The sequence below is a fragment of the Myxococcus sp. SDU36 genome, assembly GCF_030168875.1.
Lineage (GTDB): Bacteria > Myxococcota > Myxococcia > Myxococcales > Myxococcaceae > Myxococcus > Myxococcus vastator.
The window spans coordinates 6,657,316-6,714,521 of the sequence record NZ_CP077414.1 but is presented as its reverse complement, the minus strand read 5'-3'; the positions used below and the strand labels follow the sequence as shown (position 1 = coordinate 6,714,521).

At 69.9% G+C, this 57,206-nt stretch carries 49 protein-coding genes (2 of these 49 only partly in view); 21 read left to right on the top strand and 28 right to left on the bottom strand.

Annotation, left to right across the window (positions count from 1 at the left end; all coding sequences use genetic code 11):
- Both KGD87_RS27305 and KGD87_RS27300 read left to right on the top strand, forming a co-directional pair.
- Positions 1 to 628, top strand: partial view of an NAD(P)-binding protein gene (locus tag KGD87_RS27305; protein WP_284663765.1) — the 3' portion only. The gene continues 194 nt to the left of window position 1, outside the view; the window shows 628 of its 822 coding nt (coding positions 195–822); the start codon falls outside the window, past its left edge; the stop codon is at positions 626 to 628.
- Positions 629 to 713: 85 nt separating this feature from the next.
- Positions 714 to 1,325 (top strand): GMC family oxidoreductase, encoded by a 612-nt coding sequence (locus KGD87_RS27300; protein ID WP_284663763.1) that lies wholly within the window; start codon positions 714 to 716, stop codon positions 1,323 to 1,325.
- A gap of 12 nt (positions 1,326 to 1,337) precedes the next feature.
- Here KGD87_RS27300 and KGD87_RS27295 read toward each other — a convergent pair whose 3' ends face one another.
- The 3 genes from KGD87_RS27295 to KGD87_RS27285 all read right to left on the bottom strand — a co-directional run bounded on the left by KGD87_RS27295 (position 1,338) and on the right by KGD87_RS27285 (position 4,604).
- Positions 1,338 to 2,204 carry a DUF2785 domain-containing protein gene (locus KGD87_RS27295; protein ID WP_284663762.1) on the bottom strand — a complete coding sequence of 289 codons (867 nt, stop codon included), beginning with the start codon at positions 2,202 to 2,204 and terminating at the stop codon, positions 1,338 to 1,340.
- A 118-nt stretch (positions 2,205 to 2,322) separates the two neighbouring features.
- Positions 2,323 to 3,954, bottom strand: a complete 1,632-nt coding sequence (lnt, locus tag KGD87_RS27290; protein WP_284663760.1) for an apolipoprotein N-acyltransferase — start codon at positions 3,952 to 3,954, stop codon at positions 2,323 to 2,325.
- Entirely contained in the window at positions 3,951 to 4,604 is a 654-nt protein-coding gene (locus KGD87_RS27285) for a hypothetical protein (RefSeq protein WP_284663758.1), read from the bottom strand. Before KGD87_RS27285 ends, lnt begins: the two co-directional genes overlap by 4 nt.
- Positions 4,605 to 4,685: 81 nt before the next feature.
- Between KGD87_RS27285 and KGD87_RS27280 the strand changes: the two genes are divergently transcribed.
- Positions 4,686 to 5,603, top strand: coding sequence for a hypothetical protein (locus KGD87_RS27280; RefSeq protein ID WP_284663756.1), 918 nt, complete (start codon positions 4,686 to 4,688; stop codon positions 5,601 to 5,603).
- A gap of 97 nt (positions 5,604 to 5,700) precedes the next feature.
- Here the strand turns inward: KGD87_RS27280 and KGD87_RS27275 are convergent, their stop codons facing one another.
- Entirely contained in the window at positions 5,701 to 6,753 is a 1,053-nt protein-coding gene (locus KGD87_RS27275) for an SGNH/GDSL hydrolase family protein (protein WP_284663754.1), read from the bottom strand.
- A 220-nt stretch (positions 6,754 to 6,973) separates the two neighbouring features.
- Between KGD87_RS27275 and KGD87_RS27270 the strand changes: the two genes are divergently transcribed.
- Positions 6,974 to 8,275: a chloride channel protein gene (locus KGD87_RS27270; protein WP_284663752.1), complete on the top strand. Its 1,302-nt coding sequence runs from the start codon at positions 6,974 to 6,976 to the stop codon at positions 8,273 to 8,275.
- A 3-nt stretch (positions 8,276 to 8,278) separates the two neighbouring features.
- Here KGD87_RS27270 and KGD87_RS27265 read toward each other — a convergent pair whose 3' ends face one another.
- The 3 genes from KGD87_RS27265 to KGD87_RS27255 form a co-directional block, all read right to left on the bottom strand.
- Positions 8,279 to 10,297 carry a putative metal-binding motif-containing protein gene (locus KGD87_RS27265; protein ID WP_284663751.1) on the bottom strand — a complete coding sequence of 673 codons (2,019 nt, stop codon included), beginning with the start codon at positions 10,295 to 10,297 and terminating at the stop codon, positions 8,279 to 8,281.
- Positions 10,298 to 10,430: 133 nt separating this feature from the next.
- Positions 10,431 to 11,753 (bottom strand): CapA family protein, encoded by a 1,323-nt coding sequence (locus KGD87_RS27260; RefSeq protein WP_284663750.1) that lies wholly within the window; start codon positions 11,751 to 11,753, stop codon positions 10,431 to 10,433.
- Between the two features lie 64 nt (positions 11,754 to 11,817).
- Positions 11,818 to 12,039, bottom strand: coding sequence for a hypothetical protein (locus KGD87_RS27255; RefSeq protein ID WP_163782913.1), 222 nt, complete (start codon positions 12,037 to 12,039; stop codon positions 11,818 to 11,820).
- A 201-nt stretch (positions 12,040 to 12,240) separates the two neighbouring features.
- Here KGD87_RS27255 and KGD87_RS27250 point away from each other — a divergent pair, with 201 nt between their 5' ends.
- On the top strand, positions 12,241 to 13,557 hold the full coding sequence (locus tag KGD87_RS27250) for a ferredoxin reductase family protein (RefSeq protein WP_284663749.1): 1,317 nt from the start codon (positions 12,241 to 12,243) through the stop codon (positions 13,555 to 13,557).
- A gap of 18 nt (positions 13,558 to 13,575) precedes the next feature.
- Entirely contained in the window at positions 13,576 to 14,130 is a 555-nt protein-coding gene (locus KGD87_RS27245) for a c-type cytochrome (RefSeq protein WP_284663748.1), read from the top strand.
- On the opposite strand, the gene KGD87_RS27240 is transcribed toward KGD87_RS27245, so the two are convergent.
- From KGD87_RS27240 to KGD87_RS27205, 8 genes are all read right to left on the bottom strand, one after another.
- Positions 14,127 to 14,684, bottom strand: a complete 558-nt coding sequence (locus KGD87_RS27240; RefSeq protein WP_284663747.1) for an MXAN_0125 family MYXO-CTERM protein — start codon at positions 14,682 to 14,684, stop codon at positions 14,127 to 14,129. The genes KGD87_RS27245 and KGD87_RS27240 overlap by 4 nt on opposite strands.
- 114 nt (positions 14,685 to 14,798) lie before the next feature.
- Positions 14,799 to 15,434, bottom strand: coding sequence for a uracil phosphoribosyltransferase (gene upp, locus KGD87_RS27235; protein WP_163782910.1), 636 nt, complete (start codon positions 15,432 to 15,434; stop codon positions 14,799 to 14,801).
- A gap of 12 nt (positions 15,435 to 15,446) precedes the next feature.
- Positions 15,447 to 16,658, bottom strand: coding sequence for a DUF1688 family protein (locus KGD87_RS27230; protein ID WP_284663745.1), 1,212 nt, complete (start codon positions 16,656 to 16,658; stop codon positions 15,447 to 15,449).
- Positions 16,651 to 17,904, bottom strand: coding sequence for a GTP cyclohydrolase II (locus KGD87_RS27225; RefSeq protein ID WP_284663743.1), 1,254 nt, complete (start codon positions 17,902 to 17,904; stop codon positions 16,651 to 16,653). Before KGD87_RS27225 ends, KGD87_RS27230 begins: the two co-directional genes overlap by 8 nt.
- Before the next feature lie 73 nt (positions 17,905 to 17,977).
- On the bottom strand, positions 17,978 to 19,504 hold the full coding sequence (locus KGD87_RS27220; protein ID WP_284663741.1) for a CoA-acylating methylmalonate-semialdehyde dehydrogenase: 1,527 nt from the start codon (positions 19,502 to 19,504) through the stop codon (positions 17,978 to 17,980).
- A 136-nt stretch (positions 19,505 to 19,640) separates the two neighbouring features.
- Positions 19,641 to 20,051: a hypothetical protein gene (locus KGD87_RS27215; RefSeq protein ID WP_284663740.1), complete on the bottom strand. Its 411-nt coding sequence runs from the start codon at positions 20,049 to 20,051 to the stop codon at positions 19,641 to 19,643.
- 135 nt (positions 20,052 to 20,186) lie between these two features.
- Positions 20,187 to 20,684 carry a hypothetical protein gene (locus tag KGD87_RS27210; RefSeq protein WP_284663739.1) on the bottom strand — a complete coding sequence of 166 codons (498 nt, stop codon included), beginning with the start codon at positions 20,682 to 20,684 and terminating at the stop codon, positions 20,187 to 20,189.
- The gene (locus KGD87_RS27205; RefSeq protein ID WP_284663737.1) at positions 20,684 to 21,766 is read right to left on the bottom strand and encodes a helix-turn-helix domain-containing protein; all 1,083 of its coding nucleotides are present in this window, start codon (positions 21,764 to 21,766) and stop codon (positions 20,684 to 20,686) included. Before KGD87_RS27205 ends, KGD87_RS27210 begins: the two co-directional genes overlap by 1 nt.
- 420 nt (positions 21,767 to 22,186) lie before the next feature.
- Here KGD87_RS27205 and KGD87_RS27200 point away from each other — a divergent pair, with 420 nt between their 5' ends.
- The 3 genes from KGD87_RS27200 (at position 22,187) to KGD87_RS27190 (ending at position 27,210) form a co-directional block, all read left to right on the top strand.
- Positions 22,187 to 24,949 carry a serine/threonine-protein kinase gene (locus tag KGD87_RS27200; RefSeq protein ID WP_284663735.1) on the top strand — a complete coding sequence of 921 codons (2,763 nt, stop codon included), beginning with the start codon at positions 22,187 to 22,189 and terminating at the stop codon, positions 24,947 to 24,949.
- Positions 24,950 to 25,007: 58 nt separating this feature from the next.
- Complete coding sequence (locus KGD87_RS27195) at positions 25,008 to 26,348, top strand: sigma 54-interacting transcriptional regulator (protein WP_284663734.1); 1,341 nt, start codon at positions 25,008 to 25,010, stop codon at positions 26,346 to 26,348.
- An 88-nt stretch (positions 26,349 to 26,436) separates the two neighbouring features.
- On the top strand, positions 26,437 to 27,210 hold the full coding sequence (locus KGD87_RS27190; RefSeq protein ID WP_284663732.1) for a cysteine peptidase family C39 domain-containing protein: 774 nt from the start codon (positions 26,437 to 26,439) through the stop codon (positions 27,208 to 27,210).
- A 34-nt stretch (positions 27,211 to 27,244) separates the two neighbouring features.
- On the opposite strand, the gene KGD87_RS27185 is transcribed toward KGD87_RS27190, so the two are convergent.
- Entirely contained in the window at positions 27,245 to 28,363 is a 1,119-nt protein-coding gene (locus tag KGD87_RS27185) for a lytic transglycosylase domain-containing protein (protein ID WP_284663731.1), read from the bottom strand.
- Positions 28,364 to 28,621: 258 nt separating this feature from the next.
- Here KGD87_RS27185 and KGD87_RS27180 point away from each other — a divergent pair, with 258 nt between their 5' ends.
- Entirely contained in the window at positions 28,622 to 30,289 is a 1,668-nt protein-coding gene (locus tag KGD87_RS27180; protein WP_284663730.1) for a type VI secretion system contractile sheath small subunit, read from the top strand.
- A 2-nt stretch (positions 30,290 to 30,291) separates the two neighbouring features.
- Here the strand turns inward: KGD87_RS27180 and KGD87_RS27175 are convergent, their stop codons facing one another.
- Complete coding sequence (locus tag KGD87_RS27175; protein WP_284663729.1) at positions 30,292 to 30,822, bottom strand: GNAT family N-acetyltransferase; 531 nt, start codon at positions 30,820 to 30,822, stop codon at positions 30,292 to 30,294.
- Between the two features lie 104 nt (positions 30,823 to 30,926).
- Entirely contained in the window at positions 30,927 to 32,174 is a 1,248-nt protein-coding gene (locus KGD87_RS27170) for a phospholipase D-like domain-containing protein (protein WP_284663727.1), read from the bottom strand.
- Positions 32,175 to 32,360: 186 nt separating this feature from the next.
- On the opposite strand from KGD87_RS27170, the gene KGD87_RS27165 reads away from it, so the two are divergent.
- Both KGD87_RS27165 and KGD87_RS27160 read left to right on the top strand, forming a co-directional pair.
- Positions 32,361 to 33,053: a hypothetical protein gene (locus tag KGD87_RS27165; RefSeq protein WP_284663725.1), complete on the top strand. Its 693-nt coding sequence runs from the start codon at positions 32,361 to 32,363 to the stop codon at positions 33,051 to 33,053.
- 154 nt (positions 33,054 to 33,207) lie between these two features.
- A complete protein-coding gene (locus tag KGD87_RS27160; RefSeq protein WP_284663723.1) occupies positions 33,208 to 33,378 on the top strand; it encodes a hypothetical protein in 171 nt (56 codons plus the stop codon).
- Positions 33,379 to 33,476: 98 nt separating this feature from the next.
- On the opposite strand, the gene KGD87_RS27155 is transcribed toward KGD87_RS27160, so the two are convergent.
- Both KGD87_RS27155 and KGD87_RS27150 read right to left on the bottom strand, forming a co-directional pair.
- On the bottom strand, positions 33,477 to 34,697 hold the full coding sequence (locus KGD87_RS27155) for an ABC transporter permease (protein ID WP_284663721.1): 1,221 nt from the start codon (positions 34,695 to 34,697) through the stop codon (positions 33,477 to 33,479).
- Positions 34,698 to 34,716: 19 nt separating this feature from the next.
- A complete protein-coding gene (locus KGD87_RS27150) occupies positions 34,717 to 35,943 on the bottom strand; it encodes an ABC transporter permease (protein WP_284663720.1) in 1,227 nt (408 codons plus the stop codon).
- A 256-nt stretch (positions 35,944 to 36,199) separates the two neighbouring features.
- On the opposite strand from KGD87_RS27150, the gene KGD87_RS27145 reads away from it, so the two are divergent.
- The 4 genes from KGD87_RS27145 to KGD87_RS27130 all read left to right on the top strand — a co-directional run bounded on the left by KGD87_RS27145 (position 36,200) and on the right by KGD87_RS27130 (position 40,750).
- Entirely contained in the window at positions 36,200 to 37,486 is a 1,287-nt protein-coding gene (locus tag KGD87_RS27145; RefSeq protein WP_284663719.1) for a type II toxin-antitoxin system HipA family toxin, read from the top strand.
- Positions 37,483 to 37,875 (top strand): hypothetical protein, encoded by a 393-nt coding sequence (locus KGD87_RS27140; protein ID WP_284663718.1) that lies wholly within the window; start codon positions 37,483 to 37,485, stop codon positions 37,873 to 37,875. Before KGD87_RS27145 ends, KGD87_RS27140 begins: the two co-directional genes overlap by 4 nt.
- Positions 37,876 to 38,083: 208 nt before the next feature.
- Positions 38,084 to 39,826, top strand: a complete 1,743-nt coding sequence (locus tag KGD87_RS27135) for an MDR family MFS transporter (RefSeq protein ID WP_284663717.1) — start codon at positions 38,084 to 38,086, stop codon at positions 39,824 to 39,826.
- 9 nt (positions 39,827 to 39,835) lie between these two features.
- Complete coding sequence (locus tag KGD87_RS27130) at positions 39,836 to 40,750, top strand: phosphotransferase family protein (protein ID WP_284663716.1); 915 nt, start codon at positions 39,836 to 39,838, stop codon at positions 40,748 to 40,750.
- A gap of 1 nt (position 40,751) precedes the next feature.
- Here KGD87_RS27130 and KGD87_RS27125 read toward each other — a convergent pair whose 3' ends face one another.
- From KGD87_RS27125 to KGD87_RS27095, 7 genes are all read right to left on the bottom strand, one after another.
- Complete coding sequence (locus KGD87_RS27125; protein ID WP_284663714.1) at positions 40,752 to 41,078, bottom strand: hypothetical protein; 327 nt, start codon at positions 41,076 to 41,078, stop codon at positions 40,752 to 40,754.
- A 160-nt stretch (positions 41,079 to 41,238) separates the two neighbouring features.
- Complete coding sequence (locus KGD87_RS27120; protein WP_284663713.1) at positions 41,239 to 42,738, bottom strand: M20/M25/M40 family metallo-hydrolase; 1,500 nt, start codon at positions 42,736 to 42,738, stop codon at positions 41,239 to 41,241.
- A gap of 254 nt (positions 42,739 to 42,992) precedes the next feature.
- Positions 42,993 to 43,460: an NUDIX hydrolase gene (locus KGD87_RS27115; RefSeq protein ID WP_284663712.1), complete on the bottom strand. Its 468-nt coding sequence runs from the start codon at positions 43,458 to 43,460 to the stop codon at positions 42,993 to 42,995.
- Positions 43,457 to 44,647, bottom strand: a complete 1,191-nt coding sequence (locus tag KGD87_RS27110; RefSeq protein ID WP_350099967.1) for a DUF2380 domain-containing protein — start codon at positions 44,645 to 44,647, stop codon at positions 43,457 to 43,459. The genes KGD87_RS27115 and KGD87_RS27110 overlap by 4 nt, the downstream gene beginning before the upstream one ends.
- Before the next feature lie 567 nt (positions 44,648 to 45,214).
- On the bottom strand, positions 45,215 to 46,510 hold the full coding sequence (locus tag KGD87_RS27105; protein WP_284663709.1) for a serine/threonine protein kinase: 1,296 nt from the start codon (positions 46,508 to 46,510) through the stop codon (positions 45,215 to 45,217).
- A gap of 178 nt (positions 46,511 to 46,688) precedes the next feature.
- Entirely contained in the window at positions 46,689 to 48,530 is a 1,842-nt protein-coding gene (locus KGD87_RS27100; protein WP_284663708.1) for a serine/threonine protein kinase, read from the bottom strand.
- A gap of 11 nt (positions 48,531 to 48,541) precedes the next feature.
- A complete protein-coding gene (locus KGD87_RS27095; protein WP_284663706.1) occupies positions 48,542 to 49,456 on the bottom strand; it encodes a DUF2381 family protein in 915 nt (304 codons plus the stop codon).
- Positions 49,457 to 49,918: 462 nt separating this feature from the next.
- Between KGD87_RS27095 and KGD87_RS27090 the strand changes: the two genes are divergently transcribed.
- From KGD87_RS27090 to KGD87_RS27070, 5 genes are all read left to right on the top strand, one after another.
- Positions 49,919 to 51,592, top strand: coding sequence for a DUF262 domain-containing protein (locus KGD87_RS27090; RefSeq protein ID WP_284663705.1), 1,674 nt, complete (start codon positions 49,919 to 49,921; stop codon positions 51,590 to 51,592).
- Position 51,593: 1 nt separating this feature from the next.
- Positions 51,594 to 52,823, top strand: a complete 1,230-nt coding sequence (locus KGD87_RS27085) for a type II toxin-antitoxin system HipA family toxin (RefSeq protein WP_284663704.1) — start codon at positions 51,594 to 51,596, stop codon at positions 52,821 to 52,823.
- Positions 52,824 to 53,076: 253 nt separating this feature from the next.
- A complete protein-coding gene (locus tag KGD87_RS27080) occupies positions 53,077 to 55,353 on the top strand; it encodes a hybrid sensor histidine kinase/response regulator (RefSeq protein ID WP_350102605.1) in 2,277 nt (758 codons plus the stop codon).
- A 42-nt stretch (positions 55,354 to 55,395) separates the two neighbouring features.
- Positions 55,396 to 56,475, top strand: a complete 1,080-nt coding sequence (locus tag KGD87_RS27075; protein WP_284663701.1) for an amidohydrolase family protein — start codon at positions 55,396 to 55,398, stop codon at positions 56,473 to 56,475.
- Positions 56,468 to 56,836, top strand: coding sequence for a metal-sulfur cluster assembly factor (locus tag KGD87_RS27070; protein WP_284663700.1), 369 nt, complete (start codon positions 56,468 to 56,470; stop codon positions 56,834 to 56,836). The genes KGD87_RS27075 and KGD87_RS27070 overlap by 8 nt, the downstream gene beginning before the upstream one ends.
- Before the next feature lie 48 nt (positions 56,837 to 56,884).
- Here the strand turns inward: KGD87_RS27070 and KGD87_RS27065 are convergent, their stop codons facing one another.
- Positions 56,885 to 57,206 carry the end of a glutathione S-transferase family protein gene (locus KGD87_RS27065; RefSeq protein WP_284663699.1) on the bottom strand. Its footprint extends 323 nt past the window's final position, so only the last 322 of its 645 coding nucleotides appear in the window; its start codon lies off the right edge, out of view — the gene reads right to left on this strand; its stop codon occupies positions 56,885 to 56,887.

Sequence of the window (57,206 nt, the reverse complement as noted above, 5' to 3'; positions counted from 1 at the left end):
CTCGCGCAAGGTGCGCCAGTCGGTGCAGAGCACCACCTTCGCGTGGCCCTTCCACCCGCACGCCTTCGTCGACGACGTGGACAATCCCTACACCACACCGGAGGACCAGCCCTTCACGTGGATTCGCGCGCGGCAGGTGGGCGGGCGCACGTCGGTGAAGGCGCACGGGCGCCAGTTCTACCGGCTGTCTGACTTCAACTTCAAAGCAGGCACGCAGGATGGGCAGGGCCCGGACTGGCCGCTGACGCTGGCGGAGCTGGCGCCGCACTACGAGACGGTGGAGCGGTGGATGGGCCTCCACAACAACGCGGATGGCCTGGACATGCTGCCGGACTCCGTCTTCGCGGGGGGCCTCACCATGACGCCCGCGGAGCAGCGCCTGAAGGAACAGGTGGAGCGCCGCTGGCCCGAACGCCGCGTCATCGTCCGCCGCACGGGGGGAGCGCCCGTGACGATGCCCGCCGCGCTGAAGACGGGCCGGCTCGCGCTGCGCACGAACGCCGTGGTGGACCAGGTGCTTTATGACGCGGCGACGGGGCGCGCTTCGGGCGTGCACTATTTCGACGCGAAGTCGGGCAAGTCCCACGAGGCCCACGCGCGGGTGGTGGCTGGCGGCGGGGGCGATTGAGTCCACGCGCCTGCTGCTCAACTCGCGCGGCAGCGCGTTCCCGGACGGCCTGGCGAACACGTCGGGACAGCTGGGCCGCAACCTGATGGACCACACGTACCTGCTGGGCATCGAGGCGAAGATGAACCTGCCTCCCGAGGCCCAGCGGCAGGAGCAGAGCTGGGCGTACATCCCCCAGTTCCGCAACGTCGCCACGAAGGAGCAGGACTTCGCGCGCGGCTACGGCGTGCAGGTCTTCACCTTCGGAGACAACTGCCACTTCGTGCCCTTCGGGGAGATGGTCCCGCGCGCGGAGAACCGCGTGACGCTCAGCCCGACGGTGAAGGACCGCTGGGGAATCCCCGCCGCGCACATCGAATGCCGGCACTCCGCCAACGAGCTGAAGATGGCCGAGGACGCGGTGGCGGCCTGCAAGGAGATGATGGAGGCGGCCGGCTTCACCGTGGAGAAGACCAACGCCACGTTGTCCACGCCGGGCATGGCCATCCACGAAGTGGGCACGGCGCGCATGGGCACGGACCCGAGGACGTCGGTGCTCAACCCCCACAACCAGAGCTGGGACGTGCCCAACCTCTTCATCAACGACGGCGCCTGCTTCCCGTCCCAGGGCCCGCAGAACCCCACGCTGACGATGATGGCCCTCGCGGTGCGCGCCAGCGCTCACCTCGTGGAGGAGCTCAAGGCCGGGCGGCTGTAGGGCCGCGCCGGCTCACGGCACCTGCTTCAACGCCGCGCGGATGGCGGGCGCGAGCTGCTCGTCCGCCTCCACGAACAGGCTCAGCAGGAAGGCGCGCAGGTCATGGCGCCGCGCCAGCCACGCGCCGTCCTTGTAGGCCTTGCTGGCGTCCCCGAGCCGGGGGAGCAGCGCGGCGAACCAGGCCCGCCACTCCTCCTCCGAATAGAGGCCGCGCCGCGCGAGGAACAGGACCGGGCGCGCCAGCCGCTCGGGCTCGCCGAAGACATAGGCATGCGCACGCTCCGGCACGACCTGCGCGGCGACCGCGGCGAGGATGCGGTCGGCCTGCGCGCGGCTCAGCGCTGGGTGGAGGCTCAACTGCATCAACCAGTCGCTCCCGTGCGCCACGCCGTGGCGCCAGCCCGTCACCTCTTCGAAGCCGCGATAGTCGCGGACCGACTCCACATAGCGGGCGGCCGACTCGACCATGGCCGTGCGCTCCTCCGCCGTCATCCACGGCTTCACGCGGTCCACGCGCGCCACCTCCGAGAGGACGAGCGCCGCGAACGGCTTGCGGAAGCCCTCCGCGTCCGCGCCCGCGAGCATCCCTTGCAGCGCGTCCCGCAGCCCACGCAGCGCCGCGGTGTCGAGCTTCCCCTCGCGCAGCCACTGCGCCAGCGCTTCGTAGGCGATGCCATCTCGCAGCGCGGGGTCCGGCGCGCCCAGACAACCGAGCAGCCCCTTCACCAAGGCCTCGCGCTCGGCGTCGTCCGGGACGGCGAACTTCTTCGCCTTCAAGGCGGCCAGTGACTCCCGGGTGCTTCCTTTCGGGGGACAGGTGGCGGAGGCCGAAGCCGAGACGAACAGCGGCAGGACGGCGAGCGCGCGAAGCCACGTCATGAGGAGAGTCCCAGGGAGCCGGGCAATCCGCCCCGTGCTCGGAGATGAGCTCGGACGACCCTAGCCCATCCCCACGCGCCGCGAGCCCCCCAGGTGGTTCGAGCGGCGGGGCGACACCTCAGGGACGCGCCCTCCGCCGCGCCAATGCCACCCCTACGAGCAGCCCCACCGCCAGCGCCAGCGCCAGGGGGCGCAGCCAGTCGCCCCACGCCAGGGCGAGCGTCGTCAACGCGGCCGTCGCGGGGACGCGCATGGTGAGGCCAGCGCGCTGGTCGTCGTCCACCTCGGCCACCACCGCGCCCGTCGCGTCGATGAGCGCGGACACGCCCGAGTTCGTCACGCGGACCTGCGGACGCCGCGTCTCGATGCTGCGAAAGGCCGCGTGCATCAGGTGCAACCGGGGCGCGGGCGTGCCGGTGAACCAGGAGTCATTGGACAGCGTGAGCAGCAGGTCCGCGCCCTGCCGCACGCCCCGCGCGACATACTCGGGGAAAATCGTCTCGTAGCAGATGAGCGGCGCCACCCGGAGCTGGCGCCCATCGCGCAACGTGAAGCGCACGGCCCTGGGCCCGGGCCCGCGCTTCCAGCGCCCGGTCCACGGCAGCCACTCGCGAAGCGTGGGGGTGTCGATGAGGTCCGGCACCCACTCCGTCAGGGGGAAGAGCATCGTCTTGCGGTACGCGGCGCGTTCAGGCGCGCGCCCGGGTGAAGACGGGCCCAGGAACATGGCCGCGTTGAACTCGCGCTCGCCCTCCAAGTCGTAGGTGCCGAAGACGAGCGGCACGCCGCGCTCGGAGACGTAGCTGGCAATCTCCGCGTCCAGCGCCGCACCCGTCTCGCTGCGAGGCGTACCGAAGGGCGTGGGGTACACCGTCTCCGGCCACACCAACAGGTCCACCGGTCCGTCGCGCAGCAGCGCGTCCGACATCGCGTAGTGCGTGTCGAGCACCCTCCGCACGACTTCGTAGGCGCCCAGCTCCGCCTTCAGCTTCTCGTAGCGGGTGATGTTCGCCTGCACCGCGCCCACCACCAGCCCGCCCTCGACCCGGGTTGCCTCGCGCACCTGCGCCTGCCGGAGGGCGCCGTACCCCGACAGCCCGAACACCAGCGCCGCCAGCCCCGCCACCGGCCTCCAGGCGCCGCGCCGCGCCCCATGGCCCCGCCAGGCACGAAGCGCCGCGAGCACGCACTCGTTGCCCAGGAGCAACACCAGCGTGAGCCCCGGCGCGCCCGCCACGTCCGCGCCCTGGCGCTGCCACTCGGACGCATAGAGCCCGTGCCCCAGCGTGTCCGCGAAGAGCTTGGGCGTGATTCCCTCCACGCCCACGTACGCGAGCGTCCCCACCAGGGGCGGCAGCCAGCCCTGCCCCTCCCGCGCCAGACGCCGCGCCGCGTACCGGGCCAGCGCGGCGGCGGCGAACTGGAGCTGGAGCAGCGGCGCCACCAGCAGGAACAGCGCCCAGCCGACCGCCGTGGGCGCTCGCGAGTACGCCTGGAGCGCGCCCGGGAACCAGTGAAAGACGGCGGCGGTGAACGTCACGCTGAGCAGCACGCCCAGGCCCAGCGCCTCGCGCGCCGAGCGGGCCCGGTCCAGCGCGGCGAGCCAGGGCACCATCGCCACCCAGCCCAGCGCCAGCCAGTGCGCTTCCAGCCGCGCGAACAGCGCGAACAGGACCGTGGTCCCCACGACCCCGAGCAGCGCCGCGCCCAGGTGCTGGCCGCGCCCACCGCTCGCCTGCACGTCGTTCACTGCTGGGAGGCCCCGCGCTCCGCGCCCTCGGGCAGCTCCAGCCGCTGGATGGGCATTCCGGGCGGGGCCAGCTCCTCGGGCACCAGCCCGTCGGGAGGCACGGGCATCGGCTGCCCGTTCGCATCCGTGGGTGGGGTGTCGGGATGGAACATCAGCACGGCCGCCACGAGCTCGCCCGAATCCGTGTACTGGAAATGGCGCACGTACCCGGGCGGCAGCTCGAAGTCGTCGGGGACGACGAGGCCCTTCTTGATGGGCTTCGTCCCGGGCCGGTAGAGCTGGAGGCCCGTCGGTTCGGATTCCATGTCGGGCTCCTGGACGTCGGTGTCGGTGGCCAGCTCGGCCACCGGCTCCGCGACAGGCCCCGGTGCCGGGGCCGCGACGGCAGGCGTCCGCGGCCGAGGCGCGCGGGCGCGCACTTCAGGCGTGGGAGGCGGAGCGGGCCGCGGCACCTCCGCGAGCGGCGGCGGCGCTTCGACCTGGAGGCCTGACGAACCCCACCAGACGCTCCAGCCAATGCACGCGAGCGTGAAGACGAACGCGCCGCCCACGAGCCACACGCCCAAGCCCTTCCCCGAGCGAGCAGGCGCGATGTGCGTGACGCCGTCACTGTCGACGCGCCGCTTCGGTGTAGGGGATTGCGGCCTCATGTTCGTGCGAAGACCTCCGGGCTGCGTATGCTACGGAGCCACTCCCCCCGAGGCAATCACAGCGCCTGTCCGCTCACCCTCATGAGCTCTTCGTCCATTCTCGTCACCGATGCCCCCGGCGCGCCACCGCCCGCGACCACGCCCGAGCCCGCTCGCTTCGTCGTGCACGCCTGGACCCCCGGGCTGCGAGGGCTCGCGGTGGTGACGCAGCTCGCCGCGCTGGGCGCCCTGCTCCACTTCACCGCGCAGCTCTGGATGGAGCTTTCCGACGGGAGCCAGCAGCCGCGGCCCGTGCCCATCATCATCGGGCTGGTGCTGCGAGTCGCGCTACCGCTCGCGTTCGTCGCCGCGCTGCGCCGCGGCCACCGGGCCACCGTGGACGTGGACACCCACCAGTGGACCCTGACGCTGCGCGGTGGCACCCGGATGGAGCTCCCCTTCGAGGCCGTGGCCGCGGTGCGCCCCTGGCGGCTGCCGCTCCCGGGGCCCGGCCTGGCGCTGCGGATGCGGTCCGGCCGCGCCTTCAGCCACGCGCTGGAAGTGGAGGACGCAGTGCCCCTGCTGAATGCGCTGGGCCGGCATGGAACACTGGGCGCCGCGCGAGCCCACACGCTGGTTCGCTACGCCCAGGCGCGCCAGGCCCTGTGGCGCCGGCGCTGGTACCACCTGATGGGGAAGTTCGTGTTGTTCCCGCTGGTGCCCACGGCCATTCTCTTCCGCGCGAACCAGGTCATCTCGTTTGGAGGCGCGCTGGGTGAGTACAGGATGTACGGGTTGGACGCGTACCTCCGCTCGTTCGGCCGGTACTACGTGCCCATCTCGTTGGGCCTGCTGCTCTTCGCCTGCGGCTGGCGCGTCGTCGCGGAGAGCGCGTCGCTCCTGGCCGCGTGGCTGCTGCCCGCCTGGACGCGCGGGGCGCGGCGCGCGGCGGAGTGGCTCTGCCGCCTCGCCTACTACGCCGGCCCCTTCGCGTTGATGGGCGCGCTCTTCCTGACGTGACGTGCGCGCCACTCCCTGGAAACGACAAGGCCTCCGGCTCCCGAAGGCAACCGGAGGCCCAGACGCCGCGCCCATGTTTCAGGCGCGGTCGCCGCGACTACGGCCGGGCGGGGTTGAACTTCGAGCTCTCGAAGCCCATGCGGTCGTGACCCGTCTTGTTCCAGGTCGAGGTGTCCGTGGGCAGCGCGCCGGTGCCGCCCGAGCTGGAGATGGTGCCACCGGTGTAGGTCGGGTGGACGTCATCCGACTGGAGGTAGTCGTAGCTGGTGCTCGAGTTGACGAAGTGCGTGTTGGCGTCGCGCAGCGTGGAGCGCAGCGTGACGGAGATGCGCTGGACGTACGCCGCCTCGGACTCGCCCTGGACGTAGCGGATGGCCGCGGAGTCCACCTTGCCATCGCCGTTGGAGTCATAGTCCGCGGCCATGTACTCCGCGAACGAGTCCGCGCACTTGAAGCCGTAGCGCGCCGCCAGGCTGCACGCGCGCCAGTTGCTGCGCGCCAGCAGCGGCAGGAACTTCTCCCGCTTGTTCACGACCTGGCCCGTGGCGGAGTCCCGGCACTGGGTGTTCACGTTGTCCGCGTTGAAGCCCGGGTAGTAGATGTTGGAGATGATCTTCGTCGCGGTGGCGGGCGCGTACTGGTTGATGGCCTGCATCGCACGCTCCATGTACGTGGTGCAGGTCGCCAGGGCGGACTCCAGGCCGGAGTAGTTACAGGTGCCCGTCTGCCCCGAGAAGGCGCTGCGCGCCTGGAGGTAGTCGTTGCCACACATCTCGAACATGACGACGCGGGTGTTCGCCGCCTGCATGTACGAGCGCTCCGAGACAATCTTGTTGTTGTAGATGTCGTCCGCCTTCGCGCCGGACTTGGTGCGGCGGATGACCTCCACGTCGGCGTTCCACTTCCGCGCCAGGTCCTCGCCCTGCACCACCGGCGCCGCGCGGCGGGCCACGTTCCAGAAGAAGACGCTGCCGTTGTAGCCGGCGTAGATGGAGTCGCCGTAGGCCACGACGCGGTACTTCGTCGACGTCGACGGCTGGTCGATGGTCCACGACGTGTTCTGGTTGATGGTGCTCGCCATCGCGCTACCACCGACCGTGACTGCCGCGCACATGGCAACGATGGACATCCCGTTATGACGGAAAGACATGCCCCGCTCCTTTGGATTCCCGCTGGGGGTTTTTGGGGGAGCGCGCACGCTACATGGCGCCGATTCGCAAATCACCTCGAAACAGGAATAACGCATCAAGTCAGGATTACTGGTGTTGATATGACCTCACCCCGGCGTGAAGGGGTGTCGTCGGAATGACGGGGCGCAAGCCTTTGACGCGGTGTTTCATCATGTTTCACCCAGGTCCGGAGTGTTTCACGTGAATCTTTCCCGTGGCACTAGAGCGTTGCTGCAGTGGCTGCTCCTGGGGAGCCTGGTGGGCGTCGTCTGCGGCGTGGCGTCCGCGGTGTTCCTCTATCTGTTGGACGAAGCGACACACTTCCGGGAAGGGCACCCGTGGCTGGTGTACGCGCTGCCCGTCGCGGGTTTGGTGCTGGGGTCGGTGTACGCGAAGTGGGGCGGGCCCATTCGCGGGGGCAACAACCTGGTGCTGGACACGGTGCACGCGAGCGACGCGCAGGTGCCGGTGCGCATGGCGCCCATGGTGCTGGTGGGGACGGTGCTGACGCACCTGTTCGGCGGCAGCGCGGGCCGCGAGGGCACGGCGGTGCAGATGGGTGGCAGCCTGGCGGACCTGGTGGCGCGGCGCTTCCGGGTGGGGCCGGACACGCGCCGCGAGCTGCTGGCCGCGGGCATCGCGGGTGGCTTCGGCTCGGTGTTTGGCACGCCGGTGGCGGGGGCCGTGTTCGGGCTGGAGGTCGTCGTCGTGGGGCGCATGGGCTACGAGGCGCTGCTGCCCGCGCTGGTGGCGTCGGTGGTGGGGGATTTGGTGACGCGGGGGCTGGGCATCCACCACACGCCGTATCCGGCGCCGGGGGCGCTGCCTTTGACAGTGGTGGTGCTGGCGAAGTGGCTGGTGTTCGCGGTGGCGGTGGCGGCGGTGGCGGTGGTGTTCGTGGAGCTGATGCACCGGCTGAAGAAGCTGCTGGAGCAGCGTGTGCCGTGGCTGCCGGTGCGGATGGCGCTGGGCGGTGCGACGGTGGTGGTGCTGTGGAAGCTGGCCGGGACGGATGACTACCTGGGCCTGGGCGTGCCCGGCATCCTGCGCGCGTTCCAGGACCCGGCGCTGCCCGTGCCCGCGTTCGCGTGGAAGCTGGCCTTCACGGCGGTGACGCTGGCCGCGGGGTTCCTGGGCGGCGAGGTGACGCCGCTGTTCTTCATTGGCGCGGCGCTGGGCAACGTGCTGGCGCGGCTGCTGGGCCTGCCGCTGGATTTGGGCGCGGCGGTGGGCATGGCGGCCCTGTTCGCGGCGGCGGCGAACACGCCGCTGGCGCTGTCCATCATGGCCGTGGAGCTGCTGGGGGCGAATGTGCTGCCCCACGTGGCGATTGTGGCCACGGTGGCGTACCTGCTCACGGGACACCGGGGCATCTATCCGTCACAGCGGATTGCGCGGATGAAGCACGGGGGGCCGCTGCTGGAGAAAATCGTGGCCCTGCGGGAGCTGCCCCGCGAGGACCGCGCCCCGCCCCCTGGACCCGAGGGACGGGGCGGGGGCTGAGGGTTACGGCTCCGGGAAGTGGTAGACGTGTCCGTCGTCGCCGACGATCCAGAAGTTGCTTGAGGAGGTCATCGCGATGTCGCGGAGGGGCACGGTTGGAGCGCTTGGGGTGAAGGCGGGAGCCTTGGCCCAGCCGTGTGGGGTCAACCGCTGCAGCCGTCCTGAATTGCCATCGTTGCCAATGATGTATGCATTCAGGGTTTGGGGCGGTGCAGCCACACTGACGTAGTTGACCGTGGGCCCGGATGGAGGGAGCACCCGCTCCCAATCCCTCGATTGCCCACTGCCTTTCACCACCAACCCACCGTCACCCACCGCGTAGATGAGCGTCGCGTCCGCAGCCCACACAGCCCGCAAGCCCCCGTTGTAGCCCGCGGTTCCCTGAAGGTTGTGCGCTGCCGCAGTGCCCCAGTTCGTGTCACGAATATAGAGATTGACCATCGGCGTCAGCGGCGACGACTCCCCTGTCGAGCCCACCGCATACAGCGCATTAGGGCCGAGAGCATGGAGCCCCCAGTACCGACCGGGTGAGTCGTGGCGCTGGGCCGAACCTGTCCACTCATACAAGTGGCCCTGGGTAGAGACTGCGAATACTTGAGCTGGATTTCCTACTCCGACGACGCTTGAGAAGTAGTCGCTATTTCCAGGGAAATTGACGTCGATATGATAGCAGGAGCCCCCGTTGTGCTCGCCAATCGAGCCATCTTCGCCAACCACGACAAGATAACTATTATTGGGATTAATCCACGCAGCGTGCCAATCCAACGTGTTCCCTGCGGGCCCACACCGAGTCGCCGTATCCCCGTCGTGACTCAAGAACGCTGAATCCGCGTTCATCTTCACCGCAAGCTTGCCGTTCAAGCCCGCCACCCACACCGGGTAACCACTCGGGTGCACGGCCACCGTCCTCCAGTGGCGTCCTGCCAGCGCGGGGTCTTCGACCTTTCTCAGTGAGCCGCAGGACATCTGCTCATCCACTTGCCCATCGCAGTCGTTGTCCAGCCCGTCGCAGACCTCCGTCGCTTGGGTGTTCGTGTCGGGGTCAGCGTCATCACAGTCCAGCGTGTTGTCCGCCATCATCGGAGGCAGCGGCGCGCCAGGGCACAATTCTCCCACCGGTTCGCCGTCCTTCTCACCCTCTCCGTCGCTGTCCGCATCCGTGTAGAGCGGCGTCGAAGGCGTGCCGACACAAACCGTCCCCGTCTGCGCGTCGTTGCATGCATACGTCCCGCCGCAGGCCTCCGTGCACGCTGTCCCCAGTGCACCCGGCCCCTCCGCGAACAACTCGTCGGCGCGCCCGTCACAGTTGTCATCCAAGCCGTTGCACGCCTCCACGATGTTGGGATGGATGTCGGCCCGCTCGTCGTCACAATCCCCCGTCACCTCGACATGAAGCTCACTCGGCGGGTCACAGGCCTGCGTGCCGGGCACACTGCGTCCGAAGCCATCGCGGTCCTGGTCCAGGTACCAGAGCCTGTCGACGACCCCCGTCTCCTGCCGGCCGTCGCAGTTGTCGTCCAGGCCATTACAGAGCTCCGGCGCGCCAGGGAACGCCGTCGCCCGCAGGTCATCGCAGTCCGTACCCCGGTTCATCGGACCACCCGGTGAGACGAAGCCGTCACCGTCCTCGTCAGCGGTGTGCAGGTCCTCGAGCAGCCACTCCTGTCGGCCCGCGGAGGCGAAGCGGAAGGTCTGCTTCCGCTCATCCACCCACTGCTCCGCCGCGCAGCCCTTCTCGAAGACCCTGACGGTGACTTCGACGTCCCGTCCCCAGTCCGCCTTCCGGAAGACGGCGACGTTCAACACCGGGTCGTTGGGGTCGAACTGGCCGGGCGCATTGAACGCCGCGAGCACCGGCTCACCGGTGCCGCCATGGGCCTCCACGGTGATGCAGCCCTGACTGAATTTCGGATGGTGGCCAATCTTGACGTGAACCGCGGCCTCCTTCGTGTCCGGCTCTTTCGAGTCCTTCTTGCAGGCCAGCAGCAACAACAGCGGCAGGAGGATGGCGGATTGACGCATGGGGTGCACTCTACCCCAGCCCCAGGCGTGACTTGCTCAAAAGCCGACTCACCCTGAAGTCCGCCCAAGTGAAAGGCCATGGACATATCACAGCCAGCGTGGACCGGCGGCACACCCACGTGTGCCTTTGCCGTCACGGCTGTGAGGTCAACCGCGCAGCAGGCACCGCCACCGCCCCACGCTGACGCAGCTCGGGCGACGCCACCGCGAACCCCTCCGGCAGCATCCGGAGGATGCGCTCCCGCCGCTGCTTGGAGCCCTCCAGCCGCCGCTCCAGCAAGGCCTTCTGCGCGCGCGTCTCCTTGTCCAGCGGCTCCGGGCGCGCCGCCAGCAACGTCAGCCGCTCCGTCACCGCTTCCACCTCCCGGTCGATGAGCACCGGCTGGATGTTCCGCGACTCCTTGCGCGCCCGCCCCACCGCGTTGTTCTCAATCCACACCGGCAGCACCGCCACTTCCTCCAGCGCCACCGACACACCGGGCATGGGCCGCACCAGCGACAGCCGCAGCAACATCGAATCCCGCCGGTCGCCCCCCGAGCGCTTCGCCCCCGCCGTGTGCTGGTAGAAGCGGTCCTGGTTCGCCACCAGGTTGCCCAGCGAGTACGCGATGAGCCCCTTGCGCCCATCCACCGTCTGGTACGACTCCAGCGGCTGGAGCACGTGCGGATGGTGCCCGATGACCGCCCTCGCCCCCGCGTCCAGCAACGCGCGCCCCAGCGCACGGTCCTCGGGTCGTGGCGACTCCTTGTACTCCGTCCCCCAGTGCACCAGCACGATGAGCGCGTCACACCGCGCCGCCGCGGCGCGCACGGCCTCCACGGCCTGCTCGGGCTGAACACCCCGGTGCGCTTCGTGCCCGGAGTAGGGCACCAGCGCGACATGCGGCGCCTGCGCATCCTTCGGGTTGCTGAAGCCATTGAGCAGGCGGGTGAAGGACAGGAACCCCACCTTCACGCCGCGCACGTCCACGAAGACGGGCTCCCAGGCGGCGGCCTTCGTCGCGCCCGTGCCCGCATGACGGATGCCCGCCGCCTCCAGGTGCCGCAGCGTCTCCAGGATGCCCGCGGGGTGCTGGTCCCTCGCGTGGTTGTTCGCGGTGGACACCACCTTCACCCCGGCCGAGGCCAGCGCATGCACCATGGCCGACGGCGCGTTGAACAAGAGCTCCTTCGCCACGGCCTTCTTGTTGTCGGTGACGGGCGTCTCCAGGTTCACCACGCCCACGTCCGCGGTGCGCAGCACATCCGCGATGGGCCCGAAGACATGGTCCCACCCCTCATGGTTGAGCGAGGGCGGCCGGCCTCCTTCCGGTGGCGGCGCCCCGGTGCGCGCGTGCAGCCTCGCGACCTCCTTCACCTCGCCATGGGGAATCACATCCCCACCAAACACCAGCTCCACGCGCGTGGGGGCGGAGGCACAAAGCAGGGGCAACAGCAGCAGGATGGGCGCGGACACGCCTCCACACTAATCCAGACACCCGGCCTCCCCGGAAGGCCCCCCGGGTGCCGGCGGACCACGGCTACGGCTTGCCCTTGTCGCTGCTCGCGTCACCCTCGCGTGGGTAGCCGCGCTCCTCGCGGGAGTTGCCCGCGTCGCCCCAGCGGTGGGCCTCGTTCGTCACCGCGCGGTCCTCCGCGTCCCGCTGCTCCGTCTCCGGGTCGCTCATCGACTCGCGGAGGCGCGAGTCCGGCTGCGGGGACTCGGACGCGTCACGTGACTTCGGTGTGCGCTGCTCGGCCATCGTCGTTCTCCTCTCCTGGTATGCATCCCCCTGAACGATGTGCACGCCCTGGCGGCGGGGCCAGGGGGCCCCGGGGCTCGCACGCCAGGTCGCGGGGACGGACGGCTCGGGTCATTCCGTGAACAGTGCGAGCGATACCTGCCTGCTTCCACGTTCCCCTCGGTCGCATCCCGGGCTACGGGGCCTGATGGGAGTCTCCGCATGAACCGCATGATGTCTGGCTTCTTCTGGATCAGCCTCTACCTGCTCGTCGTGCTGGTGCCCGTCTTCCTGATGCTCATCCCCCCGGCCCCGTCCGGGCGGTCCTTCTGGCTCGAGCTGTCCGTGGCGCTGGGCTTCGTGGGACTGACGCAGATTGCCGTTCAGTTCGTGCTCATCGCGCGCTTCAAGCGCATCACCGCGCCCTACGGCATCGACATCATCCTCCAGTACCACCGGCAGATCGCCATGGTCGCCGTGTGCCTGGTGCTGGCGCATCCGCTCATCATCGTCATCGACAACCCGTCCCGCCTGAAGCTGCTCAACCCCCTGGGCGGGAACTGGGCCAGCCGCGCCGCGATGATGAGCGTGCTGACGCTCGTCATCCTGGTGGTGACCTCGCAGTTCCGCGAGCGGCTCAAAATCAACTACGAGCGCTGGCGCCTCCTGCACCTGCTGCTGGGCGTGGCGGCCATCGTCTTCGCCCAGCTCCATGTCTCCATGGCGGGCCTGTACACCAACACGCCGTGGAAGCACGCCATCTGGGTGGTGACCAGCGCCGCCATGGTCATGCTCGTCATCTACCTGCGCGTCCTGCGCCCCGCGTGGCAGCGCAACTACCGCTGGCGCGTCGCCGAGGTCCGCCCCGAGCGCGGCAGCACGCACTCCCTGGTGCTGGAGCCCGTGGGGGACCACGGCATGCGCTTCGACCCCGGCCAGTTCGCCTGGATCAAGCTGGAGGGCTCGCCCTTCACGATGGAAGAGCACCCCTTCAGCTTCTCCTCCAGCGCCGAGCGCTCGGACCGGCTGGAGTTCGGCATCAAGTCGCTGGGTGACTTCACCCGCCGCATCGGCGACGTCCCACCGGGCACGCGCGCGTACCTCGACGGCCCTCATGGCGCCTTCAGCATCGACCGCTATCCCGCCGTCGGCTACGTGTTCATCGCGGGCGGCGTGGGCATCACCCCCATCCTCTCCTTCCTGCGCACCATGGCGGACCGCAAGGACCACCGGCCCGTCACGCTCTTCTACGCCGACAACGACTGGGACAGCGTGGCCTTCCGCGAGGCCCTGGCCGAGCTCGAGGAGAAGCTGGACCTGCATTGCGTCTACGTCCTCAAGGAGCCCGCCGAGGACTGGAAGGGCGAGCGCGGCTTCCTCACCGGCGAGGTGCTGGACCGGCACCTGCCGAAGGAGAAGCTCGCGCGCTTCTTCTTCATCTGCGGCCCGCCGCCCATGATGACGGCGGTGCACGAAGCCCTCCAGGAGCGCGGCGTCCCCGAGGCGCGCGTCCACCTCGAGAAGTTCAACCTCGCCTAGGCCGGAGCCTCTGCCACCATGCGACACCTCGTGGCGAACATCGCCACCTACACCATCGCCGCGCTGCTCATCCTGGGCTCCGCGCTGTTCGCCTGGATGCGCTCCGCGCAGCTCGTCCTCTCCGACGAGTACGCGACGCTCGCTCGATATGAGCCCACCCCGGAGCACCAGTTCGAGTGGCGCGAGGTGGGCGAGCACGCCTACGCGAGCAACTGCCGGAACTGTCATGGCGGCGAAGGCCAGGGTTGGGACCAGTACCCTGGCCTCCAGGACACCGCGCGCCTCTTCGCCGCGCCGGGCGGACGCGAGTACCTGGTGGAGCTGCACCTCCACGGCCTGACGAGCCCCCGCTGGGGCGCGCCCATGCCCTCCATGGGCCACCTGCCGGATGTGGAGCTGGCGGCGGTGCTGAACCATGTGCTCACCCACTTCGGCAACACGCCGCCCCCTGGAACGCGGCTGTACGTTCCAGCGGACATCGCCGCGCTGCGTGGACCGAAGCGCTCACCGTGGGAGGTGAATGAACTCCGTCCCGGTGGGGCCGAAGAGGCCTCCGGCCGGACCGTCAACTAGCGGCGGAAGGGCGCGAGCACGACAGCCCGCGCCAACGCCCCACGGCGCCTGCGAGCCACCGCGCCCACCAGCAGCGCCACCCCCGCGGCGCCCAGCGCACCGGGCGCCGCGGCGCAGCCATCGCCGCCGGAATCGCGGACGCCCGAGCACGTCACCTCCGCGCTGACGGCGAGCTGCTGGTCCGCGCCGTCCACGCGCACCGTGTAGGACTGCTCGACGAAGCGCACTTCCTCGCGGTCCTTACGGGCGAAGATGAAGCCCACCTCTTCACCTGACGGGAGCTCCTGGGTGCATCTGCCGTCCGGACAGTTCCACAGCGGCCAGTCAACGAGCGTCACCGTCTGCTCGCAGGCGTTGCGCACGGTGCTCTGCCCACAGCTCACGGCCGTGCGCACGGTGAGGCACGGCACCTCGGAGACGACGCTCTGGTTCGACGTGGAGCAATCGCACGGCGGCGACTCCGCCCGAGCGCTCCCCGACAGTCCCAGCACCAGCACACTGGCGCAGCCCAGCCAGGCCGTCATGCGCCGGGCGCCAACAAGCTTTCCTTCCATCGACAACTCCCCTACCCGATTGCGCCGGCCCCGTCCGCGGCGCGCAGCCTGTAACAGACACGGCCGCGCTCCAAGTCACCGTTGCCGGGTGAGGGGTACCTCCTCCACCGCGCGCTACTTGGTCCCGAAGAGCCGGTCTCCCGCGTCGCCCAGGCCCGGGAGGATGTAGCCGTGCTCGTCCAGCCGCTCGTCGATGGCCGCGGTGTAGACGTGGACGTCCGGGTGGTGCTCGCGCAGGTTCGTCAGGCCCTCCGGGCACGCCAGCAGACACACGAAGCGCAGCGAGCCGGGCTTGCTCTTCTTCAGCCGCTGGAGCGCGGCCACCGCCGAGTTGCCCGTGGCCAGCATCGGGTCACACACCACCACGTCGCGGTCCGCGAGCTGGCCGGGCACGCGGTAGTAGTACTCCACCGGCGACAGCGTCTCCGGGTCCCGGTACAGGCCGATGTGCCCCACGCGCGCGGAGGGCACCAGTTGCAGCATCCCGTCGAGGATGCCCTGCCCCGCGCGCATGATGGCCACCAGCACCAGCTTCTTGCCGTCCAGCACCGGCGCCACCGTGCGCGCCATGGGCGTCTGGATGTCCTCCTCGCGCACCTTGAGGTCTCTCAGCGCCTCATAGGCGAGCAGCAGCGAGGTCTCCTGGAGCAGCGCCCGGAAGGAGGCGGTGCTCGTCTCCACCCGGCGCATCTGCGTGAGCTTGTGCTTCACCAGCGGGTGGTCCACCACCGTGCAGTTTGGAAACTCCATTGCGTCCTCCCGTCAGAACACCGTGCCGTCACTGTCCACGCGGATGGGCGGCCCGCCCCCGGGACGCCGCTCCGCCGCCACGCGCCGGCCCGCGGTCCACGTGCCGCCCTGGAGCACCTTGCCCAGCGGCAGCTCCTCCGCGCTCAACCCCAGCCGGCCGCGCACCAGCGCCGCCACCCGGTCCAGCAGCGCCACCGTCAGCGCGCGCCACTCCACGATGGGCTCGTCACCCGGGTGGAAGGACTGCGTGAAGAGCCGCGGCTCCCGGGGTGACAGCACGCCCAGGTCCACCAGCAGGCCGCCGTTGCGGTACTCGGGCAGGCCGGTGAGCCCATCCAGCTCCGTCACCACCACGCCCGCCTCGGACAGCGGCTCCACCAGGGAGTACGTCAGCCACTGCGACAGCTTGTGGAAGGGCACCAGCGCCTCCAGGCTCTCCACCGGCCCCAGCGCGGGATGCGGCCACACGTCGCCCAGGTTCACCGCGTCCACCATCACCCGGCCCGGCCAGATGGGGCCCAGCACCTCCAGCACCAGCCCCAGCAGCTCCGCGGCGCGCACGCTGCGGTGCTGCGCGGTGATGATGTCCAGCAACGCGCCCGGCCGGGGCAGCACCTTCGCCAGCCCGTGCAGCAGGTGCAGCCGGCCGTCCAGCCCATCCACCGGGTTGGCGTCCGTCACCTGCATGCCCCGCGCGAGCGCCTCACGCGTGAGCCGGCCCAGCGCCTCCGCGTCCACGCGCAGCGGCCGGTCCGGGTCCGACGAGAAGCGCCCCTCCATGAACATGCGGAAGCTGGCCACGGCCAGGCCCTCGGAGCGCGCCCACGTCTTCCCGCCGGCCTCCTGGTAGCGCCACTGCGGACCGCTGCCCGCGTCCAGCAGCACGCTCACCACCACCAGGTCCAGCTTCGCGCGCGCCCGCTCTTGAAGCGTGGCGTCCTTCAGCCGCGCCTCCAGCTCCGCCAGCCGCGCCACGCCACCCACGTCGAAGTGGCGCCAGCGGCTGTGCAGCGGCACGTCCAGCGTGGGGTAGTGCTCGCGCGTCACGTGCAGCACCGTGTCCACGACGATGGGGAGCCGCGACGGCTCGACCCGGAAGTGCTCCAGCTTGCCCTCAAGCCCCAGGTCCAGGAGCTGGTGACAGCGCTCGCGGATGGCGGACGGCGTGCGCAGCCACGCCACGGCGGGAGAGAGGTCCAACCTCGCCAAGGCGGAATCAGACATCGAGGTCCCGCCCCTTCACCCGCGCCAGCTCCGCCGCGTCCGCCACCGGCCCTTGCGTGAAGTAGCCCGCGGCCTTCTTCGCCTCCATCTCCACCTTGGCGTCGGCGGGGATGAGCGCGTCGGGGATGGGGACGCGCTCCAGGATTTCGATGCCCGAGCGCGTAATCGCGTCGTGCTTCATGTCGCTCATGGACACGAAGCGGTGGATGCGGGTGATGCCCAGCCAGTGCAGCACGTCCGGCATCAGCTCCTGGAAGCGCATGTCCTGCACGCCGGCCACGCACTCGGTGCGCTGGAAGTAGGTGGCCGCGGAGTCGCCGCCCTCCTGCCGCTTGCGCGCGTTGTACACGAGGAACTTTGTCACCTCGCCCAGCGCCCGGCCTTCCTTGCGCAGGTAGACGATGAGCCCCGCGCCGCCCGCCTGCGCGGCGCGGACGCACTCCTCGATGCCGTGCGCCAGGTAGGGCCGGCAGGTGCAGATGTCGCTGCCGAACACGTCGGAGCCATTGCACTCGTCATGCACGCGCACCGTCAGCGGCACGTCCCGGTCCGCCAGCGTCTCGATGCCGCCGAAGACGTACAGCGTCAGCCCGCCGATGGGCGGCAGGAAGACGTGCAGGTCCGGGCGCGTAATCAGCTCCGGGAACATGCCGCCCGTCTGCTCGAAGAGGCCGCGGCGCAGCGCGCTCTCCGTCATGCCGAAGCGCTTCGCGATGCCCGGCAGGTACCACACCGGGTCCACCGCGGCCTTGGTCACCTTGATGTCGCCGTTGTCGCGAAGCAGGTCTCCGTCCGGCTTCAGGCGCCCGGCCTCGATGGCGTCGCGCACCTCGGGGAAGTTGATGTGCGCCTTGGTGACGGCGATGGTCGGCCGGAAGTCGATGCCCTGCTCCGCGAAGGGCCGGAACGCCTGCGGCGCGATGGCGCCCCACGGGTCCAGCGAGACGATGCGCTGCGGGTCACTCCACGACGGATGCGGGCCCACCTGCGCGGCGGGCGCGGTGTTCTTCAGGTCCGCGCGGTGGTCCTGCGGCAGCATGCCCGCGGCCACGGCGAGCGCTCGGTACACGGCATACGCGCCGGCGTGCGTGCCAATCACGTTGCGGTGCCCGGCCTCCGTCAGCGTGGCGACGACGGGGCCGCGGCGCGTCGGCTCGCCGTCTCCCCAGCGGATGGGGACGCTGGGAACGTCGCCATCCGGGTGGGAGGTGAGGCGGATGTGGTTGGGATTCTTTTTCTCGGCCATGGGAGCGCCCTCCTTGCGGGCGCGGGAGCAAAGTCGGGGTGCGGGGGCGGTGCTTCGCGGCGTGGGGCGCGCTTCAGCTCATCCACGAGCCGTCGGTCCGGGCCGACCACTTGCGGGTGACCTTCTTCACCTGCGTCCAGAAGTCGAGGCTGGACGGCCCGGTGATGTCCCCGTGCCCGAAGCGCGAATCACCCGTGCCACCGAAGGAGAACGGCTCACGCGGAACGGGGACGCCCACGTTGACGCCCACCATGCCGGCGCGCACGCCCTCCACCACCAGCTGCGCCACCCCACCGTTGGTGGTGAAGATGGACGCCGCGTTGCCGTAGGGCGACGCGTTCTCCACCGCCAGCGCCGCGGACAGCGTGGGCACCCGGACGATGGAGAGCACCGGGCCGAACAGCTCGCGCCGCGCCGCCTCCATCTCCGGGCGCACGCCGTCCAGCAGCGTGGGGCCCAGCCAGTTGCCACCGGCCCACGGCTCGCCCCGCGGCTTGCGGCCACGGCCGTCCAGCAGCACCCGCGCGCCCTCGGCCTCCGCGCGGGCCAGGGCCGTCTCCAGGCGGTCCAATGAACCGCGGTCGATGAGCGCGCCCATGCCGGGCCCCAACTCCAGCTTCGCCGCGCGGCGGAGGACTTCCTGGAGAATGGACTCCACGTCGCCCACCGCGAGCAGCACGCTGGCCGCCATGCAGCGCTGGCCCGCGCAGCCGGTGAACGAGTCCACCACCGCCTGCGGCGTCAGCTCCGGGTCCGCGTCCGGCACGACGATGAGGTGGTTCTTGGCGCTGCCCAGCGCCAGCACGCGCTTGCCGCGCTTGCAGCCCTCCGCGTACAGGTGGCGCGCCACCGCGGACGAGCCGACGAAGCCCACCGCCTGCACGTCCGGATGCGCCACCAGCGCGTCCACCGCCTCCTTGCCGCCGTGCACGACGGAGAAGACGCCCGCGGGGTAGCCCGCCTCGCACATGAGCTCGCCCAGCGCGCACGCCGTCAGCGGCACCTTCTCCGACGGCTTGAGGATGAAGGTGTTGCCCAGCGTGACGGCGATGGGGAACATCCACATCGGCACCATCGCCGGGAAGTTGAAGGGTGTGATGCCGGCGACCACGCCCAGCGGCTCGCGGCGGTACTCACAGGAGACACCCCGGCTGACCTCCAGGTGCGCGCCCGTGTCGAGGTTCTGGAGGGACAGCGCGAAGTCGCAGACCTCCATGCCCTTGAGCAGGCCCGCGCGGGCCTCCGCCACCGTCTTCCCCGCCTCGCTGGCGGCGAGCTGGGCCAGGGCGTCCAAATCCCGTTCAAGGAGCTGGCGGAAGCGATACAGGAACTGCGTGCGCTCCCGCAGCGGGGTGTCCTTCCAGGACGTCGCCGCCGCCTTCGCGGCCTCCACTGCCTGGGAGACTCCCGCGCCGGACGTGAGGGGAACCCTGCCAATGACGGTGCCGGTGTAGGGGCTCCGGACATCGAGCTGCGCCGCACCGGGCGGCACCTGCCAGCTTCCTCCAACGAGGTTACGGCACGAGACGACGCTCCGCGGAAGCTGGATGAAGGACACGCGCACCCCCCAGGTGTCTGGCGTGAAGAAATGGCCTGCCATCGTAACCGGGGGAATGGGCTGTCATGCAACCCAGGGGTCCCCGAGGGTGTCTTCAGACACGCCCAATGGAAGACATCCGGGCACTCATTCTGTCGGATAGCGGACCCATCCCTCGGACGGGTGACAGGGATTGTGTTCAGCGGGAGTCAGATGCCGCCAGCAGGCCGCGCAGCCGGGTGATGGTGGCCGTGTCGTCCGCGTCCAGCGTGAGGCCCGCGGCCTGGACTTCTTCGTACAACGCGAGCGCGTAGTGGAAGCGGGAGGTGGCCGTGGCGGCGTCCCCCTGCTCGGCGATCAGCGCTGCGTCCTCGGCGACCAGGCGCGCGAGCACCTTCACGCGCGGAGGGGCGCCCAGCAGTCGCGCGGTGGACGCCGGGTCCGCCATCAGCAGCGCGGCGTACTCCATGCCCAACGTGGACAGCGCCGTCTCCTGGATGAGGCGCTGGGCGTCCGCGAGCTTCTTCTCCCGGCCCGCCTTGATGATGCGGGCCAGCGCGGCGGCGAACTCCTCGATGAGCCGCTCGATGTAATCCTTGCGAAGGGACATGGCGGCGTGAAGGTAAGGGCTCGCTCACAAATTACTTGGAAATGAGAGGCGTTAGTGTTGCCCACCATCTGAACCTACGGTCCACACGAGATGCTGAAAGGCCACGGAACTGGGCGACTCCCGCCGTTGCAGGACTCACCACCAAAGGGGAGGGCGGTGCGGCTGATGAGATCTGCAGAACGCGGCGGAGACTGCCTCTGCAATCTTACGCTGCAGCCCGTGAGATTCCATGGCGCGAAGCCACCCGTGCAGCGAGAGAACTCTCTCTCCACGCAGTTCCTCAATGGCACGGTGGATGGCCAGCTTGTCGTTCAGCACCAGAGTGACCTCCGGATGGTGCAAGGCATACGCGATCATGGACCGCTCACCTGGACCATATCTCGGCGCGTCGAGTCGCACGAAGTCGAGTGCTTCTGGAGTTTCCGGAAGAAGCTCGGTGGGTCCACCCGCAATCGCCTGAAGCACCTCACACAGGTCAGCGTTTTCGCGTTGACGGGCATCCGTCCCCCCAATGACCTCTTCCCATACGACGTCCGTCACCAACACCGGCAACCGCCCCACGGACTTAAAGGCGTCCATCTGGCCAGACTTCTGGACCGGGATGATGATGTCGGCATCAAGCGCGTAAAGCATCAAGCGCCCAACAAGTCCTCAATGGAGTATCCCAGCAGTTCACGCGCCCTGCCGCTCGAGATGAGTTCTCGCTGGAAAGCCTCCAGTACCCTCCGCTGGAGCCCATCAAACCGGGTATCCTCCTCGAACCCCATCACCTCGGTTACCTCTGCGGTCATCAGCAGAATGTCGACCATGGACTCGTCGAAGTACCGCAGGTTCTTGAGGTGCCAAGTCATGGCTGAATAGCTGAGGCCGAAGTGGCGCTTAGCCTCGCTTACCAGCCTGCGAGCCTCCACCGTGCCTATTGCCCCAGATGATGGAGGGCCGAACTTCTCATGAACCGCGAAGTCAGGTGCCAGCAGCATGGCTGCAAAAGCGTTCACGCGCTTTTCCGTCGGGGAATTCTCGAACCAGAAACGGCGCGACTGAAGCTCGCCCACGTCCGTCTCGACAGCTTCAGGTCCCAGGTCGAGCAACTGATGAGCCAGTTCGTGCGCGAGGACGAATCGCCGCTGTGCCTCGCTCTGGAGCTGGGCATTCACGACGATCAACCGGGCATCCCCTGTCCGGCAGCTCGCGCCAAGTACGCCCCGGTTCCCGAAAGAATGGGTCAGGACCAGAGTATTGAACCGATTTTCAATCAACCGAGCGAGGCTCTTAAGTGGTCCTGTGCGCTCAGGCAGGAACTCACGCGCCTTTCGCGCCTGTCGATAACCCTCTTGGTAGGCCTCCCTCTCTGGCGCAACCTTGGGCGTGAAGCAATCTGCCAACCGCTCCACCCCAAGAAGCATGCCCAGTTCCGCGAACGCCCGGGCGCGGCTCAGCCCCTCCGCCATGGCATCCAGGTCGGCCCTCTCCAGTTCCACGCTGCCTCGCTGCTTGAGCAGCACCTGCGGGGCAACGAAGGCGGCAGACTCCTTCGCTGAGGTATGGACCAACTCGGCGGAGTCTACGCCCAGGACACGTGCCAGTCGGCCAAGCGCTGCGATGCCAAGGCCTCCCTCACCTCGCTCGAAACGTTCAATGGCATCAGGGCTGAGCCGCGCCTGCGTTGCCAGAGTCCCAATATCAAGCCGCGACTCCTCCCGGCGGGCGCTCAAACGCCTGCCTAGCTTCTGAAGGGGTGGGGAGTAACTTTCGGCCATGGTGTTAGCGTGAATGTACCCTGCGGCCTTGACACTCGCAACGCAAGTGACTCAGCCGAACAAGGGCATCTTGCAACCTGGCAAGGCCGCATCACTGCAGGTCCAGCGGGGCTCCAGGCCGTTGCGGAGAGGACAGAAAACCGGCGAATGCCCTAGACGTCCTTCGCGGCGCGGCCTGAGTCGGCGCCTTCACCCAGGTGTAGTTCGCGCAAACGACGCCCCCTGCTCTCTGAAGCATCCAGGGGGCGCAGCGGACAGGCCCCACCCGTCGGCGGCGGCCGACACCGGCCTGGTGCATAGGCAACCATCCAAGCGGCCTGGAACATGGGCCTCACGGTTATTCGCGGCTAGAGTCGCGGGCCGGGTGCATCGGCCATGAGCATGAGAGACAGCGGCAGCGGACGCGCAGGCACGGGCAATCGCGAGGACGACGCCTTCGGCACCGGCCCTGGGTCGCGGCGCGAGGACGCGCCCCCCGTGCCTCAGGTGGGGCGCTACTTCCTCCTCAAGCGCCTGGGCCAGGGCGGTATGGGCGTGGTGTACGCGGCCTATGACCCGGACCTGGACCGCAAGGTGGCGCTCAAGCTGCTGCACGCGGACAGCAGCACGGATTCAGAGGAGGCCCGGGCGCGGCTGCTGCGCGAGGCGCAGGCCATGGCGCGCGTGTCGCACCCCAACGTCATCCCCATCTTCGACGTGGACGTGTGGGGGGACCGCGTCTTCCTGGCCATGGAGCTGGTGGACGGCGGCACCCTGGCCTCGTGGGTGAAGGAGGGGCAGCGCTCCTGGCGCGAGGTGCTGGAGGCCTTCCTCTCCGCGGGCCGGGGACTCCAGGCCGCGCACGAGGCCGGGCTGGTGCACCGCGACTTCAAGCCCGCCAACGTGCTGGTGAGCCGCGCGGGCCGCGTCTTCGTCACCGACTTCGGCCTGGCGCGACCGGTGGGCACGCTCCCCGTGGAGGAGCACCTCTCCGAGGACTCGGAGTCCCGCGTGCCCTCCGAGCGGCGCATGCTGGACACGCCCCTCACGGAGGCGGGCCTCATCATCGGCACGCCCAGCTACATGTCCCCGGAGCAGTTCCGCGGGGATGACCTGGACCCGCGCTCGGACCAGTTCAGCTTCTGCGTCGCGCTGTACTGGGCGCTCTACCGTCAGCGGCCCTTCGAGCCCGCGAAGATGGAGGCGTATGCGTCCTCGCGCAGGCCCCAGGCGCAGCCCGAGGTCGAGGCCACCGAGCCGCTGCACGCGACGGCGCCCCTGGAGCGCGAGCCCCCCAAGCCACAGCCGCCGCCCGTCCTCATCCAGGAGCCGCCGCGCGACGTGAAGGTCCCCGCCTGGGTCAAGCAGGCGATGATGCGGGGCCTGTCGCTGGACCCGGCCACGCGCTTCGCATCCATGACGGAGCTGCTGGGCGCCCTGTCGCAGGAGCACCGCCTCACGAAGCGCCGGCGCTGGGTGGCGGGCGCCAGCACCGTGGCCGCGGGCGTGGCCCTGGTGGGCGGCGTCCTCTACCAGCAGTCGCAGGTCTGCGCGGCCGCGGGCGCGCGCATGGATGCCGTCTGGAGCCCGGCGGCGAAGCAGCAGGTGGAGGCGGCCTTCCTGGCCACCGGCAAGCCCTTCGCGCAGGAGCTGGCGGGCAAGGTCTCCCAGGTGCTGGACGGCTACGCGAGCGCGTGGAAGCAGCAGAGCACCGAGGCCTGCGAGGCCACCCACGTCCACGGCGTGCAGACCGAGGAGCTGCTGACGCGGCGGACGGTGTGCCTGGCGCGGCGGCACAAGGACGTGCGCGCCACCGTGGCGCTCCTGTCCACCGCGGACGCGGCGCTGGTGGAGAAGTCGGTGGACGCGGTGCACGCCCTGCCCTCGCTGCACGAATGCGAGGACGAGGAGTCCCTGGCCGAACAGCAGCGGCTGCCCTCGGACGCGGGCAAGCGCGCCGACATCGAGAAGCTGGAGGGACAGGTCGCGAACGTGAAGGCGCTGGTGGACGCGGGCCGCTACCCAGTGGCCCTGGAGGTGGCGCGCGCGCTGGAGGCGCCGGTGCTGGCCACCGGCCACCTGCCGCTCACGGCCGAGCTGCGCTTCCACCTGGGCTGGCTCCAGGAGCAGCACGGCCAGTCCCCCGAGGCCTCGAAGCAGCTCTTCCACGCCGCGCGCGACGCCGAGGCGGGACGGGCGGACCGGCTGAAGGTCGCCATCCTCAACAAGCTGCTCTACGTGGAGGACGGCCAGCGGCACTTCACCCAGGCCTCGGACTGGGGCGAGCTGGCCCACGCCACCCTCCAGCGCCTGGGCGGCGAGCCCGTGCTGGAGGCCGACGTGCGGATGAACCAGGCCAACCTCGCGGTGTCGCAGGAGCGCTTCGACGACGCGCGCGCGCTGCTGGAGCAGGCCAAGGCGCTCCAGGCCCGCGCCCTGCCCCTGGGCCACCCCAAGCGCGCGCGGACCACCTTCCTGCTGGGCGGCGTGATGCTGGACCTGGGGCAGCCCGAGAAGGCGGCGGAGCTGCTGGAGGAAGCGCTGGTGCTGACAGAGGCCGCGGTGGGCCCCTGGCACCCGGACATGGCCCAGCGCCACGGCATGCTGTCCTTGACGCTGCGCGAGCTGAAGCAGGACGCCAGGGCCCTGAAGCACGCCCAGGCGGCGGCCCAGGTCCGCAAGGCCACGCGGGGCGAGACGAGCGTGCTCTACGCGGAGGCCCTGGACGAGGTGGGCATGTGCCTGCACGCGATGAAGCGTTACGACGAGGCGCTGAAGGCCTACGAAGAGGCGCTCTTCATCAAGCGCGCGGCGCTGCCCGCGGACGACGAGCGGCTCCAGTACTCCTATGACGGCGTGGGCCAGGCGTTGCTGGAGCTGGGCAAGGCGAACGAGTCGGTGGCGCCGCTGCGACAGGCCGTCTCCTTCGCGTCGGCCCCGCCCGACGTGCTGGCCGAGTCCGGCTTCGCCCTGGCGCGCGCCCTGTGGCAGACGCAGCAGCCCCCGGAGGCCCGCGGGGAGGCGGCCCAGGCCCGGGCGCGCTTCACCGAGGCCGGCCTGGAGGCGCGGGTGGCGGACGTGGACGCCTGGCTGTCGACGCTGCCGCCCGAGCCGGCCCCGGCTCGCGCTCGTCCGCCCGCCCGCAGGCCCCGGCGGTGAAGCCGCCACGGACCCGACGGGTGGCGGGCCGCCCCGGCCGTGTTAGCGTCCCGCTCCCGTGGCCCCGTCGAACGAAGAGGAACCCGCGCTGGACCCGACGCTGACGCTGAGCCGCGCGCGGCAAGGCCGGCTCCGTCTGAAGCTCATGGTGCTGTCCGGCCCCGAGTCCGGCCAGAGCCACGCGCTCACCAGGCCCGAGTACGTGCTGGGCAAGGCCCCCACGTGCGACATCGTCCTCACCGACAAGACGATTTCCCGCGAGCACCTCAAGCTGACGGTCCATGACGAGCACGTGGTGGCCACCGACCTGGGCTCGCGCAACGGCTCCTCGTGTGACGGCCGCCGCTTCACCGAGCTGGAGCTGCACCCGGGCACCGTCATCACCCTGGGCACCACCGAGCTGAAGCTGGTGCCGGAGGAGACGGCGAAGCGCACGCTGCTGCTCTCCAACCGCGACCGCTTCGGCGCGCTGGTGGGCAACAGCCGCCGGATGCGCGAGGTGTTCACCCTGCTGGAGCGCATGTCCCCGGGCGGCGCGGACGTGCTCATCCAGGGCGAGACGGGCACCGGCAAGGACCTGTGCGCCGAAGCCATCCACCAGGCCAGCCGCCGCGCCAGCGGGCCCTTCGTCATCGTGGACCTGGCGGGCGTGGCTCCCTCGCTCATCGAGTCCGAGCTGTTCGGCCACGTGAAGGGCGCCTTCACCAACGCCCAGAGCGACCGGGCCGGCGCCTTCGAGCGCGCCCACAACGGCACCGTCTTCCTGGACGAGGTCGGCGAGCTGCCGCTGGAGCTCCAGCCCCGCCTGCTGCGCGTGCTGGAGCGCCGCCAGGTGAAGCGCGTGGGCGCCAACGACTACGTCACCGTCAACATGCGCGTGGTGACGGCCACCCACCGGGATTTGGAGGACGCCGTGCGGCAGGGGAAGTTCCGCCGCGACCTCTTCCACCGGCTCGCCGTGCTCCGCGTGACGATGCCCTCCCTGCGCGAGCGCCCCGAGGACATCCCCCTGCTCATCGACAACATGCTCGAGCAGACGGGCCGTCCGCCCAGCGCCCTGTCGGACCAGACACGCGCGCTGCTCACCCAGTACCCCTGGCCCGGCAACGTGCGCGAGCTGCGCAACGTGGTGGAGCAGGTGGTGAACCTGGGCGAGGAGGCCCTCCCGGACCTGGAGTCCGCCGACAGCGAGCGAGGCCCCAGCGCGGCCGACCTGGACCTGCCCTTCAAGGAGGCCAAGGAGCGGCTCGTGGAGGGCTTCGAGCGCGACTACCTCCGCAACCTCCTGGAGCGCTGCGAGGGCAACATCTCCCGCGCCTCCCGCGAGGCCGACATCGACCGCGTCTACCTCCGCAAGCTCTTGAAAAAGCACGGTATTGAACCGAGCAGCGGCCTCTGAGCGGCGCGGAAACAACTTTCTCCAGACTTTGGAGATAACCTCGGATTGGAGCCATGTGGGCTCCGCCCAGCCCCAGGGAAGACCGCCCATGCGAGTGAACCTCTTCCAGACCATCGCGAGGCTCTCGGAGGCCCGGCCGCAGCAGAGCGTGCAGCCCGCCGCGTCCGAGCCTGTCCAGGCCCAGGCCCCCCAGCCGCCCTCCGTCCCCGACGTGGTGGCCCAGTACTTCACCGACAGCTTCGAGGCCGTGGACGCGACCTCGGACGTCATCAAGCAGACCAAGGACGCCAACTGCGGCGCCGCGGTGGCCACCCTGCTGTCGCCCACGGCGGGCAAGGACTCCGTGGCGGCGGCGAAGAAGATGGACTCGCTGGAGTCGCGCTTCACCGACGGGGGCGGGACGACGCCGGAGGAGCTGGCGAAGATGTTCGCGCACGAGGGCCTGGAGGTGAAGAAGGGCACCTCGAACTTCGACATGCCGTCGGTGAACGAGGCGCTGGCCCGCGGACAGAAGGCCGTCGTCCAGTTGGACACCAACCGGCTCGCCACGGGCGTGGACTCCAAGGTCGCCGGTGGCTCGCACTGGGTCGTCGTCGACGGCATGGACGACCAGGGCAACTACCAGGTGAAGGACACGAACACGGGCTCCAAGTACACCGTGTCCGGCCAGCAGATTGCCGACGCCGTGGGCTCCGCGTGGGAGCTGCACCAGGGTGGCGGCATGCTCGTCGTCGGCGACCCGCAGACCGCCATGGACGAGGGAACGCTGGTGGAGAAGAGCGCCCTCCACACCGACGCGCTGGGCAACACCGACGGCGGCGGCTCTCGGGCTCGCGGCAGCTTCGGCCGCGAGTCCTCCTGAGCTTCTTGCCGGCGTCCTCCGCTGCCGGCGTCCGCTACGCCGGCAGCGCGCCCTGGCCCGACGCCAGGGTGCTGGCGAACTGATTCACCTTCTGCACGTAGCTGGCGTCACCCGTGCCCGCGGGAATCGCGTGCGGGTTGCTCTTGTCCACGCCGTTCGGACCAGAGTTGTACGCGCGCAGGGCCAGGTCCCAGCTCCCGAACTGCTCCTTCATGTCCTTCATGTAGCAGGCACCCGCGAGGATGTTCGTCTCCGGGTCGGAGAGGCTCTTGCCCTGCAGCTCGGGGTGCTTGCTCTGCAGCTCCTTGAAGGTGTTGGGGTTCACCTGCATCAGCCCGGTGTCCGTCAGGCCGTTGCCACCGTTGGTGGACGTAGCGGCCACGTCACCGCGGGACTCGGCCCACACCTGCGCGGCCAGCATCTCCACTGGCACGCCCGTCTTGGCCGCCGCGGACTCGAGCGCCGGGCGCAGCTTCTCCAGCGCGGGAGGCAGGTTGCCCCCCAGGCTCGCGCCGCCAGCGCCCTTGCTCGCGCCCACTGACGGTGCTGAGGGCGCCGCACCGCTTCCACCCACCGGAGCGGGGCCACCCACCGGCGCGGGCGAGGGGCCACCCACCGGCGCGGCACCCATCGGCGCGGGCGCGGAGCCACCCGCCGGCGCGGGGCCACCCGCCGGCGCGGGCGCGGAGCCACCCGCCGGCGGCGCCGACGTGAGGCCATCTACCGGATCACTCATGAACGGAGACGGGCCCTGGGCGGCGGGGTTCAGCTCCACGGGAGGACGGTTGCCGCAGGCCGACGCGGGAGAGAACGAGCTGTCCGAGAAGCACTGCGACGGGGAGGCCCCCGACGCGCCCGCGCCGCCCTGGCCGCACGCGGCGCCCTGCGCGCCACCGGCCGCGCCGCCCTGCATGGCCTGCTGGAGCTGGGTGAGCGTGCTGATGATGGCCATGGCCCCCTCCAGCAGCTTGCCCAGGGACTGGGCCTTGCCGCCGCCCATGTCGAAGCCATCCTGCTGCATTCCAAGCCGCCCCAGCGCCGGCTTCTGGGCCGAGGCCCCCGACAGCGACGCGGTAGGTAGGGAGCCGGAGACATCCTGGGCCGGGGAGCGGGTGGCGGAAGAGGCGGAGCCGCTGAGCGGAGAGAGGCGCATGGGGAAGTTCCTTCGGGGTGGGGTTGGAGGGCTTCTGTAGGCGACCCACGCACCAGTAGCAGCAGGTGTGCCAACCACCGGGCATCCCCGCCCCTCCGCCAAGTCACTGATTTTACTTGAGCCCATGTAGCGCCGGCTCCTCGTGGAGCCCTGCACCCTGGTGACTGCCGTCATGGGGCGGTGGTCGCAGTCATCAGTCCACGCTCCCACCTGGCGCGCTAACGTAGCGGCCTTCTCGTCGTGGAGGGGATGCGGGACATGAGCCAGAACGGAAGCAGTGCCGAGAGCGCGCGCGTGCGCTGGCTGGTGGTGGGTGCCTTCTCCCCGTCCCCCTCGGGCCGGCGCTTCCCTCTCACGGTGAACACCTTCGGCGATGAGCTCACGCGCGCCGCCAGCGGGCTCCGCGTCACCGTGGCCGACCGGCTGGGAGCAGGTGACACGCGCACCGTCGAGCTGTCCTTCGACCGGCTGCGCGCCTTCAGCTTCGCGGACGTCATCACCCGCGTCCCGGAGCTGCGCGCGCTGCAGCACCTGCACGAATCGCTGGCCACCTCCGACCCGCTGCGCACGCTGACGCCGGAGGAGGCCGCCACGCGCGTGGCCACCGTCACCGGGCCGGGCCGCCTGCCGGACGCGGTGGCCGAGGCCCTGCGCGCCGTCTCCGCTCCGCCGCCCGCCCCCACCGCTCCGGCCGAGCCCACCGAATCCAACGAGGACCTGGTGGAGACGCTCCTCAGTCGCGCCGACGCGGGCACGCCCGCCGCCGCGTCCCGCGCGGTGGATGCCTTCCTGCGCGCCCTCAATCCGCGCGCGCCCGCCACGCCCGCGCCCGTCGTCACGCCGGAGGCCGCCACCCGGCAGACGGCCCGAGATTTGGTGGAAGAAGCGCTGCTCCTCACGGCGAAGGACCTGCTCGGCGCCGAGCCCGTGGCCCCCCTGGAGTCCGCGTGGCGCGGCCTCAAGTGGCTGCTGGACCAGGTGCCCGCGTCCTCGGGCATCACCGTGGAGGTGCTGGACGTGGCGCGCGCCGGGCTGCTGGACGCCGTGCAGGGCGCGCTGGACGCCGAGCCCTTCGAGCGCCCCGACGCCGTCTTCCTCGCGGATGCCACCGACGACGTCGCCCTCCTGGGCAGGCTCGCGGCGCTGGGCGAGCGCGCGCAGCTCCCGGTGGTGGCCGCCGTGTCCGCGCCGCTGCTGGGCGTGGCGCAGGCGGAGCTGGCCGTGGCGCTGGAGGAGGAGCGCGAACAGGTCTCCGAGGCCTGGACGGCGCTGCGCCAGGACGAGTCCGCGCGCTGGCTGTGCGCCGTCATCAACCGCGTGGTGGTGGCCAGCGAGGGTCGCGGCGCGGCCCGGCGCGTGAGCTTCACCAGCCCCGCGCTGGCGGTGGCGGCGATGCTGGCGGCCAGCTACCGGGACACCAGCGCCTTCGCGCGCATCATGGGCCAGCAGGGCGGCCTGAAGGCGCCGGCCCTGTGGGAGCTGCCCACCGGCCGCGACACCGGGCTCGGCATCCCCACTGAGCACTTCCTCCCCATCCGGGCGCAGGCGCGGCTGGAGGAGCGCGGCATCCTGGGCCTGGGCAGCGGGCGCAACGCGGACGCGGTGCTGCTGTCCGCCGCGCCCATGGTGTTCGGCGGGGGCTACGCGGTGCCGCTGCCCGCGCAGCTGCTCACCGGGCGCATCGTGCGCTTCGCCACCTGGGTGCGGGACCAGCTCCCCGCGGGCACGGGCGGCGACGACGTGGACGCCATCTTCTCGCAGGCCGCGGAGGTGTTCCTCTTCCGGGGCGCCACGGAGAACGGGCAGCTGCGCGGCCAGCTGGTGGCCACGGACAACGGCCGCGGCGTGCACGTCACCGCCACCGTCCGCCCGGAGCACGCGGGCACGCGCTTCCAGCTCGCCTTCACCCTGCCGCTGCGCGGCTGACGTCAGTCCTGCTTGAAGCGCAGCACGTAGCCTTCGAGGAACACCGTGGGCAGGTCCATGTCCCCCACGGGTTCGCGCACATAGCCGCGCCGCAGGTACATGCGCCCCACGCCCTCCGCGCCCCTTCGGACGTGGAGGCACACGGCGTCCACGTCCCACTGGCGGGCCAGGGCCTCGGCGGCGTCCATGAGGGGCCGGGCCAGCCCGGTGCCGTGGTGACTCACGGCGGTGGCCAGGCCGCGCAGGTCGGCGGCGTTGGGCAGCCAGGCCTCGGAGCCCGGCGCGCCCGGCTTGAAGAGCGCGACGGTGCCCACCACCCGCCCGTCCACCTCGGCCACCAGCACGGTGGCCACCTCGCGCCGGGACGCGACGTCCCGCAGCGCGCGCTTGCGCTCGTCGCCATAGACGACGTCCGGGAGCTTCTTCGCGTACTGGGTGAGGAAGGCCTCCACCAACAGCTCCCCCACCACCGCGTCATCCTCGGGCCGTGCCTCGCGAACGAGGGCCCGCTCCACGACATGCCGGGTGTCCATGGCCCGACTCTACGACTGGCCGCGCGCCCGCGCGATTTCGCCCCTGTCAGCCCCGCTCATGCCTGCGTGCAGGCCGACACTGGGACGGCGTCACCACGCGCGGGTCAGAGATAGTTGCCGATGAACCACGGCAGCCGCTCGCCCAGCTTCTGCAAGAGCCCGCGCTGCTTCCACCCGCTCCAGTGAATCTCCCGCGAGTGGCGTAAATCTTTCTCGAAAGACGCGGCGAGCTGCGCCGCCAGCGCCGCATCCTCCACCACGACCGAGCACTCCTCCAACGTCGTCAACGCCAATGGGTCCAGGTTGGTGGAGCCCACGACGGAGAGCGAATCATCCACGAGCATCGTCTTGGAGTGCATCATGGACAGCTCGTACTCCCAGATGCGCACGCCGCCTTCCAACAAGCGCGCGTAGGACGCCCGCTGCGCCGCGTGCACCGGGGCGACGTCGTGGTGCCGCCCGGGCACAATCACCCGCACGTCCACGCCCTGCTTCACCTTCTCCAGGAGCATGTCGCTGATGGCGTCGGAGGGGATGAAGTACGAGTTCGCAATCCACAGCCGCTCCTCCGCCGCCGCGATGGTGAGCAGCGTCATGCGCCGCGCGTCCGACAGGAAGCGGTTGTCCGTGCTGGCCACGAAGCCCGCGCGCGCGTCCCCCGCGTAGCGCGGCTCCGGGAAGTCCGTGGCCGGCAGGAAGTCTCCACCGGCCTCCTGCCAGTTCTGCGCGAAGGCGACCTGCATCTCCTTCACGGCCGGGCCCTCCACGCGGATGTTCATGTCGCGCCAGTACTCCTCGCTCTGCGCATTCCCCATCCAGCTCTTCCAGATGCCCCAGCCGCCGGTGATGCCCACCTCGCCATCCCGTACCACCAGCTTCCGGTGGCTCCGCGCCCGGAGGCGGACCGCATCCAGGGCCGCGAAGTCCCCTTGGATGGGCCGGAAGTAGCGCGCGTCACAGCCGCTGGCCGCCAGCGCGGGAATCACCGCCTCGAAGTTGACGCTGCCCAGCGGGTCCACGAGCACGCGACACGCCACCCCGGGCCGCCGCGCCGCCAACGCCCGCACCAGCCGGTCCGACGGCTCCCCGGGCCGCCAGATGTAGCTGGTGATGTGGATGCTGGAGTGCGCGGCGAGGATCTCCTCCTCGATGGCGTCGAAGATGAAGCCGTTCTCCACCAACTCCACGCGGTGGCCCGGCACCAGCGCCACGCCCAGGGACTGAAAGAACGCGAGCGAGCGCGCCTCCGGGCTGCTCCCCGGCAACGCACGCAGCCGCAGGTCATGCCGGTGATTGGGAGCGGGACACCCGGCGACAATCAACACCACGGGCACGAGCCAGGCGAGCTTCACCGCCGGAAGCTAAGCGCCCATGGCACGTGGCGCACCTGCCGATGTCTCACGGAAGACACCCCATGGCCTCCAGGCGGCCCCAACTCCACAGGAGGGTGGAAGCCCCCGCCCCGCGTGCGCACCTTCGGGACACACCGCGTGTCGCCAATGCCCAACGTGCCTTCCCACCGACGCCATGACACCCTCGTGTGCACGCTGCTGCTGGGCTGCCTGTGGCCCACCTGGAGTCACGCGGCCGCCGCGGACGCACCGCTGCGCGACACACCCCCTTCCGAGCCTCGTTCCAGGTACTTCGACACGCCCGCCGGCACGTCACCGGAGAGAGCGGCCGTGCCCACGTACATCGAACCGGAGGACGTCCCGCTCCCGAAAAGAGCGTGGGTGGCGCACGGCGGGCTCGCGCTGCTTCCCGTGGCCGGCGTCTGGGGCGCCAGCCGCGTGGGCGGAGACACGCGCGTGGGCGCCACGGCGGCACAGACGGCGTCGGGGATGCTCCTGGGCGCCATCCCCTCGCGGCTCCTCTTCTTCCGCCCGGCGGCGCCCAGCCCGGGGCGGTGGATGGAGCTGGAGACCGTGGCCTTCGGCGGTGGCTTCGTGCTGACCCCGCCCCTGACGGCGCTCGGGACGTGGGGCCTGGGCGAGCTCGCCTTCGGCAAGAGCCACCACCCGGGCCGCGCCTACCTGGGCGCGCTCGGCGGCGCGGCGCTGGGCACGCTGTTGGGCGTCATCGTCCACGAGGCCCTGGTGAAGCTGTCCAAACCCAGCGCCCGCTTGAAGAGCGGCCGTCGGCTCATCGCCCTGGGATTCATCGGCGTGGGCGCGACGTTGGGCTATCAATGGGCAGGCGGCGGACCTCGCCCAGATGGACGCACGCAATAGTTCCGCTGCGTCTGTTTTACACACACGCGTTGTGCACCACCCAAGCCCTTGCAGTCTCAGACGCAGTGCGTGTGACACGCGGCGCATTGTGATTGTCAGACCTGGGCTCCACACTCCGCCGCGCTGTACGGACACCGCCGCTGGAGAGACCTTCATGACTGCTCGCAAGCACCTCCGAATCGCCGTCGTCCTCACCGCCGCCGCCGCCGTGCTGGGCCTGGGAATCACCATGACGCCGGCCACGGCCGTCGCCAACGACTGCCAGCCGCCCTGCTGGAAGGACCCCTTCACCGGGAAGTTGATTTGCGGCACCCCGTGTCCGTAATCCCCGGACGCACGCGCTGAAACACCTGGGGCCTCCTGCCGCACCGCGCGGAGGAGGCCCCGTTTCATTCCCAGCCGCCGCGCGGCACTGGCGTGGCGTCAGTCCGTCCGCATGGCCTCCACCGGGTCCAGCTTCGCGGCGCGCGCGGCCGGGTAGATACCGAACAGCAGGCCCACGCCGCTGCTCATGGCCAGCGACAGCACCACCGCCCAGGCCGGCACCTGCGCGGGCAGCCCCACCATCCACTTCGCCAGCTGCGCCAGGCCCATGCCCATGCCCACGCCCAGCACGCCCCCCACCAGGGACAGCACCACCGCCTCGATGGCGAACTGCGCGAGGATGCGCCGCTTCTTCGCCCCCAGCGCCTTGCGGATGCCAATCTCCCGGGTGCGCTCCGTCACCGCCACCAGCATGATGTTCAGGATGCCGATGCCGCCCACCAGCAGCGACAGCATGCACACGCCGAAGCTGGCCGCGGAAATCACCTTCGAGATGTTGTTGAACATCTCCGTGGCGCTCTCGTTGGAGAACACGAAGAAGTCATCCTCTTCCAGGGGCTTCAGGTTGTGGCGCCGCCGCATCAGCAGCGTCACCTCGTCCTGCGCGCGCTGGAGCACCTCCGCCGACTGCGCCTGGATGCTCACCCGGTAGTTGCGCACCCCGAACAGCGCCTTGTAGACGGACAGCGGCATCATCACCTGGTTGTCCTGGCTGCCCCCGCCCATGAAGCTGCCGCGGCGCTTGAGCGTGCCAATCACCCGGAAGCTGCGCCCCAGGATGCGGATGTTCTGCCCCAGGGGCTGCACGCCCGGGAACAACGTGTCCGCCAGGTCCTGGCCAATCACCGCCACGCGGCGGCCGTCCAGGTACTCCGCGTCCGTGAAGGGCCGCCCGAACTCCACCACCACCGAGTTCGTCTGGAAGTACTCCGGCGTGCCGGCCCACACCGTCACGTTGGGGCGCGACTCGCGCTGCGGCGTGGTCACCTTCTGTCCACCCTTGGAGTCCTCCGCCGCCGCCAGCAGCACCGACGGCTGCAGCCGGATGGCCTCCAAGTCTCCTTCGTTCAGCCGGGGCCGCCGCGCCAGCTCCGCCAGGGACAGGTTTCCGCCGAAGGGCAGCCGCTGCACCTGGAAGCAGTCGGAGCCCAGCTCGGACATGCTCTCGTTCACCTGGATGCGCAGGCCCTCGATGAGCCCCATCATCGACACCACCGTGGTGGCGCCGATGACGATGCCCAGCAGCGTCAGGAAGGAGCGCAGCAGGTTGGAACGGAACGTTCCGAACGCCAGCCGCAGGGTGTCCCAGATTGCCATCATCGCCGCCGTCTCCCGTCCGTCACTCGTGGCGAAGCGCTTCCACCGGGTCCAGGTTCGCCGCCCGCGCCGCCGGCCAGATGCCGAACAGCAGCCCCACCATCGCCGCGAACCCCACGCCGGCCACCACCGTCAGCGGCTCCACCGCCGCCGCCAGCGGCGTAATCAAGGACACGATGCGCGCCAGCCCCAGGCCCACCACCGTCCCCAGGGTGCCGCCCAGCGCGGACACGCACGAGGCCTCCATCAGGAACTGGAGGATGATGGTGCGCTTGCGAGCCCCCAGCGCCCGCCGCACGCCAATCTCCCGCGTCCGCTCGCGCACCGACACCAGCATGATGTTCATGATGCCGATGCCGCCCACCAGCAGCGTGATGAGGCCCACGCCCGTGGCCGCGCCATAGAGCGCCCCGGTGAGCTGCGCGTACATGTTGGCCAGCTGGTCCGGCCGGTTGATGGCGAAGTCGTCCGGCAGTCCCGGCGGCGTGTTGCGCTCCCGACGGAGCACCGCGGTGAGCTTGTCCACCACCGCCGGCGCATGCTCCGGCGACGTGACGGCCACCGCGATGTTGGGCGAGCGCTTCTTGCCGTACTGCGCCAGGAAGGTGCGGAAGGGCACCATCACCACCAGGTCCTGGTTCTCTCCCAGGATGGTGCCCTTGGCCTCCAGCGTCCCCACCACGCGGAAGGGCTTGCCCTCGAAGAGGATGCGCTGCCCCACCGGATTCACGCCGGGGAAGAGCGAGCGCACGAGCTCCGCGCCGATGACGGCCACCTGCGCCCGGTTGTCCACGTCCGCGTGGGTGAGGAAGCGGCCCCGCTCCAGGGTGAATGAGCTCACCGTGGCGTAGTCCGGCGTGGTGCCCACCAGCACCACCGAACCGATTTTGCGGTCCAGGAAGCGGGCCTCCACGCGCTCGAAGAAGAGCGGCGCCGCGGCCAGCACGTGCTCGGACGCGTTGAGGATGGGCGGCACCAGGTCCGCGCTCAGGTCCTTGCGGTTGCGGTACGTCCACCAGTCGCCGTTGAGCGTCCAGGGGAACTTCGAGATTTGGAGCGTGTTGGCGCCAATGCTCGAAAGCTGGTCCTCGAAGGAGCGGTTGATGCCCTGGATGATGCCGACAATGGCCAGCAGCGTACACACGCCCACGCCAATGCCCACCGTCGTCAGCACGGTCCGCAGGCGGTTGGAACGCAGCGAGAACAGCGCGATGCGCGCCCCCTCCCACACATCGACCCGGATGCTCACGTCAGATTCTCTCCGCTGCGTTGGACGTCGCGCTGTTGCTACGCGCCCCGGAACGGGTGATTGCACGCGACATTCCCTCGGCGCAAACCCAGCGTGCTGGAAACCCGAGTGGGGACCGCAGGTTCAGTGGGGAGCCTGCTCGGCACTTGAGATAGACCGTTATAACGGACTAGCGGAGGCCCACGGGCCCATTTAAATCCGTTTCAATGGATTAAAACCCCGGTCTGAGTCTACAACATCCGTTATAACGGATGACATGAAGCTCCATCTGGAGGCGCTCATTGACGGGGTATGGCAGCGGGCGGCGCACCTGGAATTCTCGACAACCCGAGAGGGGCGACGTGGCGGCTGCACCTTCGAGTACGACTACGACTACCTCGTTCGGTGGATCGCCGAACCGCCACCATTGGCGGCGGTGAGCCTCAAGCTCCCGGTCGAGTTCGGCCCCAAGGTCTGGCGCCGTTGGCCCGCGTTCCTCGATGACCTGCAACCCATGGGGAGTGCCCGCCGCTGGTGGCTGCGGCGACTGAACCTCCCTGATGAAGCGGCGAGTGACATCGACATCCTTTGGCAAGGCACCATTGCCCCCATCGGCAACCTCCGGCTCGAGGAGGCCGTTCCCACGAGGAAGGAGCCGCCTCAGCGGTTCCCTCTCCAGGCCGTCATCAACGGCGAGCACGCCTTCATCGAGTACGCAGCCAGCGCCGGAGAACAAGTCGGAGGCGCGACAGGCGCCGGTGGAGATTCTCCGAAGCTCCTGCTCCGCTGCGACGACACAAACCAGGTGTGGATCGACGTCTGGCAGGATGACCCTGCCTGCCCGGATCGGCACTATCTCGTCAAGTTCGCGCGCAGCCGCGACGAACGCGACCGGACCATCCTCCGGTCGGAGTACGTTTATTACAAAGCGCTCGCGGAGCTTGGCTTCGAAACGATTCCCCAAGAGGGGCTCGCGCTTCACGAAGGCCCTTCAGGCCCGAGCCTCTGGCTCCCCCGCTTCGACGTCGCGCGACGAGACGGCCGCGAGCTTCGGTTCGGACTCGAATCCATCTACTCACTGCTTCTGGCCGAGCCAGGCTCCTACCAGAAACATCAAGCGGCATTGAGCGCACTCCAGCACGTCGTCCCCGACACAGACTGGCCGACGACGCGCCTCGAATACCTGAAACGGGACCTGCTGAATCAGGTGTTCGGCAACTCGGACAACCACTGCAGGAACATCGCCGTGCTCAAGACGGACAGCACCGTCCGGCTCGCGCCCATCTTCGACTTCGCGCCGATGAAGATGGACCGCGAAGGCATCACCCGCACCACGACATGGGAAGGATACGAAGCCGGTGGGGACGTCAATTGGAATGAGCTGCTCCGAAGCTTCGGTCAAGATGAGACCTTCTTGCGCGATGGCCTCCACGACCTCGCCTTGCGCCTTCGTCGTCTCCCTGAGCTCCTCGCCGACCTCGGGCTACCGGGAGAGACGCTGGACTTCGCGGGGCTCGGCCTTCGCGGCACCGAAAAGCGCCTCCGCGCGTGGGGACTCCTGTGAAGCGCGCCGACGTCGCCCGGATGACCTCGCTCGAACGAAAGGCGCTCATGGAAGAGCTCGCCGCGATGGTCGCCAGCGGTGAGCTCAGTCTCGGCGACGCCTCGCGAATCCTTCGCGGCACGATGCTGGGAATGGACCGGAAGACCTTCGCGCACGCGGTGAAGCTCTCCACCAGCGTCGTCGCGAAGCTCGAGGACGAGCCAGACGCGAACCCGACGCTCGAGACGCTCAACAAAGTCTTCGCGCCGTTCGGAGGAAAGGTCGCGTTGACGTTTCCCCGCCTCGAGGAGCCACCTCCCCTTGATGATGCGGAGAAGCAGCGTCGAGCGATGCTCCGCGCCGCGCTCGCGAAGAGCAAGCGGCAGCGGCGGCGCTCGACAACACAGTAAGCCGCTCAACAACGGGGCATGAAGTGCTTGCCCGGTGAGGGACTTCTCCCGGCCCGAGGCCCCCTCACGGCACCGGAAAGGCCACAATCCCACCGCCGCACGGGAACAGCGGGTGCCCCGCACAGGGGCCTGGCCGGTGGTCTTCTGATAGGAGCATCCCCACCTTCCCCCCGGCATCCCGTCCATGTCCTGGGAGCCACCGCGACACATGGCCCCGCCCGCCGCTTCCACCCCCGCCGCTGCGCCGTCCGTCTTCCCGGCGTTCACGCGCTCCCAGAAGGTCTTCACCTTGCTGGGCGCGGTGCTGGGGCTGCTGCTCGCCGCGCTGGACCAGACGATTGTCGCCACCGCGGGGCCGGCCATCCAGGCGGACCTGCGAATCCCCGCCTCGCTCTACCCGTGGCTCACCACGTCGTACTTCGTCGCGTCGACGATGATGGTCCCCGTGTGGGGCAAGCTGTCGGACCTGCTGGGCCGACGCGCGGTGTTGGCCGCGGGCATCCTCATCTTCCTCGCGGGCAGCTTCCTGTGCGGGGTGGCGCGCACCACGGTGGCGCTCATCCTCTTCCGCGCCGTTCAGGGGCTGGGCAGCGCGGCGCTGTTCACCGCCGCGCTGGCGGTGGTGGCCGACCTCTTCGAGCCGCGTGAGCGCGGCAAGTACCAGGGCCTCTTTGGCGCCGTGTTCGGCCTGTCCAGCGTGGTGGGGCCGCTGGCCGGTGGGTTCATCACCGACCACCTGGGCTGGCACTGGGTGTTCTTCATCAACCTGCCCGTGGGCGCGGTGGCGCTGGCGCTGGTGCTGGCGCGCATGCCTCGGCTGAAGCCCCACCGTGAGGCCCGGGGTGGGCTGGACGTGACGGGGGCGCTGGCGCTCGCGGTGGCGCTGGTGCCGCTGCTGCTGGCGCTCAGCCTGGGGCAGCAAGACGGCGGCGATTGGGCCTGGTCATCGTGGCGCATCCTGGGCCTGTTCGCGCTGTCGGCGGCGGGGCTGGTGGCCTTCCTCTGGGCGGAGCGGCGCGCGCCCGAGCCCCTGCTCGACTTGAAGCTGTTCCGCCTGCGGGCCTTCAGCGCGGGCAACGCGGCGGTGTTCATCGTTGGCGGAGCGTTCCTGTCGGGCGTCGTCTTCCTGCCGCTGTTCATGGTGAACGTGGTGGGGCTGTCGGCGACGCGCGCGGGGCTCACCATCATGCCGCTGACGCTGGGCGTGGTGGCGGGGAACGTGCTGAGCGGGCAGCTCGTGTCCCGGGTGGGCCGCTACAAGGCGCTGCTGCTGGGCTCGCTGGTGCTGCTGATGGCGGGCTTCGCCATCATGGCCTTCACGCTGACGCCGGACTCCACCCAGGCGGAGGTGACGGCGAAGATGGTGCTGGTGGGCCTGGGGCTGGGGCCGTCCATTCCGCTCTACACGATGGCCATCCAGAACGCGGTGCCGCCAGAGCAGATTGGCGTGGGCACGGCGGCGGCCACGTTCTTCCGTCAGCTGGGCATGACGCTGGGCGTGGCGCTGCTGGGGACGGTGTTCGCGTCCACGCTGTCCTCGGAGCTGGAGGCGCGCATGGCGCAGGCGACCTCGGCGCTCCCGGACGCCGTGAAGGCCGAGGTGATGCGCGCCGCGCCGGGCGTCAGCGGCGAAGGCGGCCCCACCGGACAGGTGTTCCGCGCGGGTGAGGTGAAGGCGCGGGTGCGCGCGGAGTTCGATGCCCAGCGGCGGGCAGCCGTCGCCTCCGAGGCCCGGGCGAAGGTGGACGCGGAGGAGCGACAGGCGCTGGCGGCGGTGGACGCGGCGGACCGGGCGCTGAAGGTTGCGTTCACTCGCGGCGTCTCCGCCGTGTACCGCGTCACCCTGTTCATCGCCCTGGCGGCGCTGCTGGTGACGCTGTTCCTGCCGGAGCAGCACCTGCGCCGGAGGCACCGGCGCATCGAGCCACGTCCCCGCGTCCCGGAGCCGTAGAGTCACGGCATGGCCCACGACGCGCAACAGCCCCCCACGCTCACGGACGCGGAGGCCGCCGAGCACATCCACGCGCGGTTTCCCTCGCTCGCGACGGCGCGGGTCGTCCGCCTGGGCGAGGGCACGGACCACCAGGCCTTCGAAGTGGAGGGACGCTATGTCTTCCGCTTTCCCAAGAGCGACGAAGCCGCCGAGCACCTGCAGTGGGAGGCGCGCCTGACGGCGTGGCTCGGGCCCCGCCTTCCCCTGCCGGTCCCCGTCTACCGTTTCCTCGCGCACCCCGCCGCCGACTTCGCGGGCTACGAGAAGCTCCCCGGGACGCCCGCGCTCCTCGTCGAGCCCGGACGGCTCGACCTGTCGGGCCTCGGCCGCGGGCTCGGCGCCTTCCTGGGGACGCTCCACGCGCTCGACCCCGCCGAAGCCGATGCGCTCGGTGTGCCGGGAGACGACGACCCGGAGCTCGAAGCATGGTCAGCCGCCGCCGTGGACGACCTGCGCCTCGCCGTCGAACACGGCCATGTGGAACCGAGCCGGGCGGCGGACTGGGAGCAGCGGCTCAGGGTGCGTCCCACGGAGGGACGCGGCGCGCCCCGGCTGGTCCACGGCGACTTCGCCGCGGAGCATGTCCTGGTCGATGCCCGCGGTGTTCCCACGGGAGTCATTGACTGGAGTGATGCGTGCGTCGGAGACCCCGCGAGGGATTTGGCCGGCCTGCTCCACTGGGGCGGGGCGCCCTTGCTGGCCTCCGCGCTGGAGACGTATGGCGCGGTCAGCCCCGCCGTCCTCACGCGGGCACGGTGGTTCGCCGCCTGCCGCGCGGTGGCCGACATCACCTTCGGTCAGACGCAGGGGCGGCCGGAGTACCTCGCCGCCGGACAGCGGGCGCTCACCGGACTCGAGGAGCACCCGGCCTTCGGCGCGTAACTCAGGAGCCGCTGCAACGAACCTGGATGGGGTAGCTCTCCAGCACCACGCACTCGCCGCTGCTGCACTTGAACAAGTCACAGATTTCCGGGGACTGGACGCAGCGGACTTCGGGGCCCGAGCCCAGGTTGAACGAGGCGCAGGTGAGCCCCTCGGGACATTGCTTCTGCTCCCCGGTACACGCCGGACCGAGCACCTGTCCCTCCTTCAGCGACAGCCTGGACTCGGTCGACGTGGGCACCTCGCCCTCGGCGCCACGACAGCCCGCCAGGACGAACGCGGCGATGACCCACTTCAGCCCCGGAACACGCTTGCCTTGCTTCGCCATGAATGACCTCCCACGAACCAGTGATTGTCCGAGCCAAGCAAGACATACACCAACGCAGGCAAGACCCGTAAGTTGAGCAGCCACCTGCGTCACCCGTGTGACGCCGACGACGCCATGCTCCAAGGGGTGCCTCGGGAAACTGAGGGCGCCCAGGTCGCCCTCAGTTTCCCGAGGTCTTCGACTGCTGCACAGGCGCCGGCACAGGCCCACGCGGCGCCGGCGCTTCAGGGCGCGTGAGCGTGCCGGGCATCTCCGCCAGCGCGTACGTCATCCACGCCACGGCGGCGGTGCTGCGCGCCAGGTCCTGTGGGTCCACCTTGTCCAGCGTGTCCGCCTCCGTGTGGTGCACGTCGAAGTAGCGGCTGCTGTCCACCTCCACGCCGAAGAAGGGCACGCGCGCGGGCACCAGCGGGCTGATGTCCGCCCCACCCGCCTCACGCGCGGAGAACTGCGTCACGCCCAGCGCCGTCAGCGGCGGCAGCCACGGGCGCAGCAACGCCTGTCCACCCTCGCCCGAGCGCACGCTGATGCTTACGGGCCGCCCGCCGCCCGCGTCCATCTCCAGCGCGCCGACGTGCCGGGGCAGCTCCGCGGCGTGCGCCTCCGCGTAGGCCCGCCCACCGCGCAGGCCGTTCTCCTCGTTCATGAAGAGCACCACCCGCACCGTGCGCCGGGGCGCCTGCGGAAGCTTCGCGATGAGGCGCGCGGCCTCCATCACCATCACCACGCCCGCGCCGTCGTCGTGCGCGCCCGTGCCCACGTCCCACGAATCCAGGTGCGCGCCGATGAGCACGATTTCCCGCGGCTTCTCCCGGCCGCGAATCTCCGCCACGACGTTGGAGGAATCCGCGTCCGGCAGCTCGGAGCTGCTCAGCATCAGCTTCACGCGCACCGCGCCGCCCGCCAGCAGCCGGTGGAGCAGGTCCGCGTCCTCCGTGGACACCGACGCCGCCGGAATGCGCGGCCCCTCACTGGGGAAGTTCGTCGCGCCCGTGTGCGGCGTGCGCAGCGACGCGGTGGCCAGCGAGCGCACCAGCGCGCCCACCGCGCCGTGCTTCGCGGCGGCGGCGGGGCCTCGGGAGCGCAGCCCCGCGAAGCGCCCGTAGTCCGCGGCCACCGTCATGGTGTGGTTGAAGAAGACGAACTTCCCCTTCACCACCGCGCCCAGCGCTTCCAACTGCTCCAGCGACGTCACCTCCACCACCTCGGCGGTGAGGCCCTCGGGCGCGGTGGGCGGACTGCCGCCCAGGGCCAGCAGCGCCAGGGGGTGTCCGCGCGTGCGCTCGGAGGCCAGCACCTCGCCGGACGCCTCGCCTCGCACCCAGTGCGGCACCTTCACCGGCTCCAGCCACGCCTTCACGCCGTCGGCCTTGAAGGACCGCAGCGCCCACTGCACGGCGGCCTCGGCGCCCGGCGAGCCCGACAGACGCGGACCAATGCCATCCGTCAGCTCGGCGAGCCGCGCAAAGGCATGACCATCCGTGAGCGCGGGACCGATGAGCTTCTCCGCGGTCGCCTGCGCATACACGGGCGCGGCGCGCTTCGCGGTGGCGGCGGGCTTCGCCGGGGCGGCCTTGGGCGCCGACTTCGCGGCGGGTGCGGCTCCCGCAAGCAGTTGGAGCGCGAGGGAAGCGGGCAGGATGAAGGTGGCGACGGGCAAGGTTCCTCCAGGGGAGGCGCCCACTCTCCGCCGAGGCCCTGGGGCTCGCAAGCGACGATGAGCGTCACCTTCGCCAAGACACCAGGAAACACCAGGCAGGACGCGCTGTGACCCGCTGGAGCCTCGGTTTCGCTCGGAGACGTCATCCCGCCCGGTCCCATGTTGTTCCCCGGTGTGCCACCTCGAACCACAATGGAGGGGCACACTGGGGGCACATGGCGACTCCGCCTCTGAATCGCGGGCCCACTCTCCGTTCAGGCTTCCTCGTCGGGGAGGAGCGTCCGGAGAAATTCGTCGTCGGGGCCGAGCGGTCGCCAGCCAGCAGGGGGAGGGGTGGCAAGAAGGGCGTCGCCGGCCAGCCGAGCGCGCTCTTCGTGGGTCTCCGGAGTGTACGCAGACCATGAGCCAAGCGCCTTGGCGACCTTGAATCGGTTCGCGTCATCCAGCACGTCAGGCCAACCACTCGGAAGGCTCTGAGCCAAGAGGCGCACAAGCACATCACGGACAAAGCGCGTGACCTTCTTGCTCCGTTCCGCCTCAGCGAGCAATCCGCTCAACACCTGCACGGCAGCAACGTCATTGCCAAGCTCGTCGGCCAGGGCATGCAGAGGAACGGCAGGGCGCGCCTCGGCGAAAGCGGAGAGGGAATCGTAGCCTCGCTCGCGGACCCTCTCGTAGAGGCGTGCCTTGATGTTGCCCCGCCATGCCTCTCCACCGCTCATCGTCCTCTCCCGGGAGTGAAGTTCATCGGAATCCTGTAGTCCGTCATGCGGTCCGCGACGATGTCCAGGACCTCATTCCGCGTCAACATCCGGCCAGCCCTGGCCTCAGCGTCACGGAGAGCGTGCATGACCAGCCGGCTCCACTCACCGGGCCAGGTGCGCCCCAGCTTCCAGTTTCCCCCGCCATGAATCGCCTCATGGTGGGCCTGCTCCAGCCGCACGCAGAACTGGTCGATGTCCAGGTCCCCCTTGAAGCCGCGCGCCTCGAACCACGCACGGTGCTCTTTCGGCAGGACGTGATGCTTCGGAGCCTCGGACATGCCCGCGCCCGCTCTGCCTGTCACCCGCATACCGCGCACCTCTGGGCTGTCCCCCAGCGCATCGCGCACGCTCTTGGGCAGGTCCTGGTGCGCCTGCGCCATCATCACCTGTCCGCCGTGGATGCGGATGGCCGCGCTGACGGCTGGGAGGGAGAGGACGCCCGCCTGCACGAGCCCTCGCATCATCTCCACCCACTCCGCGGAGACGACAAGCCGCGAGCCCACCATGACGCCCCCCGGACTCATCACGAGCCCCACGCCGAGCGTCGCGGGTCCGGCCGGGGGCAGCCGGGGGAGTGACAGCTTCAGCGTGGAGACCATGGCAACCAGCTCCATCACCTGCGCCGCCACCATGACCTTGCCGCCGAACTCCATGGCCGAGCGCGCATCCCGATGAATCGCGTCGAACTCGTGGCTCAGCTCCCCCATCAGCGCGGGCATCGCGGTCGCCGCCCCTTCGACGCGCTCCGAGTCCCCCGAGGCGAGGTCGGCCAGGGAGGGCTCCATCAAGCCTTGGACGCGATGCAGGTCCACGAACAGCTTCTCGGAGCTGCACATGGGGCAGTCGCGGAGCAGGGCGTCCGCGAGTTGAAGGAAGTCCACCCACGCGGACAGCAACAGCGTTCCGAACATCGAGGCCTGGAGTCGAGGCCCCGACATGCGGAGGAGGCCCCGCTCCATGTCGGAATCCCCCACCTGCGACGCCACTCCCACCAACGCGGTGGCACTCCCCAGCGCGCCTCGGAGCCACACCCGTTGCCTGGCGCCGTGGTCAAGGTAGCGCGTGAACACCCCAGGGAGTCCCCGGCCACCGAAGGAGGGCGGACGCGACGCGAGCCGGGCGCGCGCGGCTTCGCTGCCCGCCATGGAGCGCTTCACCTCCTCGATGGCGTCGAGGACGGCCTGACGCGCCGCTGCGGCACTCCGCTCCCTACCTCCAGCAGTTCCAGACACGGCGCCAGGCCCGGCATCCGTTACGTCGTGACGTAGCCTCTTGCGGCGCAATCGTCGTTGGCTCACCTCGGGCCCTGAAATAGAGGACGGAGAAGCGTCCGAGGAGCGTGAGGGCTCATCGCTCGGCGCTTCGCCCCACGCGGGGGACGTGGCCTCGCGCGGTGTGTAGCGCAGCGTGCTGACACGCCCGGGAGCATGCGGCACCGAAGCGCATCCCGTGGCCAACAGCGCCACGACCAGCAGCAGGGCGTCAGCGCGCATGGTCCACCCCCAGCCTCACCGCGGCGAAGACGCTCAACCGCAGCGTCCCTTGCGCCGTGGGGAAGAGCAGCAACAGCGCGGACAGACACCTTCGCTTCCTGTGCATATACGCCTCCAGTGCGTGCCCCGGCCTGCGGCACGCGAAACACACGTCTCCCTGTCGGCTTGCGCTGGGCCGAGAGCAAACCCAGACAGGGTGAGAGGGATTGAGGGCCGCTGTTAAACGGTCGGCTGCTTCGTCGACGCGCGCCGGGAGCCCGCACCGGGCGCCGTTGACACATCGTCCGGGTGGAGCGCACCCACCGCCGCGCGACCTGCGCCTCCACGGAGTGACGGCGCTTCCGTCGTGCCCTCGTAGCCGCCCTGCCCATTGAGGACAGGGGGCGTGATTCCGCCCTCGTCGCTGGGCACCTCGAAGTCCCAGAGGCCCTCACTGGCGTCCGCGAGCGCCCGCTGAATCTCCTTCAATGCGTCCTCGCGTGAGTAGGGCCCCAGCCGCGCCAACTGGGTACGCAGGAGGACTTCCAGCTCGGTCGCCGTTCCGAAGCGTTCGGCGGGACTTCTGCGCAGCATGGTGTGGAGGATGTCTCGAAGCGGAATGGAGAGCCCTCGCGCGGCCTGCTCGACGTCGCCGGAGCGGAAGGCCATGGCACACCAGATGGCGTCTTCCGCGAAGTCGGGCAACTCCGCCACCACGGACGCCACCGAGGCAGAGAAGGCCTGCTCCCGCTCCGCCTCCGACATCCGCGCTTCCACTTCTTCAATGCGCACGTGGCCCGGGTCGTAGAGGTGTCGCCCGGTGGCGAACTCCAGCAGCGTCAGCCCCAGGGAGAACACGTCGGCCCGCGCGTCCACCACCTCGCCCAGCAGCAGCTCCGGTGCCGAGTAGAGGACCTCACCCTGGGGACGCGGCAGGGACGTGGCCAGCCGCCCCGAGAGGCGAGAGAAGGCCACGCCGAAGTCCGTCAGCCGCACCTCGCCATGAGGCCCCACGCGGATGCGCGCGGGGTTCACATCGCGGTTGACGATGCCCAGAGGGACTCCCGCGTCGTCCGTGCGCGCGTGCGCATAGGCCAGCGCCGCGGCGACCTCCGCGCCCACGTAGAGGATGAACGACTCGGAGAAGTAGCGCCCGCGCGCCTGGGCGACCGTCAGCAACGTGTTGAGGGACAGCCCCTCCACATGCTCCACCGCCACGCACAGGCCCTGCGCGATGTCATGGAGGCCATGGACGCGGGCGATGCCGGGGTGACGAAGGTACTGCGCCAGCCGGACCTCTTCTTCCAGGCGGGCTCGGGCGCGCAGGTACTTCTCCGTCACGTCCGTGGACTCCGGCGCCGGCAAGCACTTGAGCACCACGCAGTCTCCGAGCCCCTGAGGCGTGCGGAGCCGCGCGAGGAGGAGTTGCTCACCCACGCGCCCCTCCCCCAAGTCCCGGAAGAACTCGTAGGAGGTGTCACCGTGGGTGAACAGGACAACGCTCCCGGCGGGCCGAGAGTCAGACGGATGGGACATGGGCGGGAAGCTCCGAGTGCCCGCGCGAGAGGGATTCGCGCAAAGGCAACCTCAAGGTACCGCCAACCCACTCCGATTTGAACGACGTGTCAGGTCCAAAAACCCGGAAATCTCATTCACTGCAAGTGAATGAGAACAGGCCGGATTTGCAAAGCCCCTTTACATTCTCCGATGGAAACTAGGGCCAGCGCTCGACGAAATAGGCAGAAGCAGACTTGTTGAGCTCCATGGCCCCTGGCCTGGAGTTGGGCCCTTTTCGGAGGTACCCATTACTGCCGATGAGAACGCACACCGGAACAGTCCGGCCGTCTGGAAGGTGCGCCTCCGTGTAGCGCCCCACGGCAGCCTCTCCGCTTGTCCAGAGGTAGCCCGACATCCGCGTCCCTTCAGGGAGTCCCGGCAACCTACTGATGCGCACCACGCCAGTGACGGGGCCGTCAGAGTAGAATCCCCCCTCGCTATTGGCGCCGGGCTGGCGGATGTCCAGGGTGAGCATGAACGATTGCCCCGGCCTCATGCGCAGCCCGTTCTTGTTCGCCCTGTTGAACATGGCATCGCGGGCCTCGGCGGGACAGTCACCGGGCTCGGGCCGGACCTGAGCACCGGGGCAGCCAAGAGAGAGCGCGGCGGCGGCCGACGCACCCGCGCACGTCTTGAGGAACCCGGTCCACGGCGACGGGGGCCAGCTCGGACGGGAGGCCAGCGCCCTTGCCTTCCTGGCGGTGGACTCGGCGGACGGGGGGATTCGGGCAGGAGCGCGCTTCACGGGAGGGCTTTCTTTCTCGACAGGTGCGGGAGGGGGCAAAGCTACCCCAGGGGACGACACAGGGGGCGTTGGAGGAACGACGGGAGCCACGGACACAGCGGCGCCAGCGTCCGTTGATGGGGACGGCGCAGCGGGCTCCTCAATCCGCTGTGCCTGCTGCAACGGGGCCGTGGGGCGCAGGGCCAGGTAGCCCGCCAACGAGGCCAACAGGAGCGCAAGCGAGGCCACTGCGCCCGTCACGCGTCGTCCAGCGGCCCGCTGGGGCGTGGAGGGCGGCGCCTCGTCCTGGGGCACGTCGTTGTGCGCCACGTCCAGGGCAAGCTGCAGGTGCGGCGTGGGGACATGCACCGTCGCCGCCCACGCCTCGCCTTCTTCGCTAAGCAGCGCGTCCAGCTCGCGCCGCATAACCTCGGCGGAGGGGGCGCGCTTCTCGGGGTGGAGGGCGATGTAGTGCATGGCCGCCGCGCCCAAGGCCGCGGGCACGCGCGGATTCACGGCGTGCGGCGCGGGGGGAGGCCACCGGGCACCCATCAGGACATGGGGCGCTTCGCTCACCGGCTGGGGGTTCGTCAGCACGTCATAAAGGCAGACACCCAGCGCATACACGTCATCGGTCGCCTTGAACTCGTAGCGCGCGTCCTGGTTGTCCCCGTGCTCGCGCAGGAAGCGCGACGCCTCCGGGGAGCGATAGCGCCGGGTGCCAGGCGGCAAGGGCGTGTCCGTCAGCTCCGGAGCAAGCGTGTAGTCCCCCGCGCTGAAATCCAGGATGAAGGGCTCGCCGTCCGCGGCGCGCACGAGGATGTTCCCCAGCTTCAAGTCGCGGTGGAAGACGCCCCGCGAATGCAGGTGGGCGAGCGCGCCCGAGAGTTTACTGAATACCCGGGCCACTTCATGCGCCGTGGGGTGCGTCTTCTCCACCCACTCCCCCAGCGTGTAGCCCTCCACGTAGTCCAGGACGATGTAGAGCCACCCCTGCGTCGGGTGCTGCCAACGTCCGTGGGCGTGGACCCGCACGATGTTGGGGTGGCCGCTCACCTGGGACAGGCAGACCATCTCCCGCAGCAGCCGCGCGTCGGCCTGCTCCGAGTCCCCGCTGCTGGCGCGGTGCATGGCCAGCTTCATGGCGAAGCGGTGTCCCTCCTTCTCCACGAGGTAGACGGCGCCGAAGCTCCCCGCCCCCAACGGCTTCACGACGCGCCAGCCGTCCACCGTCTGCCCGGGTTGCAGGTGTGCCGGACTGAACCCAATCAGCATGGCGCGCGGTTCTAGAACGTAAAGCCCTGAATGAGAAGGCGCCGACGCCCGTCCTTGTCGCGCAACTCCAAGCGGAGCGCCGCGCCTTCTGGCCAGGTGGGCGCCCCGGTCTCCACCACCACGAGGGCCGCGCCGCCCGGTTCAATCCGTGGCTCCTTCATGCGCACCGCGAGCACGTTGACGCGGTCGCCACTCGCAGCCACGGAGAGCCGCGCCTCCACGGGTGTCCAAGGCTCCGAGCCGGTGTTGCGAACCCGGAGGGCCACGGCCCCCCAGCCACTCGCAAGGTACGTGACGGTCTCTTCGGACAAGAGCCCTTCTCCGGTCCCCAGGGCGTCGGTCCTGCCGACCCGGAAGCTCTCTTCTCCCAGAAGCCCGGCCAGAATCATCCCGGCCGGGCCGCTCGCCACGTTTCGCGTTCGAAGCGCGCCCAGTTCGGCGTCCTTGGCCGCACAGGCAGCGCGCACCTCGTCCAGCTCCGCCTGAATCGCATCCGCGGTACGCGGCAGACGCGCCACCATGACTTGCGCGTCCACCTCGGAGGGGTGCGTGACGAGCGAGAAGACGACGCGAGCAGGCGCCGCGCCATCCACGAACGAAACGGCCAGCTCCAGGCCCCGTCCAGGCCCCAAGTCCATCGCGGGCTTGAGCACGATGGTCCGTGACGTGACCTCGAACAGCGCGAGTCGCCCCCCAGGGCCCCCGAGCATCACCGCATCACGGTCCACGAGGGAGTCGAACTCCAAGGTCGTGAGGTAGCCCGGAGCGACGTGAAGCTCCACCGGGTTGTCGGCCGTGGCCACCGAGAGCGACACCCGCCGCCGCTTCAGCTCCCGCCCGCGAAGTCCCTCCGGGGGCTGTGCCGCGGCCGTGAGCCCCACCAGCAGCACAACGGGCAGGACAAGCCGGACAAGTGCCGGGAACACGCGCGGGCGACCTCCAAGGGGCATGGCGGAACCGTACCAGGACACGCACGACGCCCAGTCCCTCGACGGTTCGCAGCGAAGACGCAGTGCGAGCAGCCAACGCCCGTGCGTCATCCAGGCAGGGAACAAAGGAGCGGAGCGGCAATCCCAGGGGCCACCGCGCGCCGAGAGGGGGAACGCGGCGCGCGGGGCTCAACTGGGACTTCCACGGCGGTGTCGCTTTTGGGGGAGGCAATCACCGCCGCCGCGTCTCACTCCGAAGAGGAAACGTGGACGGCATGTTGAAGGGCAGCCGAGCCCCCGTCAAGCACGCTCCCCCTTCGAGCCCATAATCGGACATTCACACCCCGTGAAGACAGACGATTCCACCCCCACTGTCCAAATCGGGTGATTCCCGGGGACCTCCACCGGAAGGCGGGCATCCCGTGCGGGGCGTGTTACAGGCCCGGCAGAGGCAAGCGCATGCAATCCACCCTGACGCGGCGGCCCCAGGCGACGGCATTCAGCATCGAGGACCTGCTGGACCGCGTCCGGCGAGGTGAGGTGCGGCTGCCCCACTTCCAGCGGCCCCTGCGCTGGGAGGCCGGCGATGTGCGGGACTTGCTCGACAGCGTGTACCGCGGCTATCCCATCGGCACGCTGCTCTTCTGGAAGCGCGAGGCCCCCGCCGCCAGCGTGAGCTTCGGCCCGGTGCGCATCGACGCGCCGTCCCACAGCCAGGCGCTGTGGGTGGTGGACGGACAGCAGCGCATCACCGCGCTGGCCGCGGTGCTCCTCCACCCGGAGCAGGAGCTCGCCGCGCGGGACGGCTTCACGCTCTTCTTCGACCTGGACACGCAGGAAATCGTCCAGCCCGCGCACGGCGAGCCGACGCCTTTGCACTGGCTGCCGCTCAACCGGGTGCTCGACAGCGAGCAACTGCTGGGCTGGCTGGACCGCTACCCGGGGCGCGAGAAGAACCCGGAGCACGTGCGCGCGGCCATCCGCCTGGGCAAGGCGGCGCGCGAGTACCAGATGCCCGCGTACGTCGTCGAAGCCGCGGAGGAGAAGACGCTGCGCATCATCTTCAAGCGGCTCAACACCTCCGGAAAGCCGCTCACCGACGACGAGGTCTTCAACGCGCTCTACGGCGGCGCCGCGGGCTCGCGGCTGCCGAATCTCAAGGCGCTGGCCACCAGCCTGCTGGCGCTGGGCTTCGGCCGCATCGACGAATCCCTGCTGCTCAAGGCCGTGCTCGCGGTGCGCGGCCTGGACTTCACCCAGGACTTCCAGAAGCAGCTCCGCGAGGAGGACGACCTCACGCAGACGCTGCTCCAGACGGAAGCGGCCCTGCGCAGCGTCATCATCTTCCTCAAGCGCGACGCGGGCATCCCGCACGGGCGCCTGCTGACGAACCCGCTCTACTTCGTGCTGCTCGCGCGCTTCTTCCACCTGCACCCGGAGCCGTCGCCGCGCACCCGGGATTTGCTCGCGCGGGGGTTCTGGCGCGGCAGCCTGGTGGACAGCTTCCTCGACAGCCGGGCCCTGTCGCCGCAGGAGCTGCTGGCCGCCATCGGCCCGGACGAGGAGCAGTCCGTCCAGGCCCTGCTGGCGCAGGTGCGGCCCCTGTCCGACGAATGGCTGGCCCAGCACGCGCAGCCCGCGACGTTTGGCCTCGCGCTGCGCTCGCGTGGCATGGCCCTCAATGCCTTGTACGCGCTCCAGCCTCGGCACCTGCGCACCGGCGCCCTGCTGGAGCCATCCCAGCTCTTCAGCGACACCGAGCCCGCCAGCCTCAGCCCCGTGCTCAAGTCCCTCACCGTGCAGGAGCCGGACGCCGAGCTGAAGCTGGACCCCGCGCTGTACCGCTCCTTCCTCTTCACTCCCGCCAACTACCTGCTGCACCCGCCCCTGCCCGGCCAGCCCCTGCTGGACGTGCTGCGCGGGGAGCCCGCGCCGCCGCCCGAGGTCCTCCAGAGCCAGGCGGTGACGCCCGCCATGCGCGACACGCTGCGCGAGGGCGGCACGCTCGAGTTCCTCATGCAGCGCATGGAGCTCATCGATAGACACATCATCGAGTTCCTGCGGGCCCGCACCCGCCACGAGGAGTCGGACCGTCCGTCCCTCCAATCGCTGGTCGTCGAGGAGGAGGACTGACTTGGAGCCCACCCGCACCACGGCCGGAATCCTCGACGTCCACCTGGGCGACGTCCACGTCGGCACGCTGACGCTGCTGGAGGACGAGCGCATCGAGTTCGTCATCACGGAGGAGTACCGCCAGCGCTACCCGCGCCCGGTGCTGGGGCAGATTTTCGAGGACGACCTCACGCGCCGGCACGTCAGCCGCCTGCGCCTGCCTTCGTTCTTCTCCAACCTGCTCCCGGAGGGCACGCTGCGCGAGCTCATCGCGGAGCGGGAGCAGGTGGCCCGCCAGCGCGAGTTCTTCCTCATCGCGCGGCTGGGCGAGGACCTGCCCGGCGCCATCGTCGTGCGGCCCGCCAGCGTGCTGTCACTCAGCGGCCTGGAGCCACTGGAGGAACCCCAGACACCCCACGCGCCGCAGGAGCAGGAGCCGCTGCGCTTCTCGCTGGCGGGCGTGCAGCTCAAGTTCTCCATGCTGCGCCGGGACAAGGCGATGACGCTCCCGGCGGGCGGGCGCGGCGGCAACTGGATTGTGAAGCTGCCGGACAACCGCTACGACCGCGTCCCGGAGAACGAGTTCTCCATGATGACGTGGGCCCGCGCCGCCGGCATCACCGTGCCGGAGGTGGCGCTGCTGAACGTGGCCGACATCCAGGGCCTGCCCGAAGGCATCACCCTGCGCGAGGACGTGGCCTACGCCGTGCGCCGCTTCGACCGCCCCGAGCCCGGCCGCCGCGTCCACATGGAGGACCTGACGCAGGTGCTGGGGCTGTACGCGGACGAGAAGTACAAGAAGTACAACTACGAGACGGTCGCCAACGTCATCTACAAGGTCGCTGGCCTGGACGCGCTGCACGAGTTCCTGCGGCGGCTGGTGTTCATCGCCGTCATTGGCAACGGTGACGCGCACCACAAGAACTGGTCGCTGCTCTACCCGGACGGCACCCGCGCCACGCTGTCGCCCGCGTACGATTTGGTGTCCACGCTCCAGTACATGCCGGCGGACACGCTCGCGCTCAACTTCGCGAAGTCCAAGCGCTTCGAGGACATCTCCCTGGACGGCTTCGAACGGCTGGCCCGGAAGCTGGCGCTGCCCGTCACCGACGTGCTGCCCGTGGTGAAGTCCGCGGTGGAGGCGTCGCTCGACACCTGGTCCTCGCTCCACGCGCAGCTCCCGCTGCCGGAAGAGAGCCGCCGCCGCATCGAAGCCCACTGGAAGCGCGTGCCCCTGCTCCAGGGGCAATGAACCCGAGGCCTCGCGACGTCAGTCCCGGGTGGGGCCCGCCCCACCATGGGTACTCGGCCGCCGAGCAGGCGGCCCGTCAGCGCCTTGACTCCGAGTATGAGCGGAGCCGCCCATGAAATCAGGACATGCAATTTTTCCACAAATAGTGTCTATGTCCTGGAAAGCGCAAAGGCATCTACGAAGACCTCGCATGCCATGAGCCGGCTTTCCCCCCAAGCCGACGCTGGCTGCGCCCTGGCAACCCAAGGGAAGCATCTTGACCGAGCAGTGGGCCCACCGCTTCTTCGAGCAGTCCACGGAGCCCTCCGTCATCCTGGGTCGGGATGGCGTGTTGCTCGAAGTCAATCCTGCCTTTGGCCACCTGGTGGGCCTGTCTTTGACGTCGCTGCGCGGCATGGCCTTGCAGGATTTCATCCCCACCGAAGACGCCGCCGTCCTGTTCGCGAAGCCGGGTTCTGGGAGCCCCACCTCCCGCACCTGCCGCTGGCGCCAGCCGGATGGGTCCTGGCTGCCTCTGTCCTGGCGCATCACCGCCGCGTCGGAGTCGGAGCCGCTCTACTGCACGGTGCGGCTGGCCGCGGAGCCGTCCCCCGCGCCCTGGCCGGAGAGTGACTACCTGCCCTTCGGCCTCTACCTGGTCGACATCCGCACCCGCCGGGTCCACTACGTCAACCACCGCTTCTGCCAGTTGTGGGGCATCACCGCGCTGGAGAGCGCCATCCACCGGGGCGAGCTGACCCATGACGAGGTGATTGAACACTGCCTCAAGGCCGGCGACGCGGCGGAGTTCCTGCGCCTGTGCGCGGCCCCGGACCAGGGCTGCGTGCCGGGCCTGTTGGAGGACGAAGCCAGGCTGTCGGATGGACGCACCCTGCGCCGGCTGTCCACGTCCTCCTCGGTGGCGGGGGACGCCATGCGCTACCGGCTGTTCGCGTTCGAGGACGTCACCGAGCGCAAGCGCACGCAGGAGGCGCTGCACCGCTCGGAGGAGAGCTTCCGCAGGCTCATCGACCGGGCCCCCGAAGGCATCTTCGTGCACACCCAGCGGCGCTTCATCTACGCCAACCCCACGCTGCTGCGGGCCCTGGGCTACGACGACCCGGCCGAGCTGATGGCCAAGCCCATCTGGAGCATCGTCCATCCGGATGACCTGGAGCTCGTGAAGGACCGCGTGCACACCGCGGCCGTGAAGGGCGAGCTGGCGCCGCTGCGGGAGGTCCGCTACCTGCGGCGCGACGGCACCTGGTACGACGCGGAGAGCGTGGGCATCCCCATCGAGTTCGACGGGCACGAGGCCGTCGTGGTGATGGCGCGCGACATCACCGAGCGCAAGCAGGCCCAGTCGCAGCTCCTGCAGAACGACCGCATGGTGCTGGCCGGCACGCTGGCGGCGGGCGTGGGGCACGAAATCAACAACCCGCTGACCTACGTCATGGCCAACCTGGCCTCGGCCCTGGAGTCCGTGAGCCGCCTGGGCGCGGAGCTGACGCGGGCCGGGGAGCGTGGCCCCGGCAGCGTGGCGTGGCCCGCGACGCTGCAGGACACGGAGGCCCTGCTGAAGGAGGCGCAGGAAGGCGCCATGCGCGTGCGCAACATCGTGCGGGATTTGAAGTTCATCTCCCGTCAGGACGAGGAGCGGCGCGAAGCGGTGGACGTGCGGCAGCCGCTGGACTTCTCCATCAACATGGCCACCAGCCAGCTGCGCCACCGAGCGCGGCTCATCAAGAAGTACGAGTCCGTCCCGCGCGTGCACGCGGACGGCTCGCGACTGGGCCAGGTGTTCCTCAACCTGCTGGTGAACGCGGCGCAGGCCATCCCCGAAGGCAACGCCGAGGAGCACCACATCACCGTGTGGGTCCGCGCCGGGCCGCCGGGCCGCGTGCTGGTGGACGTGAGCGACTCCGGCTGCGGCATGGCGCCCGCGGTGCTCTCCCGCGTCTTCGACCCCTTCTTCACCACCAAGCCCGTGGGCAAGGGCACGGGGCTGGGGCTGTCCATCTGCCACAGCCTCATCCGCAAGCTGGGCGGTGACATCACCGTCCGCAGCGAGCTGGGCCGGGGCACCACCTTCACCGTCACCCTGCCCACGGCGCCGGACGCCGTCCCCACCCAGGCCGCGCCGGTGGCGCCCGCGCCCCACGCCGAGCGGCGGGGACAGGTGCTGGTGATTGACGACGAGCCCGCGGTGGGCCGCTCATTGGCGCGCATCATCGGCATGAAGCACCGGGTGACGGTGGTGAACAACGGCGAGGACGCGCTGGCGGTGCTGACGGCGGGCGCGCCCTTCGACGCCGTCTTCTGCGACCTGATGATGCCGGGCATCTCCGGCATGGACGTCTACGAGCGCGTCCGTGAGCGCGGGGACGGCATCGCGGAGCGCTTCATCTTCATCACCGGCGGCTCGTACACCACGCGGGCCCGCCAGTTCCTGGAGCGCGTGCCCAACCTCCAGATTGAGAAGCCCTTCGACGTGGAGTCGATTCATCAGGGCCTGGGACAGCTCCTGGGTACCACTGGTGGTAGCGAATGACGCCGGGCGTCCTCCCGGCCCAACCGTGAAAGGAGTCCTCGGATGATTGACGGCAACTTCGTCATCGATGCGGTGACACACGCCTACAACCTCCATCCCACGAACTACCGCGCCGGCAAGTACGCCGAGTCGCTCGCGGGGCTCATCTGGGGGCTGCACAGCGGACTGTCCGGGGAGGCGTACCGCGTCCCCACGGCGGAGGGCTTCCTGAAGAACTGGTCCGTGAGGGAGCTGGCGCACCTGCTCTTCGTGGAGAGCGGCGTCGACCTGGCGGTGCACCACGTGCTGCCGCTCCAGACGCTGTACCACGACGGCCTGTGCTCCTATGAGAAGACGCTGGAGATTCACCGCAACTACCCTCACCGCTTCCTGGTGTACGCGGGCGTGGACCCGCTGCGCGGAACGGCGGCGCTGGATGATTTGGAGCAGCAGTACGAAACGCTCAAGCCCAGCGGCCTGAAGCTCTACCCTGCGGCGTGGCTGGGGGAGAAGTTCCGCCACACGGGCTGGCGCATGGATGACCCGAGCATCGCCTTCCCGCTCTTCGAGCGGGCGCAGAAGCTGGGCATCAAGAACATCGCCGTGCACAAGGGCCTGCCCATGGGCGCGGTGCCGCTGGAGCCCTACAAGGTGGATGACATTGGCGGGGCGGCGGATGCCTTCCCTGACTTGAACTTCGAAATCGTCCACGGCGGCATGGCCTTCCTGGACGAGACGGGCATGCAGCTGTCGCTGTTCCCCAACGTGTACGTCAATCTGGAAGTGACGGGCGCGCTCATCGTGAAGCGCGAGCGCTGGTTCGCCGAGTCCCTGGCGGCGCTGCTGAAGTGGGCGGGCCCGGATAAAATCATGTGGGGCTCCGGGACGGTGTTCAGCCACCCGCACCCGGCGCTGCACAAGTTCTGGCATGACTTCCAGCTCCCGGACGAGCTGGTGCAGGTGGCGGGCATGCAGGTGACGCCGGACGTGAAGCGGATGATTCTGGGCGGCAACTACGCGCGCTACGCGGGCGTGGACGTGGAGGCGGTGAAGAAGAACATCGCCAACGACGCGTTCGCGAAGCTGAAGGCGGCGCGCGGCGACCTCCCGCCGTACAGCTACCAGGAGAGCCTGTATGAATGAGCAGACCCTGCGCGAGCGCATCCAGGACATCCCCGACCCGTGCAGTTGCGCCACGGGCGTGCCGCTGGGCATCGGGGAGATGGGGCTGATTGAGTCGGTGAAGCACACGGAGGGGCAGGTGACGGTGCGCATGCACATCACCTCGCCCATGTGCATGATGGCCGCCTACTTCATGCGGGAAATCGAGCAGCGGCTGCTGACGGTGGACGGCGTCACCGAGGTGAACGTGGAGTTCGACCAGGAGCTGAAGTGGACGCCCCAGGACATCGCGCCGGAGGCCCGTGAGCGGCTCGCGGCCAAGCGCATCACCATGCTGGGTGGCCGCCTGCTGCCGCGTGACGAGGCGCAGCGCCGCTCCTGAGCCGTACCGAGGCGCTGGCGGGTGCGTGCCCGCCAGCGTCCGGCCGCTTCAACCGCGAGGCTGCTGGAACGGCGCCATCTGGGCCGCCAGGGCGCGCTGGAACGCGGGGCGGGCCTCACAGCGTTCCTTGTACGCCTTCAGCGTGGGAAAGCCGTCGAGCACGTCCGTGTGCCGGAGGATGCGGAGCACCGTCACCATCATCAGGTCCCCCGCGGTGAAGCGGTCCTCCAGGTACTCGCGCTCGCCCAGCCGCGCCGCGAGCTCGCCCAGGCGCTCCTTCAGCGCCTCCACGATGCCCGGCCTGCGCAGCTTCACCCACTCCTCCTGGGCGAAGAACAGGTCCACCTCGGCGAGCGGCTGAATCATGATT

Excerpts from the sequence above, each read along its gene's own strand:
- KGD87_RS27300 (WP_284663763.1), top strand. The coding sequence starts at position 714 with ATGGACCACACGTACCTGCTGGGCATCGAGGCGAAGATGAACCTGCCT.
- KGD87_RS27295 (WP_284663762.1), bottom strand. The coding sequence starts at position 2,204 with ATGACGTGGCTTCGCGCGCTCGCCGTCCTGCCGCTGTTCGTCTCGGCT.
- KGD87_RS27285 (WP_284663758.1), bottom strand. The coding sequence starts at position 4,604 with ATGAGGCCGCAATCCCCTACACCGAAGCGGCGCGTCGACAGTGACGGC.
- KGD87_RS27280 (WP_284663756.1), top strand. The coding sequence starts at position 4,686 with ATGAGCTCTTCGTCCATTCTCGTCACCGATGCCCCCGGCGCGCCACCG.
- KGD87_RS27275 (WP_284663754.1), bottom strand. The coding sequence starts at position 6,753 with ATGTCTTTCCGTCATAACGGGATGTCCATCGTTGCCATGTGCGCGGCA.
- KGD87_RS27265 (WP_284663751.1), bottom strand. The coding sequence starts at position 10,297 with ATGCGTCAATCCGCCATCCTCCTGCCGCTGTTGTTGCTGCTGGCCTGC.
- KGD87_RS27255 (WP_163782913.1), bottom strand. The coding sequence starts at position 12,039 with ATGGCCGAGCAGCGCACACCGAAGTCACGTGACGCGTCCGAGTCCCCG.
- KGD87_RS27250 (WP_284663749.1), top strand. The coding sequence starts at position 12,241 with ATGAACCGCATGATGTCTGGCTTCTTCTGGATCAGCCTCTACCTGCTC.
- KGD87_RS27245 (WP_284663748.1), top strand. The coding sequence starts at position 13,576 with ATGCGACACCTCGTGGCGAACATCGCCACCTACACCATCGCCGCGCTG.
- KGD87_RS27240 (WP_284663747.1), bottom strand. The coding sequence starts at position 14,684 with ATGGAAGGAAAGCTTGTTGGCGCCCGGCGCATGACGGCCTGGCTGGGC.
- upp (WP_163782910.1), bottom strand. The coding sequence starts at position 15,434 with ATGGAGTTTCCAAACTGCACGGTGGTGGACCACCCGCTGGTGAAGCAC.
- KGD87_RS27230 (WP_284663745.1), bottom strand. The coding sequence starts at position 16,658 with ATGTCTGATTCCGCCTTGGCGAGGTTGGACCTCTCTCCCGCCGTGGCG.
- KGD87_RS27225 (WP_284663743.1), bottom strand. The coding sequence starts at position 17,904 with ATGGCCGAGAAAAAGAATCCCAACCACATCCGCCTCACCTCCCACCCG.
- KGD87_RS27220 (WP_284663741.1), bottom strand. The coding sequence starts at position 19,504 with ATGGCAGGCCATTTCTTCACGCCAGACACCTGGGGGGTGCGCGTGTCC.
- KGD87_RS27215 (WP_284663740.1), bottom strand. The coding sequence starts at position 20,051 with ATGTCCCTTCGCAAGGATTACATCGAGCGGCTCATCGAGGAGTTCGCC.
- KGD87_RS27210 (WP_284663739.1), bottom strand. The coding sequence starts at position 20,684 with ATGCTTTACGCGCTTGATGCCGACATCATCATCCCGGTCCAGAAGTCT.
- KGD87_RS27200 (WP_284663735.1), top strand. The coding sequence starts at position 22,187 with ATGAGCATGAGAGACAGCGGCAGCGGACGCGCAGGCACGGGCAATCGC.
- KGD87_RS27190 (WP_284663732.1), top strand. The coding sequence starts at position 26,437 with ATGCGAGTGAACCTCTTCCAGACCATCGCGAGGCTCTCGGAGGCCCGG.
- KGD87_RS27185 (WP_284663731.1), bottom strand. The coding sequence starts at position 28,363 with ATGCGCCTCTCTCCGCTCAGCGGCTCCGCCTCTTCCGCCACCCGCTCC.
- KGD87_RS27180 (WP_284663730.1), top strand. The coding sequence starts at position 28,622 with ATGAGCCAGAACGGAAGCAGTGCCGAGAGCGCGCGCGTGCGCTGGCTG.
- KGD87_RS27175 (WP_284663729.1), bottom strand. The coding sequence starts at position 30,822 with ATGGACACCCGGCATGTCGTGGAGCGGGCCCTCGTTCGCGAGGCACGG.
- KGD87_RS27160 (WP_284663723.1), top strand. The coding sequence starts at position 33,208 with ATGACTGCTCGCAAGCACCTCCGAATCGCCGTCGTCCTCACCGCCGCC.
- KGD87_RS27155 (WP_284663721.1), bottom strand. The coding sequence starts at position 34,697 with ATGATGGCAATCTGGGACACCCTGCGGCTGGCGTTCGGAACGTTCCGT.
- KGD87_RS27145 (WP_284663719.1), top strand. The coding sequence starts at position 36,200 with ATGAAGCTCCATCTGGAGGCGCTCATTGACGGGGTATGGCAGCGGGCG.
- KGD87_RS27135 (WP_284663717.1), top strand. The coding sequence starts at position 38,084 with ATGGCCCCGCCCGCCGCTTCCACCCCCGCCGCTGCGCCGTCCGTCTTC.
- KGD87_RS27130 (WP_284663716.1), top strand. The coding sequence starts at position 39,836 with ATGGCCCACGACGCGCAACAGCCCCCCACGCTCACGGACGCGGAGGCC.
- KGD87_RS27125 (WP_284663714.1), bottom strand. The coding sequence starts at position 41,078 with ATGGCGAAGCAAGGCAAGCGTGTTCCGGGGCTGAAGTGGGTCATCGCC.
- KGD87_RS27115 (WP_284663712.1), bottom strand. The coding sequence starts at position 43,460 with ATGAGCGGTGGAGAGGCATGGCGGGGCAACATCAAGGCACGCCTCTAC.
- KGD87_RS27110 (WP_350099967.1), bottom strand. The coding sequence starts at position 44,647 with ATGGCGGGCAGCGAAGCCGCGCGCGCCCGGCTCGCGTCGCGTCCGCCC.
- KGD87_RS27105 (WP_284663709.1), bottom strand. The coding sequence starts at position 46,510 with ATGTCCCATCCGTCTGACTCTCGGCCCGCCGGGAGCGTTGTCCTGTTC.
- KGD87_RS27100 (WP_284663708.1), bottom strand. The coding sequence starts at position 48,530 with ATGCTGATTGGGTTCAGTCCGGCACACCTGCAACCCGGGCAGACGGTG.
- KGD87_RS27090 (WP_284663705.1), top strand. The coding sequence starts at position 49,919 with ATGCAATCCACCCTGACGCGGCGGCCCCAGGCGACGGCATTCAGCATC.
- KGD87_RS27075 (WP_284663701.1), top strand. The coding sequence starts at position 55,396 with ATGATTGACGGCAACTTCGTCATCGATGCGGTGACACACGCCTACAAC.
- KGD87_RS27070 (WP_284663700.1), top strand. The coding sequence starts at position 56,468 with ATGAATGAGCAGACCCTGCGCGAGCGCATCCAGGACATCCCCGACCCG.